The 57671-nt window shown below is 48.0% G+C and carries 49 protein-coding genes and 1 pseudogene (2 of these 50 only partly in view); 18 read left to right on the top strand and 32 right to left on the bottom strand.

All coding sequences use genetic code 11. The features are described from left to right. On the top strand, positions 1 to 809 hold the 3' portion of the coding sequence (locus PRUTH_RS16340) for a histone deacetylase family protein (protein WP_151173901.1). Its footprint begins 100 nt before the window's first position; the window shows 809 of its 909 coding nt (coding positions 101-909); its start codon lies off the left edge, out of view; it ends in the stop codon at positions 807 to 809. Positions 810 to 865: 56 nt separating this feature from the next. Here the strand turns inward: PRUTH_RS16340 and cyoE are convergent, their stop codons facing one another. From cyoE to PRUTH_RS16310, 6 genes are all read right to left on the bottom strand, one after another. Next, complete coding sequence (gene cyoE, locus PRUTH_RS16335) at positions 866 to 1750, bottom strand: heme o synthase (RefSeq protein ID WP_151173900.1); 885 nt, start codon at positions 1748 to 1750, stop codon at positions 866 to 868. A gap of 16 nt (positions 1751 to 1766) precedes the next feature. Continuing rightward, positions 1767 to 2123, bottom strand: a complete 357-nt coding sequence (cyoD, locus tag PRUTH_RS16330) for a cytochrome o ubiquinol oxidase subunit IV (protein WP_151173899.1) — start codon at positions 2121 to 2123, stop codon at positions 1767 to 1769. Beyond that, positions 2120 to 2749, bottom strand: a complete 630-nt coding sequence (cyoC, locus tag PRUTH_RS16325; protein ID WP_053909576.1) for a cytochrome o ubiquinol oxidase subunit III — start codon at positions 2747 to 2749, stop codon at positions 2120 to 2122. The genes cyoD and cyoC overlap by 4 nt, the downstream gene beginning before the upstream one ends. After that, entirely contained in the window at positions 2746 to 4734 is a 1989-nt protein-coding gene (gene cyoB, locus PRUTH_RS16320; RefSeq protein WP_045980165.1) for a cytochrome o ubiquinol oxidase subunit I, read from the bottom strand. The genes cyoC and cyoB overlap by 4 nt, the downstream gene beginning before the upstream one ends. Before the next feature lie 2 nt (positions 4735 to 4736). Then, positions 4737 to 5642, bottom strand: a complete 906-nt coding sequence (cyoA, locus tag PRUTH_RS16315) for a ubiquinol oxidase subunit II (protein ID WP_371741534.1) — start codon at positions 5640 to 5642, stop codon at positions 4737 to 4739. Between the two features lie 350 nt (positions 5643 to 5992). Next, a complete protein-coding gene (locus PRUTH_RS16310; protein WP_151173898.1) occupies positions 5993 to 6391 on the bottom strand; it encodes a hypothetical protein in 399 nt (132 codons plus the stop codon). Positions 6392 to 6812: 421 nt separating this feature from the next. Between PRUTH_RS16310 and PRUTH_RS16305 the strand changes: the two genes are divergently transcribed. From PRUTH_RS16305 to PRUTH_RS16290, 4 genes are read left to right on the top strand one after another with little or no spacing between them, the layout of a single operon-like run. Next, positions 6813 to 8258, top strand: a complete 1446-nt coding sequence (locus PRUTH_RS16305) for a hypothetical protein (RefSeq protein WP_151173897.1) — start codon at positions 6813 to 6815, stop codon at positions 8256 to 8258. A gap of 4 nt (positions 8259 to 8262) precedes the next feature. Beyond that, a complete protein-coding gene (locus PRUTH_RS16300) occupies positions 8263 to 8757 on the top strand; it encodes a hypothetical protein (protein WP_151173896.1) in 495 nt (164 codons plus the stop codon). A gap of 57 nt (positions 8758 to 8814) precedes the next feature. Further along, a complete protein-coding gene (locus PRUTH_RS16295) occupies positions 8815 to 9207 on the top strand; it encodes a hypothetical protein (protein WP_151173895.1) in 393 nt (130 codons plus the stop codon). A 59-nt stretch (positions 9208 to 9266) separates the two neighbouring features. Next, entirely contained in the window at positions 9267 to 9659 is a 393-nt protein-coding gene (locus tag PRUTH_RS16290) for a hypothetical protein (protein ID WP_170268993.1), read from the top strand. A gap of 146 nt (positions 9660 to 9805) precedes the next feature. Here the strand turns inward: PRUTH_RS16290 and PRUTH_RS16285 are convergent, their stop codons facing one another. From PRUTH_RS16285 to PRUTH_RS16260, 6 genes are all read right to left on the bottom strand, one after another. Next, a complete protein-coding gene (locus tag PRUTH_RS16285) occupies positions 9806 to 11296 on the bottom strand; it encodes an OmpA family protein (RefSeq protein WP_170268991.1) in 1491 nt (496 codons plus the stop codon). 131 nt (positions 11297 to 11427) lie between these two features. Further along, the gene (locus PRUTH_RS16280) at positions 11428 to 13977 is read right to left on the bottom strand and encodes a family 20 glycosylhydrolase (protein WP_257221101.1); all 2550 of its coding nucleotides are present in this window, start codon (positions 13975 to 13977) and stop codon (positions 11428 to 11430) included. Then, entirely contained in the window at positions 13970 to 14836 is an 867-nt protein-coding gene (locus PRUTH_RS16275) for an ROK family protein (protein WP_151173891.1), read from the bottom strand. Before PRUTH_RS16275 ends, PRUTH_RS16280 begins: the two co-directional genes overlap by 8 nt. Continuing rightward, positions 14833 to 16101 (bottom strand): MFS transporter, encoded by a 1269-nt coding sequence (locus PRUTH_RS16270; protein ID WP_151173890.1) that lies wholly within the window; start codon positions 16099 to 16101, stop codon positions 14833 to 14835. The genes PRUTH_RS16275 and PRUTH_RS16270 overlap by 4 nt, the downstream gene beginning before the upstream one ends. A gap of 196 nt (positions 16102 to 16297) precedes the next feature. Beyond that, positions 16298 to 17755 carry a tryptophan halogenase family protein gene (locus PRUTH_RS16265; protein WP_151173889.1) on the bottom strand — a complete coding sequence of 486 codons (1458 nt, stop codon included), beginning with the start codon at positions 17753 to 17755 and terminating at the stop codon, positions 16298 to 16300. Positions 17756 to 17794: 39 nt separating this feature from the next. After that, complete coding sequence (locus PRUTH_RS16260; protein ID WP_151173888.1) at positions 17795 to 20446, bottom strand: TonB-dependent receptor; 2652 nt, start codon at positions 20444 to 20446, stop codon at positions 17795 to 17797. Positions 20447 to 20713: 267 nt separating this feature from the next. Here PRUTH_RS16260 and PRUTH_RS16255 point away from each other — a divergent pair, with 267 nt between their 5' ends. The 4 genes from PRUTH_RS16255 (at position 20714) to PRUTH_RS16240 (ending at position 23396) form a co-directional block, all read left to right on the top strand. Then, entirely contained in the window at positions 20714 to 21580 is an 867-nt protein-coding gene (locus PRUTH_RS16255) for a helix-turn-helix domain-containing protein (protein ID WP_151173887.1), read from the top strand. A gap of 187 nt (positions 21581 to 21767) precedes the next feature. Beyond that, entirely contained in the window at positions 21768 to 22508 is a 741-nt protein-coding gene (locus tag PRUTH_RS16250; RefSeq protein WP_053909564.1) for a ferredoxin--NADP reductase, read from the top strand. Positions 22509 to 22522: 14 nt separating this feature from the next. Then, positions 22523 to 23038, top strand: a complete 516-nt coding sequence (locus tag PRUTH_RS16245; RefSeq protein WP_022944669.1) for a nuclear transport factor 2 family protein — start codon at positions 22523 to 22525, stop codon at positions 23036 to 23038. Positions 23039 to 23072: 34 nt separating this feature from the next. Then, a complete protein-coding gene (locus PRUTH_RS16240) occupies positions 23073 to 23396 on the top strand; it encodes a hypothetical protein (protein WP_151173886.1) in 324 nt (107 codons plus the stop codon). Between the two features lie 31 nt (positions 23397 to 23427). Here PRUTH_RS16240 and PRUTH_RS16235 read toward each other — a convergent pair whose 3' ends face one another. Continuing rightward, entirely contained in the window at positions 23428 to 24348 is a 921-nt protein-coding gene (locus tag PRUTH_RS16235; RefSeq protein WP_022944667.1) for a tetratricopeptide repeat protein, read from the bottom strand. Positions 24349 to 24592: 244 nt separating this feature from the next. Here PRUTH_RS16235 and PRUTH_RS16230 point away from each other — a divergent pair, with 244 nt between their 5' ends. Further along, positions 24593 to 25291 carry a substrate-binding periplasmic protein gene (locus PRUTH_RS16230; RefSeq protein ID WP_165381071.1) on the top strand — a complete coding sequence of 233 codons (699 nt, stop codon included), beginning with the start codon at positions 24593 to 24595 and terminating at the stop codon, positions 25289 to 25291. 52 nt (positions 25292 to 25343) lie between these two features. Here the strand turns inward: PRUTH_RS16230 and PRUTH_RS16225 are convergent, their stop codons facing one another. Continuing rightward, entirely contained in the window at positions 25344 to 25733 is a 390-nt protein-coding gene (locus PRUTH_RS16225; RefSeq protein ID WP_022944665.1) for an ExbD/TolR family protein, read from the bottom strand. 265 nt (positions 25734 to 25998) lie between these two features. On the opposite strand from PRUTH_RS16225, the gene PRUTH_RS16220 reads away from it, so the two are divergent. The 3 genes from PRUTH_RS16220 to PRUTH_RS16210 all read left to right on the top strand — a co-directional run bounded on the left by PRUTH_RS16220 (position 25999) and on the right by PRUTH_RS16210 (position 28371). Further along, positions 25999 to 26676, top strand: a complete 678-nt coding sequence (locus tag PRUTH_RS16220; RefSeq protein ID WP_151173885.1) for a tellurite resistance TerB family protein — start codon at positions 25999 to 26001, stop codon at positions 26674 to 26676. A gap of 261 nt (positions 26677 to 26937) precedes the next feature. Beyond that, entirely contained in the window at positions 26938 to 27642 is a 705-nt protein-coding gene (locus PRUTH_RS16215; RefSeq protein WP_151173884.1) for a spondin domain-containing protein, read from the top strand. Positions 27643 to 27651: 9 nt separating this feature from the next. Continuing rightward, positions 27652 to 28371: a spondin domain-containing protein gene (locus PRUTH_RS16210; protein ID WP_151173883.1), complete on the top strand. Its 720-nt coding sequence runs from the start codon at positions 27652 to 27654 to the stop codon at positions 28369 to 28371. Positions 28372 to 28483: 112 nt separating this feature from the next. On the opposite strand, the gene PRUTH_RS16205 is transcribed toward PRUTH_RS16210, so the two are convergent. Further along, entirely contained in the window at positions 28484 to 29740 is a 1257-nt protein-coding gene (locus PRUTH_RS16205) for a diguanylate cyclase (protein WP_179954363.1), read from the bottom strand. Positions 29741 to 29951: 211 nt separating this feature from the next. Between PRUTH_RS16205 and PRUTH_RS16200 the strand changes: the two genes are divergently transcribed. After that, positions 29952 to 30311, top strand: coding sequence for a MerR family transcriptional regulator (locus tag PRUTH_RS16200; protein ID WP_151173881.1), 360 nt, complete (start codon positions 29952 to 29954; stop codon positions 30309 to 30311). A 63-nt stretch (positions 30312 to 30374) separates the two neighbouring features. Further along, positions 30375 to 30944 (top strand): NAD(P)H-dependent oxidoreductase, encoded by a 570-nt coding sequence (locus PRUTH_RS16195; RefSeq protein ID WP_151173880.1) that lies wholly within the window; start codon positions 30375 to 30377, stop codon positions 30942 to 30944. Between the two features lie 242 nt (positions 30945 to 31186). Here PRUTH_RS16195 and PRUTH_RS16190 read toward each other — a convergent pair whose 3' ends face one another. The 4 genes from PRUTH_RS16190 to PRUTH_RS16175 form a co-directional block, all read right to left on the bottom strand. Beyond that, on the bottom strand, positions 31187 to 31909 hold the full coding sequence (locus PRUTH_RS16190; protein ID WP_151173879.1) for a transposase: 723 nt from the start codon (positions 31907 to 31909) through the stop codon (positions 31187 to 31189). 568 nt (positions 31910 to 32477) lie between these two features. Beyond that, positions 32478 to 41069, bottom strand: a complete 8592-nt coding sequence (locus tag PRUTH_RS16185) for a SpvB/TcaC N-terminal domain-containing protein (protein WP_170268989.1) — start codon at positions 41067 to 41069, stop codon at positions 32478 to 32480. A 319-nt stretch (positions 41070 to 41388) separates the two neighbouring features. Then, positions 41389 to 42090 (bottom strand): purine-nucleoside phosphorylase, encoded by a 702-nt coding sequence (gene deoD / locus PRUTH_RS16180; RefSeq protein WP_151173877.1) that lies wholly within the window; start codon positions 42088 to 42090, stop codon positions 41389 to 41391. 24 nt (positions 42091 to 42114) lie between these two features. Continuing rightward, on the bottom strand, positions 42115 to 43326 hold the full coding sequence (locus PRUTH_RS16175; protein ID WP_151173876.1) for a phosphopentomutase: 1212 nt from the start codon (positions 43324 to 43326) through the stop codon (positions 42115 to 42117). Positions 43327 to 43627: 301 nt separating this feature from the next. Here PRUTH_RS16175 and udk point away from each other — a divergent pair, with 301 nt between their 5' ends. The 3 genes from udk to PRUTH_RS16160 all read left to right on the top strand — a co-directional run bounded on the left by udk (position 43628) and on the right by PRUTH_RS16160 (position 46450). Beyond that, a complete protein-coding gene (udk, locus tag PRUTH_RS16170; protein ID WP_022944791.1) occupies positions 43628 to 44257 on the top strand; it encodes a uridine kinase in 630 nt (209 codons plus the stop codon). A 14-nt stretch (positions 44258 to 44271) separates the two neighbouring features. Beyond that, complete coding sequence (locus PRUTH_RS16165; protein ID WP_022944790.1) at positions 44272 to 45495, top strand: NupC/NupG family nucleoside CNT transporter; 1224 nt, start codon at positions 44272 to 44274, stop codon at positions 45493 to 45495. Positions 45496 to 45697: 202 nt separating this feature from the next. Next, entirely contained in the window at positions 45698 to 46450 is a 753-nt protein-coding gene (locus tag PRUTH_RS16160; protein WP_151173875.1) for a substrate-binding periplasmic protein, read from the top strand. On the opposite strand, the gene ahr is transcribed toward PRUTH_RS16160, so the two are convergent. The 13 genes and pseudogenes from ahr to PRUTH_RS16100 form a co-directional block, all read right to left on the bottom strand. Continuing rightward, the gene (gene ahr / locus PRUTH_RS16155) at positions 46439 to 47443 is read right to left on the bottom strand and encodes an NADPH-dependent aldehyde reductase Ahr (RefSeq protein ID WP_151173874.1); all 1005 of its coding nucleotides are present in this window, start codon (positions 47441 to 47443) and stop codon (positions 46439 to 46441) included. The genes PRUTH_RS16160 and ahr overlap by 12 nt on opposite strands. A 98-nt stretch (positions 47444 to 47541) precedes the next feature. Next, positions 47542 to 48231: a hypothetical protein gene (locus tag PRUTH_RS16150; protein WP_045980132.1), complete on the bottom strand. Its 690-nt coding sequence runs from the start codon at positions 48229 to 48231 to the stop codon at positions 47542 to 47544. Beyond that, positions 48218 to 48946 (bottom strand): hypothetical protein, encoded by a 729-nt coding sequence (locus PRUTH_RS16145; protein WP_151173873.1) that lies wholly within the window; start codon positions 48944 to 48946, stop codon positions 48218 to 48220. The genes PRUTH_RS16150 and PRUTH_RS16145 overlap by 14 nt, the downstream gene beginning before the upstream one ends. Continuing rightward, entirely contained in the window at positions 48943 to 49278 is a 336-nt protein-coding gene (locus PRUTH_RS16140) for a cupredoxin domain-containing protein (protein WP_022944785.1), read from the bottom strand. The genes PRUTH_RS16145 and PRUTH_RS16140 overlap by 4 nt, the downstream gene beginning before the upstream one ends. Further along, the gene (locus tag PRUTH_RS16135) at positions 49266 to 50555 is read right to left on the bottom strand and encodes an ATP-binding protein (RefSeq protein WP_151173872.1); all 1290 of its coding nucleotides are present in this window, start codon (positions 50553 to 50555) and stop codon (positions 49266 to 49268) included. The genes PRUTH_RS16140 and PRUTH_RS16135 overlap by 13 nt, the downstream gene beginning before the upstream one ends. Positions 50556 to 50563: 8 nt before the next feature. Continuing rightward, on the bottom strand, positions 50564 to 51229 hold the full coding sequence (locus PRUTH_RS16130; RefSeq protein WP_151173871.1) for a response regulator: 666 nt from the start codon (positions 51227 to 51229) through the stop codon (positions 50564 to 50566). A gap of 15 nt (positions 51230 to 51244) precedes the next feature. After that, positions 51245 to 51892, bottom strand: coding sequence for a tetratricopeptide repeat protein (locus PRUTH_RS16125; protein WP_045980128.1), 648 nt, complete (start codon positions 51890 to 51892; stop codon positions 51245 to 51247). A gap of 3 nt (positions 51893 to 51895) precedes the next feature. Beyond that, positions 51896 to 52681 carry an SDR family oxidoreductase gene (locus tag PRUTH_RS16120; RefSeq protein WP_151173870.1) on the bottom strand — a complete coding sequence of 262 codons (786 nt, stop codon included), beginning with the start codon at positions 52679 to 52681 and terminating at the stop codon, positions 51896 to 51898. Beyond that, positions 52678 to 53367, bottom strand: coding sequence for an iron-containing redox enzyme family protein (locus PRUTH_RS19335; RefSeq protein WP_257221107.1), 690 nt, complete (start codon positions 53365 to 53367; stop codon positions 52678 to 52680). Before PRUTH_RS19335 ends, PRUTH_RS16120 begins: the two co-directional genes overlap by 4 nt. Positions 53368 to 53388: 21 nt before the next feature. Next, positions 53389 to 54798, bottom strand: a pseudogene (locus PRUTH_RS19330) (AMP-binding protein); the annotation flags it as partial. Next, a complete protein-coding gene (locus PRUTH_RS16110) occupies positions 54795 to 55484 on the bottom strand; it encodes a thermostable hemolysin (protein WP_151173868.1) in 690 nt (229 codons plus the stop codon). The pseudogene PRUTH_RS19330 and the gene PRUTH_RS16110, both read right to left, overlap by 4 nt. Before the next feature lie 116 nt (positions 55485 to 55600). Beyond that, the gene (locus PRUTH_RS16105; protein ID WP_151173867.1) at positions 55601 to 56941 is read right to left on the bottom strand and encodes a trypsin-like serine protease; all 1341 of its coding nucleotides are present in this window, start codon (positions 56939 to 56941) and stop codon (positions 55601 to 55603) included. Between the two features lie 323 nt (positions 56942 to 57264). Next, positions 57265 to 57671: the 3' end of a rhombosortase-dependent M36 family metallopeptidase gene (locus PRUTH_RS16100; protein WP_151173866.1), read on the bottom strand. 3607 nt of this gene lie beyond the right edge of the window; the window shows 407 of its 4014 coding nt (coding positions 3608-4014); its start codon lies beyond the right edge, outside the window; the stop codon is at positions 57265 to 57267.

The raw sequence follows: 57671 nt of genomic DNA, 5'->3' as shown, positions 1-57671 counted from the left end.
ACCATCATGTAAAAGGCCTAGGCTTGGTCGGTGATAACCTTGAGCAACCGCCGCTCGGAACCCCGGATGATCTCAGCTTAATTCACTGCGATAACTATGTGCATGACCTATGGCATAACCGTTTAGATGCCAAAGCGATGCGCCGTATCGGCCTACCCTGGTCACACAACTTAATGGCGCGTACCTTCACCGCGCCTTTGGGGACACTGAAAACAGCCCGCCTTGCCCTTGCTCATGGGGTGGCTTGCCATTTGGCAGGGGGCACTCACCATGCTCATTATGACTTTGGCTCTGGCTATTGCATGGTTAATGATTTAGCGTTCACGGCGCAAACGCTGATTAATAGTGGCGAAGTGACCAATGTGTTGGTTTTTGACCTTGATGTACACCAAGGCGATGGCACCGCCGCGCTGCTGCAACATCAACCCTATGCTTTTACCTGCTCCATTCACTGTGAAAAGAACTTCCCGTTTCGCAAATCCCCCAGTGATTTGGACATCGGTCTTGCCAATCACATAAGCGATGACGAATACCTCGGAGTGGTCGATGACACCCTAAAGCACTTGCTCGACAGCCTAAACCCCGACTTAGTGTTGTATGACGCCGGCGTTGATATCTGGCAGCAAGACGGCCTAGGTAAGCTGGATGTCAGCTGGCAGGGGATCGCACAACGTGATCGCTTAGTGCTCAAGCGCTGTGCACAGCACAATACCCCAGTGGCTACGGTAATTGGCGGCGGCTACGATAAAGACCATGAACGCCTAGCGGCACGCCATGCCATTGTGGTTGAGCAGGCTGCACAACTATAAGAAAAAAGGCCCTTACGGGCCTTTGGTTAACTTTGGGAAAATGCTGCTAAAAGGTGCTAATTAAGCACCAGCAACTGTGGATTGGCAGCGTGATAGTCCACAGCCATGGTGATGCTCAACACGGTGATATTAACAATGGAAAAGGCAAACACTTGGCGTGCCCAGCCATGCATATCAATATCGCGGCGATAGCCACGCAAGGCCATCAGCAACCACCAAAAACTAGTCGTGCACGCCACCGCCATAAAGGCGAGCCCGGTGTAGCCACCGAGCGGCAATAGCATGACCACCAAGGCATACAAAGCAATGTAGAAAACAATATGCCGCTGCGCTCTAGCTAAGCCCTTTGCCACCGGGAGCACCGGAATATTGGCGTCGCGGTAATCCTGATAACGGAAAATCGCAATGGCATAGGAATGCGGCATCTGCCATAGGCAAAACATCAGCAACAAAATGGCTGCCCCTGCATCAAATTGGCCGCTGACGGCGCCATACCCCACCACCGGAGGCACCGCCCCAGAGAGGCTGCCAACCAGGGTGCCGTACACGGAGTGACGTTTCATATACAAGCTGTATACGCCCACGTAGATGATGTAGCCAAAGGCAGCAAAGCCCACCGCCAAGGTATTGGTGTAGTAGATTAATGCGCCAAAACCACATACCGCCAATACCAAGGCGTGGAGCAGTGCCGCCGACGCCGATATTTCGCCGGTGACGGTGACGCGGCCTTGGGTGCGCGCCATTTTGGCATCAATGTCACGGTCAATAACATTGTTTACAACGCACCCCGAGGCCACCACCAACGAGAGCCCCATGAGCGTAGCCAGCATAAGTGGCCTGTCTATCTCGCCGCGTGCGGCCAGCAAGAAGCCCCCCGCCACAGAGATAAGATTGCCGATGATGATCCCCGGTTTAGTCACCGAAAAATAACGACGAAACATAAGCACGACCTCGACGTTAATACATCATCATGGCGTTGGACTCGTAAATGATCCACACCGATAAGCCAACCACCATAACGATGATAAGGGCACTAAAAATAAAGGAGATACTATTCGCTTTGCCTTCTTCACTAACAAAGTTAAGATGCAAAAAGTATTTTAAATGCACGTAAATTTGCACTATGGCTGCCACCACCACAGTGGACAAGGTACTGGTTGTCGACAACGCTCCACTGCTCACCGCCCAAAACGGTGCACCGGTGAGCACGACCGAGAGTACAAAACCAATGACATAATCCTTAGCGTGATTAACTAGGCCTTGCTCTGCGACTGCCTCGAGCTTATCCATCGCGTGAGTTTCACTGTGACTCATGACATCACCCCCATTAGATACACCACGGTAAATACACAAATCCAGACAATATCCAAAAAGTGCCAAAATAAGCTTAAACAGCTTAAGCGCGTTACCGTTTGCCCCTTAAGCCCACGGCGCAGCACCTCAATCATCATCACGCTCATCCAAATCAATCCCGCACTCACATGCAGGCCATGCAGCCCCACCAAAGAGAAAAACGAGGTTAAAAACGCACTTTGTTGTGGGCCATTGCCAGCGGCAATTAAGTGATGAAACTCATACACTTCCATAGCGATGAACACCGCCCCTAGGGCAAAAGTAACCGCCAACCAGCTCAATGTAGCCGCCTGTTTTTGCGCCTTAGCGGTTATCATGGCAAAACCAAAGGTAATACTGCTGAGCAACAAGGCCGCCGTTTCTAGGGCAACAAAGTCAAGCTCAAAGATATCTTTGCCGGAAACCCCGCCGGCGGTGTTCATGTACAGCACCGCGTAGGTGGCAAAAAATGACGCGAATAACAGGCAATCGGTCATCAGGTATAACCAAAAACCAAACACGGTATTGCTTGATGTATCATGGTGCGCACAATCGGGGTGATGCGCCTCACCTAAGGTGTGAATAGCGGTTGATGTAGTGGCACTCATGAGCGACCCTCCGCAGTTGCATGATGGATATGGGCTGACTCGATGGCTTCAATTTCAGCCACCGGCACATAGTAATCAACGTCATTGCTGTAACAACGCTTAATAAACACGGTTATAGCGGCGCCAAGGCCGGCAATGGCAAGCCACCAAATATGCCAAATCATGGCGAAGCAAAATGCCGTAAGCGCGGCGCTCATAAGCACGCCAGCTGAGGTGTTTTTCGGCATGTGGATGGGCGCATAGTGTTGCCCTTGCTGATAAGCCTGCCCCTGCTCTTTGGTGTCGGTCCAAGCGTCAATATCACGTACCACCGGGGTGTTTGCGAAGTTGTAGTACTGGGGCGGTGATGCCGTAGACCACTCTAAGGTATGGCCATTCCAAGGATCGCCGGTGGTATCTTGCAATTGCGCACGGTTTTTATAACTCACCACCAGTTGGATCACCTGAAATACGATGCCAAACATAATGATCACAGCACCGACAAAGGCAATGTACAGCCAGATGTTCCAATCTGGGTTGTTGGTGTGGTTTAGGCGTCGCGTCATACCTAAAAAGCCCAGTACATACAGCGGCATGAAGGCAACAAAGAAGCCCACCAGCCAACACCAGAATGACGCCTTGCCCCAACGCTCATCCAATTTATAGCCCATGGCTTTGGGGAACCAATAAGCAAAGCCGGCAAGGTAGCCAAACACTGCGCCACCAATAATGGTGTTGTGAAAGTGCGCAATCAGAAACAAGCTGTTATGAAGCACGTAGTCTGCGCCGGGAATGGCGAGCAACACGCCGGTCATACCGCCCACAGTAAAGGTGATCATAAAGCCAATGGTCCACAGCACCGGCACGGTGATGCGCAGACGCCCTCGGTACATGGTAAATAGCCAGTTAAACAGCTTCACCCCAGTGGGCACCGCAATGACCATGGTCATCACCCCGAAGAAGGCGTTTACATTGGCACTGGAGCCCATAGTGAAAAAGTGATGCAGCCAGACGATAAAGCCCAAAATGGAAATTGCACCACTGGCATAAACCATGGACTTGTAGCCGAACAAACGCTTGCCAGTGAAAGTCGAGATCACTTCAGAAAAAATGCCAAACGCTGGCAAAATCAGAATATAAACCTCTGGGTGGCCCCATGCCCAAAATAAGTTGATATACATCATCGCATTACCACCTGCTTCATTGGTGAAGAAGTGGAAATCCATGTATCTATCTAGAGTAAGCATGGCCAGCACCGCTGTTAAAATGGGGAACGATGCGGCGATAAGAATATTCGCCCAGGTACATGCCCAAGTAAAAATAGGCATCTTCATCAAACTCATGCCCGGCGCGCGCATTTTAAATACCGTCACCAGGAAGTTTACCGCCGTTAGCAAAGTACCCAAGCCTGATATCTGCAACGCCCAAATATAATAATCGACTCCCACACCGGGGCTAAAAGATAACTCTGACAGCGGCGGATAGGCGACCCACCCAGTCTTAGCAAATTCGCCAAGCCCTAAGGATAAATTAATCAGTATTGCGCCGCCCGCCGTAAGCCAAAAGCTCAGGTTGTTTAAAAATGGGAAGGCCACATCGCGGGCACCGATTTGCAGTGGCACCACAATGTTCATCAACCCAATCATAAAAGGCATCGCCATAAAGATAATCATGATCACGCCGTGTGCGGTAAAGATTTGGTCGTAGTGCTCAGGGGGCAAGTACCCGGCTGCCCCGCCGGTCGCCATGGCCAGCTGAGTACGCATCATAATAGCGTCAGCAAACCCACGGAATAACATGATCAGGGCAAGGGTTATGTACATCATGCCCAATCGTTTATGATCAATGGAGGTGATCCAATCTCGCCATAGCACGCCCCATTTTTGATATTTTGTCATCGCTGCTGCAAGCAGCAGACCCAGTACAGCCACAACCGCCAAAGTCACCATAATAATGGGCTCGTGGTATGGAATGGCCTCAATTGATAGTTTTCCAAATAGATTCATTTTCACTCCTCGACGCGATGTTGGTTATGCGCCGCATGCTCGGGCTTGGCGTAATAATTCATTTCACCGTGACCTTGCATGTACTTCATCACAATGCTGTGAAACAGCCCCTGCTCCACCTCGCTGTAATAGCTCACCGGATGGTATTCACTGGGTTGGGTTAACGTCTCGTAGCTGTGTTGGTCTAACTTAGTCCCTTTGGCTTTGACATTGGCAACCCAGGTATCAAAGTCGGCCTGTGTGGGGGTGGCAATGGCATTAAACTTCATGCCACTAAACCCGGCGCCACTGTAGTTGGCTGAAAAGCCTTTGAATGTGCCAGGCTCGTTGGCAATCAGGTGTAGCTGGGTTTCCATGCCCGCCATGGAGTAAATTTGGCTTCCCAGCTGGGGAATAAAAAAGGAGTTCATGGTACTTTGCGAGGTGATTTTATATTCCACCGGCACATTGGCTGGAAACACCAGCTCATTGACCGTGGCAATACCCTGCTCAGGGTAGATAAATAGCCACTTCCAATTTAGCGACACCACCTGCACGGTTAAGTGCTCCCCTTTACCGGCCAGCGGCTTGTATGGGTCAAGTGCTTGTGTGGAGCGCCAAGTGATCACCCCAAGCACAATGATAATAACGATGGGAATGGTCCACACCGCCGCTTCTATTTTGCTCGAGTGCGCCCATTTCGGGGCATAGATCTCATGGTCGCGACCATCGCGATATTTCCAGGCAAAATACAAAGTCATGATGATCACCGGGATCACCACAACCAACATCAGAACGGTGGCAATAATAATGAGATTTTTCTCATCAATGCCAATTTGCCCCTTGGGGTCCAGCACTCCGCCACTACAGCCACTGAGCACCAACACCATAAGGGCGAAAGCGAATGAAAAGAGTTTTCGAGTTAACAAAACACTACCCTACAACCTAAAGGTTAAACCTCGCCACAAAGTGGCCTGAGCTACTTCAAGCGCATAAATACAACGCTTAAAGGACGAAATTCGCGGTTAAGGGAGCATTTTTAAGATGCAAAAATGCTGCTTTGCCAAAGGTTCTCTGCAGCCGCGACATAAGCGACTGAGTCAGCGTATAGCTTGACCTTCACTAATGTAGAGTGTGCAGAGATAGATTAGCATTGCTGCCCGAGGCACCGCGAATAACACTGCGGTGGGTTGACTGTGGTCAGTGACAAAAATTAAGCAGACGCACTGAGGTCGCTACCGAGGACACGCATTTCCTAAGTGGTAGCAACTAAAAACAATCAACCGGCAAATGATGGAGGAGCGCGGCACCCATGCGCGCCTTGAGGATTCTGGCAACGGGTGGGGGCGACAAAGTCAAACGCCGCTTTACGCAGCGAAATGGCTGCGCGCTTAGGCGCAAAAAAGTGAAACAATAACCAACATAAACCAATTAACAACTGGGCGCTAAGCACCGGCTGGGCAAAAAACTGCATCGCCGCCACCAACCAAGGCTCTTGGCTTAAACCTTCGCCCATTAGCGCTTCAAGCTCGATGGCATCTCCAAGAGAGCCGCTGAGCAACAACGCCGTATTAAGCGCAAAGAGCACACAAGCAAGCACAACACCACGACCAAAGCACGCGCCCAACACCAGCGGTTGCGTTAGCAAGGTTGAATTGTTCGTGTTAGCTGAAAGCACTGTGTACATCCACTTCGGGTTTAATTACGAAATATTGGTTAGGAACTTTCACTACTTACTGAAAGTTCGCGCCGAGTATAACAAAGGCATGCTAGGTTGCAACTAACAAATCACCTAAGCCCGCGCATTAAAGTAAGGCGCTAGTTCTCTAGCCACGAGATAGACGCGATTGTTATTTTTTTAAAATAAAAGTGATCGCTCTATTTATAAAGTTCCGTAAAAGCGTGCGAAGGGTTTGCAATTGCAACCACCTTTTGTTCCTCTCTAATTGGATTCAAACAGGGGGTGTGCATAGGAATTGGCCCCCCTTCACCATAGCGTAGAATAAGCGCCCTGGCTGGGCGCTTTCTTTTTATTGTGCTTTTTTTTAGGCATCACATCGGGTAATATTGTCGCCAGTTAAAAACAATTTATGTGTGCTATGGAAAGCTCTAGTCTCGTCAAGGATTACAACCCAGTAACGCCTGCGGCATTCGCTCGCGGTTACATTGTGTATTGCAGTTTTGGTCATCCTCATTTGGTGTGTCGCCCTGAACATATCCCCGATGATCCTATGCTTCCCCATCCCATCTATGCATTTCGGTCCGGGCGTGTATTCGCCGAGCAGTTTTTGCATGATCTCGACCCATGGCGCAATAGTCAGTTTATTATTAGCACCTTGTTCGACTATTTACATATCACCAGCTTCGGCTCAGGCTATAAGCCAGTCACTTCACAGCTTAACGAGGTGGCCGAAGCTTTGGTGGATGAACGCTTAGTGATGTTCGAACTGTGGGATATTGCCGAGCACCCCAACGTGGTTAAACAACAGCTGCAAAAATCAGATAAAACACGCAGTAGCGATGCCGCTGGCTCAAGCGCACCGAAGCGCAGCAGCGGCGCCGATTTGGCAAGCCCAGAGAAAAAGGCACCCGCACCCAGTTCCACAAGCTCAGCGCCAGTGGTCACCGGCGCAGGCAAAAAAACGGATACCAGCAAAGCAAGCGAACCACAAGCAAGTGAAGCAAGCGCTAAAAAAGCGCCAGCACAAAAAAAAGCACCACCGCAAAGCATGGAAGAGTGTGTGCAGCGCTTGGCGGATGCGCGTAAACGTCTAGAAGAGACCGGCGAATATCAACCTAAATATTCACAGAGTGAATTAGAAGCCTTAGCCGCAAAGGGCGTTGTAAAAGAGCGCTTTATTGTCACCTTACAAGAAAAGAAAGGACCTAACGATAAGCTTGGTTTTGAACGTGAGTCGGGGCGGACAACCACTTGGACCACTACCTTTGACCAAATGGAAAATGCTGACACAGACCCTAAACTGCTGAACGATTTAAATGGTATGAATTGGAAAGAGGACGCCGAGTGGGAAGTTATTATCGTAGACCAAGAAAAGTACTTGGAAAACGAAGACTCCTATACCTTTGTACCAACCTATGATCGGATGAAGGACGTGGGAGTTAAGGAGTTTAGCAATGAAAACTCATCAGAAACAGACAAACACCCTCCAGAAACATTAAAGGAAGTGATGACACCTGAATACTCAAAGGAATACAAGGGGATAATGAACGATTACTTTGAGGCAGGCCTTAATCCCTACAACCAAGATGAGGTGGATGAGTTTGCCGAAATTTACTTTAAAGATGAAGATAAAAGCGAAAAATTTCTAAATCGACACATGTATACCACCGAAATAGGCACAAACCATGCATTTTCTGGCGACGGACTAACCAAAACAAAAGGAGAGTCAGGCTACCTTCCTGCGAACCAGCATGGAACACTTGAGAGTATTACCATCGAACGCTCACCAAAAACTATCGCTGAGCTCGAAGACCCTAAAGTAGGCGCTATTATGCGAATTCCTGCCAAACCAATTAGAGGATAAATAGATGCTTGATATTGATCAGCTTCCACACGGTCATACTTTAGAAAAGACTCTCGATAACTTCTTTTTCAACGAAAATGAAACACTTTATATAGTGAAAAGTTCGACAACCTTGTTTTTTAGAAAGAAAAGCAAGTTAAATGAAAAGCAACGTGCGTTCTTCAAGAAAGACATCCGCCATACTGAATTTCGTATTCCACTCAGTTCTTTAGATTGGGTAATAGATACCATCGAAAATGGTTTCATGAAATTACCCAGTGAAGGGGGGCTCCCTGCCGACACACTTCACATGAAAAACTTATTTGATGGCCAAGAATTGAAAATCCGTTTCTCACCAAATTGTATGGCTGAAGATGAAAAGGGAATTTCAATATTAAACCTTTCAGTTCCCTCTAAAGTGCATAATTACTCTACGATACAACTGCCTTACGTGTCTCTACTAGAGCAGGGTATTCTTGCTGAACTCAAGCGTATAGCCCAAAACTATAAAAACGCTTGAACGCTCTAATATAGATAGAAATAGCCAAAAGCGACTGAAGCGCTTATAAGAGGGTTTATGATTATACCAGCAGAAAGACTACAGTACATTGCAGACCTATTCTTACGCTGTGAAAGAGTAGAACAAAACCCTTGGACAGAATTAGCTTTTGTTTTCGAGTTTAATGAAGGTCATATGGCCAACTCTGGTTTCATATATAACGCAGAAGCAGTACGCCCTGCCTCTGCCGAAATAGAAGACGATCCTTTGTTGTTAGACGACACTCTGCTCGAATTCCGTGAGGAAGTTTATGAGCAATGCGACTGGCGTTTTATAAAGTTATTGTTCCAAATGGAAAGCGAAACCGGGCGCTTTAAAATCGATTTTGAATTTGAAGATAAAAGCCGCTGGGAAATTCACCCTGGCAATATGATGGAAATGCGTGAGCAGTTGCGCCCTCATTTCGATTAATCGCTATTTTGGCGTTGGTTGTCGATTTTATGCATCAAACGCCTACAAGAGGACACCGTATGAATATACCAATGGAACGTCTCCAATACATTGCAGGTCTATTTCTACGCTGCAAGAAAGTACAGCAAAACCCATGGACAGCGTTTGCGTTTGTTTTCGAGTTTAATGAGGGCCATATGGCCAACTCCGGCTTTTTATATAATGGCGACGAAGTTGAACCCGCAACAGCCAGAATAGAAGAGGACATGTTGCTACTTAGCAATACCCTTCGTGAATTCCGTGAGGAAGTTTATGAGCAATGCGACTGGCGTTTTATAAAACTGCTGTTTCAAATGGATGGCGAAACAGAGCGCTTTAAAATCGATTTTGAGTTCGAAGATAAAAACCGCTGGGAAATCCATCCTGGCAATATGATGGAAATGCGTGAACAGCTGCGCCCTCATTTCGATTAATTTACGCTCTGCCAATATTATTGAGTCTTTGGTTCTGGCCCAGCACTTTTTGTATAACTGACCAGTGCTTTTGTAAAACAAGGCCACAGAACAACTTATATTCAACCATAGCGCCCTGCAACCTGAGGCAGGGCTTAACTGCTTGGTTATAGGAACATGGGAGCTTTGAGTACCAATTCAACGCGACGGTTACGCTGCATATTATCGTCATTGTCGTTTGCAGCCAACGGAGCGACTGGCCCGACACCCACCGCTTGCAATCGCTGTTGGGTTATTTGGTAATCACGAACCAGGGTGTTCACCACTTCTTGAGCGCGTCGACTCGCTAAGTCTTGGTTGTAGTCAAATACACCTTTGTTATCGGTGTGACCAACCACATACAAAGAAACATCAGTCCTTTGCGTTAAGAACTTTGCAATTTCATCCAATTGCGCTTTTGAGCTAGGTTTAATGGTGTGTTTATTAAAATCAAACTCAATACCATACAAAGAAACACTGCCTGTGTTTTGTATTTCTTTTAAAAGATTGTCACTGTCGATATTTAAAGCTACGTGGCTAACCCCTTTTTCTTCAATAATATCAACCACCAACTCTACACTTTCCTTGGCCCTACGTTGTAGGCTGTACATCGATGTGTATAGCTTGCCATGAGGTGTGTCTTTCTCAGCTGTGAACAAGTAAAAGTTGCTTTTTTCAGTCATGTTATAGATATCAGAATCATGACGCTTAGCAAAAATGGTATCGCGGTAATTATCACGCAAAATATAGTTGCCACAACTACGTGCTTGGCACTCATAAATAATAGTGAACCCAGCTTGGGTCAGTGCATTCATGTAGTTTTTATGAACTGCATAAGGTCCAACCGTTTTATCAATACGGTAATTTAGCGTGGTCACTTTACCGCCGACGGTGCGCACCGGAATTGATTTTTTATACTGACCTACAATTAACGGATAGGGTTCATAATCACTCACGCCGCTGCTTTTGATATAACTGCCAGGGAAGCGCTCGATTAATGGGTGATCAGCACTGCCTTTTGCATCTTTTTCCTTGGCTTTTAGCTGACTAAAATCCAACGCATCAATCTCAAAGTCTTGCTGCACGCTAAGACCCGCATCAGGCATGGGCAACGATGCAATTTGTTCATAGCCTAAGGAAAGCCCTCCGCTGCGTTCTTGTTTAGCAAACAGCATAACTGCACGTGGCTGCTCATTCACTGTTTTCATCGCTGACAGATAGCCAAATCGGTTTTCCTGCACATTGTAATAACCTAAGCGATACAACACTGTATCGCGAAAGGTATCATCAATTAGCCGGGCGTAAGTGCGTTTATCACACTCCTGAACGCAATAAACCTGTATGCTAAAACCCTTAGCCTCCAGCTTGGCTTTAACATCAGCAAGTAGGTGTGAAAAGCCGAGTTTGGCGCTAGGCTCAATCTCCTGCATGTAAGCGCGATACTCCCCCGCTAACTCTATACGTTGATCACCTTTGTCTAGCACTAATACAGGCATATAGCTGTAATGGGCGTCGGCCTTGGTGCGGCCGCCTTTGTATTTGTCGACGAATAGATTACTTTGCGCAAGGCTAGAAGTGGTAAGTAACAGTAAAGCGAAGGTAAAGAGCAAGCGAACCATTATTTTCATCCTTAAATATAATTAGCCTTATTAATACTTATTACCGTATTTAAATCAACTAGTTTCAGTAGCGAAAGCAAAAAGGCGGTGATCACCGCCCTGCTCTTGCCTTACTGGTGTGAAATCTTGGTTTACTGCAAACTCAACGCCCTGCCTCGGCGCTGGGTTAGTGGCGATCGTGCTCGTATCGCCCGCACCGGGCCATAGTGCTTGTTGCCCTTGAACGGTTGCCACTGGCCATCCGCCGCTTGTACTTCAATGGCAAACCCGGGAAGTAAAGTAAAGGCATCGATATAGCCTTGTTTAGTGGTGCTTGCCGCCACTGTGGGAATGCGATAAAAACGCCCGTACTTTTCTAATTTAGCTATTTCCCGTTCGCCAACTAAATAAGCAAAACGCTGCCAGTCCTGCTCTCGTTGCTGTTGGCGTTGCGCATCGAAAAACTCGGTGTCGGCACTGTAACTGCGACCGGCCACATAAGGCAGTGCCCACTGCGGTTTGTGCCAAGCACGCTCTGCTAACGCCAATAAGCGCGGATACAACATGTACTCGGCTTGGCGGTCTGTGCGCAGCATCTCCGACCAAAGGTGTCCTTGCACACCGGCAAACTGCACACCGGGTTGTAATGACGAGTCACTGTCATCGGCGCGATACGGCTGATTTTTAACACTGCGCCATATCTCTGCATGTGCGGGCAGATTATCAGGCATAAACTCAAATACTTTTTGCGTATCAACAGCCCGACTGGCCCAGTGATTACCGCGCTCTTGTGGGTGCGATTGATATGGAAAGTCAAAATAGGTGACATCTGGGCTGGAGATCACCACATCCCATCCTTGATTGGCATGCTGATGGGCAACCTCATGGCCATTGTCACTCAAGGTCGCCCAGGCGTTACTTTGCACATGAGCTGGCATATTTGCTAAGCGCACATCGCTCATGCCATCACTCCAACCACCTACTTTAATGCCTTTATTAGCCAAAGATTGACTAATCTTTTCAATAAAATAACCATTGAATGAGCTAAAGTCCGCGACCTTATCTTTGAGCTGTTGGCATGCCGGTGACGCCAGCCAGGCTCCGGCCGTTTCATCGGCACCAATATGATAAGTGTGCAACGCCACCCCCGCTCGCTGATGTAAACGCTGTACTTCCAGCAGGACCTTATCGATAAAGCGATAGGTTGACGGCAAACAAATATTTAAGGTGTTGTCGTTATAATGCTGAATAGAGCGGTATTGCGTACGGTCTTGTGGCTCCACTAAACGGTACTGACGGGCGCGCTGTTTGTCGCCTTGCGCCAGCAAACGCTGATAACGAGCCTCCATCGCTTTAATAGCGGCACGCGAGTGCCCGGGCATATCCAGCGAAGGCACCACTTCAATATGATGGGCTTGGGCATAACGCAAAATATCAACATAATCTTGCGCGCTATAAAAACCATTCACTCCACTGTCACTAAGGTGGCCGGCGCCCAACTGGGGCAACAAGCAGCGCTGCTCTGCTAAATCTAAACAACGTGTTGCCGCCACCTCGGTCAGCTCCGGTAAACCATCAATGGCAAGACGCCAGCCTTCATCATCTGCCAAGTGCAAATGCAGCTTGTTAAGCTTATACGCCGCCATTTGCTCTATGGTATTAAGAATAAACGCCTTAGTTCGAAAATTACGCGCTACATCAATGTGTAAACCACGAAAGCCATAATGCGGCGCATCTTCTATAGCGACCCGCTCCAGGCTTAAATCGTCACTATTCAATAGCCCCGCTACACTTTGCAGCCCGTAAAAGGCCCCAGTGGCACTGGGCGCTTGAATAACAATGCTCTCACCACGCACATTGAGTTTATAAGACTCTGGCGGCGCGCCTGCTTGCTCGCTAACATTAATTTCAATACTCACCGCAGCTTGGCGCTCATGAACGCCGAGGGTTGCTAATCGTTTTAACGCCGCCTCGATAGCGCCTCGCTCTATCCCCTTTAATTGCAGTGTAAAACCTTTGCTTAGCGACAATCGCCCTGGCGCCTTACGCGCAATGTGCTGTGGCTGTGGCACCAAACCCAATACGGTATCACGGGGCTTAGGGCGTACTTGATGGTGATATAAATACTCAGCCCCCATCCAGGGGGTTTTATCATCATCACTCACTCGTAATTGCTTGATGCCGGTGAAAGCCTGTAAATAGGGTTGCTGCTCTAAGCCTGTAGTGTCATCAACAGCGCTTTGCGTGCTGGCGATCACCTGTGGCTCAAGACGATGCTCAACATCGCTTATCAGGTAGTTGGGCATAAATTCCGAGCGGGTGATTTGCGATTGTTCAGTGTAAAAACGCACGCTTACGTCCGCCTCACCAAAGCCGGTAAACTGCGAAGTGGCACGGATGCGGTGTAGATCACCATTAACATGCTCAATAGCGAGCTGCTCCCCCTGCACCGCGTAGATAGGCATCAGCTGGCTAAAATAGATGGCCCAATCGCTTAGTGGCTCTAAATCCTCGGCGCTGGCTAACGACAGTGTCAGTTCACTGAGGTAACACGTCTCTTTTTGCTCAGGACAACTATCAGGATTGGCATCAATCAAGGTGTAATGCACTTGTAGTTGCTGCGCCAAACGCTCAAGCTGCAACGCCGTGATCGCTTGCGCGTTGGCCGCGTAAACAAGCAACAATAAAATTAGGTTACGCACAATAAACCTCCTTGTGTGGCAAATGGGTGTGACGTTCGAATAACGCATATGCCCCCAACAGCGGCGCATATTCCAACTGCCCGGGGCTTATTTGCAACGCTTCAACTAAAATGGGGTGAGCCTGCTTACTGAGCGCGTGCCACATGGTTTCAGCAAACAGTGAGTAAGAGCGTGCCACGGAGCCGCCAAGCACGACTTTGTCTGGGTCAAAAGCCAGCATCACCTGCGCCAAGGCATAACCTACGTGTGTACCTAAATCAGCAAACAACGCCTTTGCATGCGCATCGCCTTGTTGCGCTAACAGTGCCTGCGCGCCCCCCTCTAAACCTTGGCGCTTAAAGAATTGCCCGCTGGTATAGTGCTCAATGATACCATCTCGATAGGGAAAGCTACCAAACTCGCCGGCCGCCGCATGTTTGCCGCTATACAAGGTGCCATCGATGACAATGCCCGCGCCAAGGCCGGTGCCTAAGCACACACCCACGAGGTTTTGCACTTGATGGCCGCCATAACAATACTCGCCCATGGCAAAACAGTTGGCATCATTGTGCACCACCACCGGTAACTCAAAGTGGGTCTGTAACAATTGCTGTAAAGCAACGTTGTGCCAACTGGGAATATTCACGGTTTCCAGCACCCGACCTGATTGCATTTCCACCATGCTCGGAACGCCAATGGCAATGCCTTGACTGTGCTCGTTAATGGTACTGCGCACTAACTCTAAGACAAATGCATTGATTTGTTCTTTCTCCCCTTGGTAGGGCACCGCGCGACGAATCGGGGCGCTGAGATTCACGCCATCAACACGCGCTACCAGTGCTTTGGTGCCTCCCAAGTCGATGCATACAACATTTTTCATGAAGGACTCTTTAACTCTTCGTTGGAAACGGATTTTTTAAACAGATTAAGGGTGTGATTGCGCACCAGTGGACGCGCCCAAATACCCACGCTAAAGATATAAATCAGCGGTACAAACAGTACTAGAATGGCGATTTGTAAGCTCCCTATACCTTGGCTGATTGCGCCAATGATTGGCGAGGCCACGGCGCCGCCAATAATGCCAGTGCAGAGGATCCCGGCCACAGCGCCATGCCCGGCTTTAAAAGAGTTGAGCGCCAAAGAGAAAATAACCGACCACATAATGGACAAGAAAAACCCACAGGCAGGAAATGCCAGCACCGCTAGCGATTGGCTGCCAAACAGCGCTACAACTAAGCAGAGCGCGGCACCCACGCTAAAGAACATCAATAACTTTTGCGCATCCACACACTTAAGTAGCACTAATCCGAGTAAACAACCCAGGGTTAAACTCAACCAAAAATGACTCACCACCGCTGCGCCCTCAGTGTTGGGCTCTAAGCCATGTTGTTGCTGTAAAAACACCGACATGGAATTGGCAATGCCTTGCTCTAGGGCAACATAAGCGGCGATTGCAAAGAAGAACTTAATGGCCGTGGGGTTTTTAAAGTATTGCAGGCTTTGCTTGGCGCTGAGCCGTTCATCGGCGTTGCGCTGGGCTCTTTTAATGGGTGTTAGCGCTATCCATACCAGCATGGCCACACTTAATGCCGCAAACAGCCAATACATACTCAGCCACCCCATATTCGCGGGAATACTCGGCGCTATCATGGCTCCAACACCTTGCCCAGTTTGCGTTTGCTCAAGTAAATGTGAATACACCAAAGGGGACAACGTTGCAGCGCCACCAAACATCAGCTGCGCCAACACTGACAACAGCGCAAAATGCTGGCTGCCGCCGCTTTCGCGCAATAATGGGTTAACCGCCACTTGCAGTAGTGCCATAGCTGAGCCGAGCAAGAACAGCGCTGTCATTGCAACCGCAAATACCGGCATAAGCACAAACGCCATTGCGCCTAATGCAGCGAGTAAAAACGCCAACAACATCACGTGTTTCTCGCCCCAAGATTGCACTAACAACCCCGCCGGAATGGACATGACTCCGTAGGCGATAAAGAATGCGAACGGGAAAAACCCCGCTAGCGTTAAGCCAATATCAAAGCTATCAATAAGCGCCGGAAATATCGGTCCGAGGATATTGGTAATAAACGAAATCATAAAAAAGGTCGCGAGTACTAATACGACCACAGGGATATTAGTTTTCATTGTTCTTCCCTCTGTGCCTTAAAATAAAAGGGGTGATGGTTTATACGAGCCGGCCTGTGGGCAAACAAACACAATGCTCAAGGGGAACCACGACCATCACCCCAAACGGGTTATTAATTCTCTTTTTATGCACTGCCAGTATCGCAGCCTTTTGCCACCACTAGCGGCACAATTCAGTGCCTTACTAATACTATTCTCACAGCCTTAAAACCTGCTCATGGACGCCGAAATGAGTCTCGCATAGTGTTTTTACATAGGCCTTGGCGGCGCTGTCGATATGCGCCGGGGCGCACTCAAAAGGCTGGGTGAGGTGCGTGTCGCGATAATCCATGCCCGCTAACAGGCAATACCAGCTGGCTCGGTTATAAGCCTGCTGATGACGATGCTGATGCAACCACTGGTCGATATCTCCACCGCTGCGCCAACGCCGTAACAGCGGCGCAATTCGCGGGCTTTGTGCGGCTATTCCCGCACTGGCTAACCAATAGGGCGTATCGACACGACGGCTGGTGGCGTAATGGCCGAGAATATAATCTTTCACGCCCAACACGAGGGTGTGTAATTCATCATTAAGGTGCTGCGCACTGACCTGGCCTTCAATAAATTGACTCAGTAGTGTGATGCTGTGGCCCGTGATCATCAGCGCGGTGGCCTCCAAAGGCTCGATAAAACTCTGCGCTAGGCCAACGGCCATGACATTACTGACCAGTGCGCGGCGCATCATCCCCACTCGCATGTGCAGATGTTTAGCGCTGCTGTGATACTCACCCAAGGCTTGGCGCAATTGCAGTTCAGCCTGCTCCGCACTTAGATATTGGCTGCTGTAGACATAGCCATTGCCACAGCGGCTTTGCAGTGGAATGTGCCAGCGCCAACCACTCGGCATCGCTTGAGCATGGGTATACACCGGCGGGTTAGGCAACGCCTCAGTGGCGAAAGCCACGGCGCGGTCATTGAGTAACTCATCGTTAAAGCGAATAAAGGGCTCTTGCAGCGCCTTTTCCACCAGCAGTGATTGAAAACCACTGGCATCAATGTAAAAGTCTCCCTGTAACGTGCGCCCATCCGCCAAGGTGACATGCTCAATACGCTGGCGACCTTGTACTTGCGAGACTGTTCCGCTGATGTGCTCAACGCCACGAGCGCAGGCATAGGCGCGCAGCCAATCTGCCAGCTTTTGCGCATCAAAATGATAGCCATAGTGCAGCGGCCGCGCTAATGCACTGAGCGCTTTGGGAGCACGATTTTGCGCCGCCAACTGCGCCGCTAAAAAGTACCCATCAGGATGGACGGGCACGGCAGCCCCGCGACGCCTAGCATTGGCGTTAACAAAAAACACCTCCGCCGTTTTTTCATCTAACTCACTAAAGAAAGGGTGAAAATACTCACTGTCATCGCCATTCCAGTGACTAAAGCGGATCCCTGCCTTATAGGTGGCGTCGCAGGCTCGCATCCAACTGCTTTCTGTCACCCCTAAGTCGGCCATAAACTGTTGCAGGTGTGGCGTAGACCCTTCGCCAACACCAATACGACCAATGTGTGCAGACTCTATCACCCGCACCGTTTTATCTCGGTGGTGCTTACTCAGATAGGCGGCGCACATCCACCCGGCCGTGCCTCCGCCCACTATCGTGATGGTATTAATGTTATTCATCGCCCTGTTTGCCCAGCGCTGAGGCTGGGCCCTTGATAGTTAGAACTTATAGCTGGCACTGAGGTAGTAGCGAGAGCCAAACTCAATGGTGTTTTGCGTTAAGTCATAGTTGGTATCGTAAGATTGAATGACCTCATTGGTAAGGTTCACCCCCTCTAAGCTGATATCAAGATTTTCCATGGCGTGCCAAACAACGGATGCATCCCATTGTTGATAGTCATCATTGCGTACCGCTTGAGCGGCGCCCACACCTATCCACTCACTGCGCCAGTTGTAGGCGATACGCGCACTGATGTGATCGTTCTCGTAGAACAGCGAGCCGTTAAATGAGTTTTCCGACACCCCAGGAACCATTTCTGTAGCGCCATCGGGGCGGGTTGTTTCACTATCAACATAGGTGTAGTTACTGACAAAGCCAAAACCATTGGCAAAGGTATGCTGCAGTTGCAACTCTAAGCCGGTGACATCACCATCGCCATTACTGCGAGGTCGGGTGACGCGGCAGCTATCATATTCAGAAGGTTGAGCGCCACAGCCATCGACAAACTCGACCTCCTCAGTGAGAAAGACAACGTTGTCAATTTGTTTCACAAAAGCAGCCGCTGAAAACAGCGATGCCTCGGTAAAATAGTATTCAACCCCGAAGTCAGCTTGGTCGGCCTCATAAGGTTTTAGATAGGGGTTGCCGCCGTTGGCAGAGCCAAAGTTTTCTTGAATGGCTAAGCCGGGCTTCAGGTCGCTGTAATTCACCCGTGACATCACACTGGATGCGGCGCCGCGCACAATAACGTCGTCGCTGACATCAAAGGCGATGTTGATGCTTGGCAACCAATTATCGTAGTCCACCGTTTCTTTAAAGGCTTGGCCATCGGCATAGCCAGACGAGGTTTGCTCGGTGTCCACATAACGTAAGCCCACGTTTCCTCGGAAGTATTCGCCGCTGAAATCACTTTGCACGTAAAGCGCCAGCATATCTTCATCCACGCCGAAGGTATCGCCCAAAGCAGGTGTTTCGATCAGCTCTCCCGCTTCATATTTGCCACTGATAAAATCCCACCACTGGTCTTCATCAAGCTTGGCATAGGAATCAAGAATATGGCCGCTACTTTGCGAGTGAAGATCAGTAAACACGCCATCACTCCAATTGCTTAAATTGCCATTGGGGACAAAGCCAACCACATCGGCCGGGTTACGATGAATCGCTACCCGTGAGAATTCACTGCTATTGACCTTCACCCCGGCTTCAATACTGGTAAACAGATCGCCGCTGAGCAACCATTTGATATCTGCTTGGGCGTAGCGGATATCATGCTCTTGGACGGTAGTTTGAAAGTTGGCCTCTTGGGCATGTTTAAACTGACTGGCATCGGTGGCATCGAGTGAGCTCAGCCATACTTGATAGGGGCCTGTCGCATCGAAGGTAAAGCCGCCATCGGTGCTATTTTGACCATTTGCAAATGCCGGGTCGCCGATTTTATCACCCTCGTCAGTCGCCGGTATCCACCAACTGGAGGCGCCGAACTGCGTACCGCCATCGGAGGTAGACTGACCCAACACGGCACTTACTTCATAAGTATCACCGATATACTTACCCGATAAGTTCAGCACATCGGCTTTCATATTAACGGCATTGCGCACCACCGGATTATAAATAATCGAGGCATAGGCAGGCGTAATGGTCGCTTGCTCCGTGCCGCCAAGGGCATTATTTTGCACGTTCTCAGAGCCGCTACCACGCCCGCCGACGGTCAAAAAGTTATGGTTTACATGAGGGTTATCGAGCTCGAAGCGAAAATAATCAAGCACAAACTCGGTATTATCGGTAGGCGCAAATTGCGCGGTTAATTGCGCACTGGTACGCTCGCGCTCAGCTCGAAAAGCCTGCGAGCCTATCGCCCACGCGCCCACTGTCGATTCTTGCCCTGTGCCTGGGTCAGCGGCAAAGTATTCATAGTAACTCCCGATAGACTCCAGCACATGGCGCCCGGAGGTCAGTTGCTCGATGGAGTAAGAAGCGAGAATACCAAAGCGCTCTTGCTCATCTTTCCAGCTCGCTAAAAATGCGCCACCCGCGTCGGTTTCATCGTACAGAGACCCACGCGCTAGCTCAGCGGATACCATCAGGGTGTTGGTGTCCAAGTCTAACGGCTGGCGCGTGGTCAAATCCACGGTGCCGCCTAAGGCCCCTTCCTCGATGGAGGCTTTGGGTGTTTTGTACACTTCCACCGCTGATACTTGCTCAGCAGAGAGTAATTCCATATTAAATGTACGCGTTGCAGGGCCTAAGTCGTACCATGAGGTGCTGGCCACTGATTGGCCATTTAACAGCACTCTTGATTGTTCAGGCGCTGTACCGCGAATGGTCACCCCGCTCACTTCACCGTATTGGCGGTCCACGGTAACCCCAGAAATACGCTGTAAGGCATCACCAATGTTTTTGTCAGGGAATTTACCAATGTCTTCAGAGGTAATGGCATCAACTACAGCATTGGCAAAGCGCTTAGTATTCATGGAAGCTTCCAACGAGCGGCGAATACCCCTCACTTCAATAGTTTCCATTTGCTGGTCATCTTGCGCTAACTGCTGTTGTGCATAGACGCTGGGAGTAATGGCCATGCTAGCGAGTAAACTTGTGGTCACGAGTGCAGCCACTCGGTTGATTTTAAAGCGGCGTTTAGGTGTTGTTTTCATTGTTATGCTCATCTTCTTCCTTACTATTTTTGGCCTATTCAGAGTAAAGGCATGAGCGTTTTTTAAGCGGTACGATTCTATGCACTGATCATACTTTTCTCGCAGTGTTGCGGTTAGGCTGTCAAAAAAGCGTAAAACCAAAGCACTATAGCGGCAAACGAATGATAGGTTAGTATTGAAGTGTGAGAGAATAGGCGCACACAAGCGCTGGGGAGTTGCTGAAATAGCAAAACAATTAACAAGGACAATAACAGTGGAGGTTAGCACGTGCGTGCAATGTGTGAAAAGGTGATCCCCTCACCAAACTGCTCTTGGCGTTATTGCTTGTATCGCTTGCCCGAAATCCCATTTAATTGGCACTATCACCCCGAGTACGAAATATGCTTAACCCTCAATAGCCGTGGCGTGTGCCATATTGGCGACTATATTGCCCCCTATGGTGACTACGACTTGGTGTTGCTTGGCCCCGAACTGCCCCATACCTGGCAATCGAAAATCAATACTGACTTATCTGAGCAAATTGTCCATGTGGCACAAATACCAGCGCCGTGGTTAGAAAGCATGGTGGCTCAACACCCTGAACTGCAACAACTGGAGGAATTACTCAGTGGTGCTCGCCGAGGCTTGCGTTTCTCGCAACAATTGGCAAAGCAATGTCAGGCCTTGTTCGAGAGCATGGAGCAAGCCAGCCCGTTGCAGCGCTATGTACTGTTAATGGATATGCTAACGCGCATAGCACAATCCCAGTATGATTACCTTTCCAGCGCCGGTTTTCGTTTTGATTACCGTCAAGACCCAGCCAAAGACAAGTTTGACCGGGTGATTTCCTTTATTTATGACAACTACACGGAAAAGCTCAGCGCAGATATGCTTGCCGAGCATGCTCACATGAGCACCAACCACTTCCATCGCTTTTTTAAGAAACGCACCGAGCGCACCGTGACCGAGTTTATTAATCAGCTACGCATCGCCAAGGCGTGTAAGCTACTCATTAATACCTCTTCGCCGATTACGGTGATCTCCGATCAATGTGGATTCAATAACATTTCTAATTTTAACCGACGCTTTCAAACAATAAAGAACTGCACCCCGAGCCAGTTTCGCGCGCGGCTTCAGCAGCGCGCACTGATCTAAACATCGGAACCTCCTCCCAGGCGCTATTAAAGCTTTACGCAGCAACCACGCCAGAGCAGCCGCACAGCGCTATACTGATACTGTTAGCGCTTTCTAGCAACTGTACCAAAAATTAAAACTCATTGACTTTATAGCTCACAGTTGCCACAGTTAACTTATTGAGTAAAAAGACATTACTGGAGGCGAAATGGCTAATTGGCTGAGCGCAAAAGTGACCCGAGTGAAGTGGTGGAATGATAAGTTATTCTCGCTGGTGGTCCACGCCGACATCGCCCCTTTCACTGCGGGGCAATACACTAAGCTTGCGTTAGAGGTAGACGGTGAGCGTGTGGCCCGAGCCTATTCGTTTGTAAACCCTCCTAGCAGTGATGACCTCGAGTTTTACTTAATTAAGGTTGACGATGGTGCCCTATCTGAGGCGCTGGCCAACTTACAACCCGGTGATGAGGTACGTATCGCCGAGCAGAGTACGGGCTTTTTCACACTTGATGAAGTGCCCAGCAGCGAGCAAGTGTACATGCTTAGTACCGGCACCGCGATTGGCCCGTTTTTATCAATACTGCAACAGCCCCATGTATGGCAAAAATTTACTCACGTGGTGTTGGTACACTGCGTAAGAGAGCAGCAAGATTTAAGCTATCAAGCACTGGTTAAACAGCTGCAACAGCAGTATCCACAACTACACTATGTGCCCGTGGTCACCCGCGAAAATGTCGATGGCATGTTGAGTGAGCGTATTCCCGGGTTAATAAAAAGTGGCAAACTTTTTGATCATGTTCAGCTCAGTGCCAGCCCAGACGTGGCACAGTTTATGATCTGCGGTAACCCTGAGATGGTAAAAGACACCAGTGCCTGCCTTCAAGAACTAGGCTATACACGCAACCGACGGCGCACGCCAGGGCAGATCACCGTAGAGCAGTATTGGTAAAAAAGGACCAACAAATGAAATACCTAATTGTGTCATTGCTATGCCTAAACTTTATTGGCAATGCCTACGGCGAACAAACGCCGCTTGAGAAAGACCCAGCGCAGCAACAAGCGCTTGAGCAAGCTATCAAAAAAGCCGAAAAGAAAGCGGTTAAAAAGCTCAGTAAAGAACAACAACAAGCGGTTGCAGTCGTGGATGCCTTGGTGGATGCCTATAACAACAAAGACATCGACACCTTCATTAGCTACTTCGCTGAGGATGTGGCGTTTTATATGTTTCCCAACGAGTTGATGTTCACAGGCAAAGAGCAACTCATAGCCCGCTATGGCTTAATGTTTAAAAAATTACAGTGTGTAAACACCGCCCCTATCAAACGTATTGTTCATGGTAGCTTTGTTATTGACCAAGAGCTTTCAGAGTCGTGCAGTACAGACCCTGAAGTTATTGATAAACGCTCTGAGGTGGTCACCAGTTATCAAGTGAAAGACGCCAAAGTACAAAAAGTGTTGTTTTTTAAAACTACCAGCTAAACTGCTAGGTGTACGCAAGTAATTAAGGAAAGCCATGGCAGCAAACACCCCACCACAGATACAGTTATTATACCGTGTTGAACCGGGATGTTTGGGGCCGGATGGCAAAGATCACATAGAGGGGTTTTGTGCCTACGCACAACAGCATATCAGCGCTCCCGAATTTGCCACTTACCGTTTTGTGCCGCGTTACGATAAAAGCAAAGATGAAGTCAGCTACACGCTGCGTAACAAGCGTTTATCACTGCAACAGGCCGAGCAATTTCTCGCTCACTTTGGCAGCCAACGCAGTGATTTTGAAGAACGTCTAGACGAACAACTCGCCGAAGCCATCGACCAATTTTTACGTCCCAGCTAGGGGCGTAGCAGCGGCTACCCCCCAAATTCCTTTAGCCATTAACGATTTCATTAAAGCTATCGTTATCATGTAAGCTGGCAAACGCGCTTTCGTGCAACAGCTCATTGCGCAGATTAGGCGAGTAGTCTAAGGCCATGCGAATATCCGCCAAGGCATCGCTGTGCTCGTGTGTTAGTGCGTATGCACAAGCTCGCTGCCAATAGGCATAGCCATAATCTGAGTCAATTTCTAGTGCCTGATTACACAAACTAATTGCCTCTTGGGTATCCCCAAGCTCGAGTAAGGCATCCGCCTTATAGGCGATAGCTTCAACATCTTCAGGCTTACGATTGAGGATCTCGTCGTAAATCTCAACCTTGGTAGCAAAGTCGCTCTCTAAATTAGCACGCATCCACAATGAATGAATTTCGTTGGTGATGGTGATCTTCTTCTGGTTGTTGAGGATTTCCTCTGAGCGACCTCGAAGCTGCTCTTCTAAATCTTTTAGGCGCGCCTCATATTCGTCGGTAATGGCACTGACGCGAGAGTTAACAATGTCTTCAACCTTATTTTTTACGTCGCGTAGTGAGTTCCACCCAACTAACACCAAAATTGACGCCGTCGCGGTGAGAATAAAAAACACATTGTTAATGGTGTCTGTGGTGTAGACAATGGCGCGATCAGCGGTTTCTAGCTGTGCATGAGCAATCTTTTCGGTGTATTCGGCACGCAAAGCCTGTTGGTCTTGGCGCACCGCCTTGAGCTCATCGAGGATGTAGCGCTCAATCAACGGGCGATACATGGGCTCATTTAAATCCTTAACCACCTGCTGTGTTTGTTGCTCTTGGTTCGGTGTCAGCCCTTTCGCCTGTTGCGCCGGCAGCGCCGACTCGGGGGTATTGGCATAACTGCTGGCCATAGTGCCAAAAACAAAAAGTAAGCCGCTGAATATAAAGCAAACTAACTTAGACATGCCTATTTCCTTTTTTATAATTCTCTCAGCCCCTATGATGCCAGTTTGCTGTGTTTCAGGCAAAAAAAAGCCAGCTACAAAAGTAACTGGCTAACCTGCTTAACAACAATAAAGGTTCAAAGGAACATTAACAGGAGTGAGATTGTAACTTAGCAAGATGTCCCTGAACCCATACTTAATTGATTTTGCTAAAACTTAGTTTATCTCCTAGGCTTATTTGGGACGAAGGATTGAGTAGATTGATGTGAAGTATTGGCTGTTATTATTACCCCTTGTGAGCTGTTTGAGCATAGCCCAGAATAAGGTTTTTTTGGTCACCGAGCAGTTGCCGCCGTTAAGCTATGTTGATAAGCAGGGCCAGGTGCGAGGAGACGCCACCGAGCGCGTACAACAACTTATGCATCATGCCGGCCTTGATTACAGCATTGAAGTGTTGCCATGGAAGCGCGCCTACAAACAAGCAGAATCCTCTGCCAATACCCTTATTTTTACCATATTAAAAACCCCCGCTCGCAGTGAGCGTTTTGATTGGTTATGCCCTTTGGTTCCTCCTATGGAGGTTTATCTATATAAACTCAAAAACCGTCATGACCTGGCCCCAAGCTCTTTGGCTGACGCAAAATCGAGCTTAGTGGGCGCAAGTCGTGGCTCGGTTGCACATTCTTTATTACTCAATCAAGGGTTTATCGAAGGCAAAAACCTGATGGTGACGACGGATATCGATGTATTAACGCAAAACCTCCGTAATGGCCGGTTAGATTATGTGTTATTAATTAACACCTCAGTGCACGATACAGACAATATTACCGCAGCCCTGCCGGAGAATTTCAGCCGCGACCTCCCTGCATGCTTGGCAATTAATAAGCAATCTGACCCACAGATCAAGCAGCGATTAATGGCTTCGTTCACTACGTTGAGCGCAACAAACTTCCACCAACCTTGAGAAAAGCGCCAGTGTCATATTGGCTAATGACACTGGCGTTCAATACAGGCCGTTAATCAACTAACGCGATAGGCCACTGCCCCATTTCTCGTACAGCATTCATAACCGTCACAACTTGCTGATGACGGCTTTGCTCATGCGCGCGAATGGCAACCGAAGAGAATGGCTCTGTGGCAGATATGCGGGCGATGTTGCTGGCGATTTGTGAGGTCTCGATATTCCTCCCCGCCATCACCACATGGTTACTGTGAGTGACTTGAATCATCAAGGTTTTATTTTCTGCTGACACCGCTGAATTAGACTCGGGGCGAGTAACGCTCAAACTGTGCTCGCGAACAAAGGAGGTTGTCACCACAAAGAAAATAAGCAGGATAAAAACCACATCGAGCATTGGGGTCATATCAGCTTGCGCTTCAGTGTTGGTCGGTCTTTTTCTATTCATAGCTTGTTCCTTTTTATTAGACTCCTTATTCACCCTAGACTACGAATGAAAACGCTTTGTTACATTAAAAGCGTATAAACATTTTATTTTTATGATCTTTTTGTGCTTTTAGCGATGCAAAAATAGAAATAGTGCGGTGTATACCTCTGGCTGCGTTTGTCTCACGCACTTTTGTATTGTTTTGTAACAAGCTGGTTGTTTTTATTTACGCAGCCATGGCTTATGCTCACAGTGGCCAAGTAAATATGGATATAAGGAAAGGGCAATGAAAGACTTACAAAAACTCGTAGGGAGTTTAAATAAATCAGGTGCACTCAGCGGCTTTCTAGGCGGTGTCGCTGGCGGCGGTCTAAGTGGCTTAGCCACCGGCAAAAGTGGCAAAAAGACATCTAAGAAAGTGATGAAGTATGGTGCCCTTGCCGCCATTGGTGGCCTTGCTTGGAAGGCATACCAGCAGTATGCACAAAAAAGTTCAGCTGCGGAACCAAGTACGGCGCATCAACGCTCAGGCAACTTTAATTATCACTCGACTCCTATGCAGCAACAAAGCTTTGAACACGTTGTGGAAGATGACAACGAAGGCGGTCAACTGCTACTGATGCGCGCGATGATTGCAGCCGCCTACGCCGATGGTCATATAGACGAGCAAGAGCGACAACGCATTTTTGCGCAAGTAGAAAACATGGACTTGCAAACCCATGAAAAAGCCATGTTATTTGATGAACTGCGCCAGCCCATGAGCTTGTCGGAGCTGGTTAATGCTGTACCAAATGCGCAAACAGGTATCGAAGTCTATGCCGCCAGTGCCAGCGCCATAGACCTGAGTCAGCCCATCTCTGGGCAATATCTTGATGCGTTAGCAAATAAGCTCTGTATCCCACAGGAGTTAGTCAACAATGTACATCAACAGCTGACTCAGCAAGCGCGCCTAGCCGGTGAGTAACAGTTGAGTGCACGCTAGAGTGACCCACACGGCGTCACTCTCTGTTTATTTATCAAGCCACACTCCTCCCTGGTTTTCCACGGCATTTGAGCCGACAAATAAAAAAGATTGATGTTATTTGAAAGTTAACTGAGAACCACAAGGTCTGTCTTAGCTGAGTGATGAAACGGCCGATTCGCATTCACGAACTTCCCATAACTAGGTTGCCTTTGCCAGTGCAAAACGCGCTGTGATCGGCATATGAATAACAAAGGATTCGAGATGAAATCGTTGCCAAAAATGACCCTGAGCGCTCTTGCACTCACACTTTGCCACACTGCGGGCGCTGCTGAACTTGATGTGCGAGTGCAAAACCTAACCCAAGGTATGTATTTCACGCCCCTGCTGGTGGCTGCCCACGATAGCAACAGTGAATTGTTTCGCGTTGCCACTGCCGCCTCCAGTGAATTACAAGCCATGGCCGAAGGCGGTGCCATCGACGGTCTTGTTAACCAAGTAGAAGTCGCTGGCGGTGATGTGCTTGCCAACCCCGCGCAAGGTTTGCTTGCGCCTGGACACAGCGGCGAAGGCACCCTCACCACCCGTGAAAGTAATACCTACTTATCGCTGGTGGCGATGATGCTACCCACCAACGATGGTTTCGTTGGCCTTAGCAATTGGCCTGTACCGAGCGAACCCGGAACTTACCATGTATACCTTAACGCCTATGATGCCGGCACTGAAGCCAACGATGAAATACGCGGCGGCGGTGCCCCAGGTGTGCCTGGTATGCCGGTTCCACCGCCTTTAGAGGAACTTATTGGCAATGGGGGCAGCGGCGTTACCAACGAAATGAGCAATACGTTGGTGCACATTCACCCCGGTAACCTTGGCGATGACAGTGCATCAGCGGGAAAAAGCGACATCAATAACAGCGTCCAGCGATGGTTGAACCCTGTCGCGAAACTAACAATTACTGTGCAGTAGGGGGTGAGCATGCTTTTGCAAACACATTTCCCTCGAGCACTGGGTTTAAGTGCGCTTGTGGTGCTTGGTTTAAGCGCCTGCGGCTCTGATAACACAAAACCCACGGGAGCAACTGTGGACACGCCAGAGCCGGCGCAATATCGTTATCAGGTGACACTGACCAACTTAACGCAAGCACAACCATTGAGCCCTGTCGCTGGCGTACTGCATCAGCAAGGTCAATTTTGGCGTATTGGTGAGCCGGCTTCAGGTGCTCTCGAAGCACTTGCTGAAGGGGGCGATAACTCGGCGCTGCTAGCAAATACAGAGGTGATTGCACACTATGGCGGAGAAACGCCTATCAGCCCTGGTCATACCGATGAATTTACCCTGTCAGTAGAGGATGTTGCTGATAGTAAGTTGACCTTGGCAACCATGTTGGTCAATACCAATGATGCGTTTACCGGTGTTAACGCCGTGGATTTAACGCCGCTGGCTGCTGGGCAAAGCATATCGCTCTATGGCCATGGGTATGATGCTGGCACCGAGGGCAACTCTGAACTTGCGCAGTTTATCCCAGGCCCTGCTGGTATGGGTGAAGGATTCAACGCAATAAGAGACGACACTAACTTTGTGGCTTTGCACCCTGGCGTGGTGAGTGCCGATGACGGCTTAGCGCAATCGGCTTTAGGCGCTCAACATCGCTTTGACAACCCGGTGATCAAAGTGGTGATCACGCGCACCGAGTGAATCACATTCATATCTAGGCGTCACACCCACGAGCATAACCGCTGGGTGTGAACTCACAGCTTTTTACGCCAAACTGCAACGGCACTGAATACCTGCTATGTGACCTTGGTACTTACGAGTCAGTGTTAAGCGGGGCATAGGCAACTGTATTTCTGCCAGAGTCTTTAGCATGATAAAGCTGCACGTCGGCGGCTTTTATCAACGCTTCAATATTATCGCTGATGCCGTAGGCAGCCCCGACAGAGACAGTAAATGCAATGCTCTGCGGCGTTAATGCCGCACCTTGAGTGTGCACGAAGCGGCGAAAAGCCTCCAGTTTTTGCAAACAGTGCTGTGGCTCTTCAGCGGCAAAATACACCGCAAATTCTTCACCGCCCATACGTGCGACTTGCTCATAATCAAAATGCTCACATAATGCCTTACTCAATGCCTTAAGCACCTCATCGCCACCATCATGGCCGTAGCGATCGTTCACCGCTTTAAAATGATCAACATCTAACATGGCAATCATACTTGGTTGCTGTTGCTGCGCAGCCGCCTTTAGAGATTTGTTCACTTGGCTAAAAAAATAACGCCGATTCGGCAGCTCGGTTAAGTAATCTGAGTTTGCTTGGCGACGGATGGTTCGAATTTGCTCGAGCATTTCTACGTTCTGTCTTACCCGACAGTAAAACTCTTCCGGGTTAAAAGGTTTACGCAGGTAATCGTTGGCGCCATTTTTTAAAAAACGCGCCGATAAATGCGCCGACTCCACCCCTGAAATACCGATAATGGCAATATCCTCTTCAGTGTAAATGCGACGGATCTCGATGCACAGCTCCTCACCTCGCATTTTCGGCATTTCACTGTCAGTTACGATTACGGAAATATCGTTATCTCGCTCCAGCATGGCCAAAGCTTCTAAGCCGTCTCGCGCTTCTAACACCTGGTATTTATGGCGCTTGAGCAGGCCACTTACATAGTTTCGGGATGTCGCTGAGTCATCCACCACCAATATCTTTATCTTCTCATTGCGCGGTAAGCGCTCGAGCTGACGCTTTAGGTACTGATAGGCCTGCTTGTTTTCTTTGGTGATGTAATCAATGATGGGATGGCGGTCTACAATTTCTCGAGTTTTGCCCTCTAAGCTGCCGGTCATCACTATGGTGGGAATTTTCGCCTTTGTACTACAAGGTATAGCCTCCCCCTGCGGCGCATCGGGCAATATAAAATCGACAATAGCGCAAAAGTAATTGTTTTTTGCAATCAGCGCCTCGGCTTTCGCTTTAGAGTCAGCGATATCAACCTCATAGCCCGCTTGCAAACAAATGTGCTTTTGCACCCGGGCGATAGTAGGGGTGTCTTCTACGATAAGGATTTTTCGTAGCACTATCCGGCGCTCCAACTGGTGCTCAATCGATAACTCAATTGTTAGCCCTACTGGCGCTAAAAGTAATCTTTGCATTTGAATCTAAAGCAAAAATATTGTTATTTAGAAAAGACCTAAAGAGGGCTTAAAAAGATACTTGCCCTGCATGCTTAGGTTTGCCTAGAACCGCAAACCTAACTTCTATAAAGTATAAAAGAAAACAAGGACCATCATGTATATAGGTGAAGTTGCCAAAAGGACCGGGTTATCCGTTAAAGCCATCCGTTTGTATGAAGCCCGAGGGTTAATAACGGCACCACCAAGGCAAGGGCGCTACAGGGTGTATAACAAGTCCCATGTAGAAGTGTTGTTATTGATTGTGGAGGCAAAAGCCTTAGGCGCGACTTTGGCAGAATTAAAAGACGCGCTTATCTACAACAACGGCACGCTTGATTGGTCACGGGTGCACGGGTTTTTAGCTGAAATTAAAAACAAATTACTCTCTCAGCAATCCGACATTTTAAAGCGTATAGACGCTGTAGAGCGCTGTTTATCCACCCTCGATTCATGCCCCAATATTCAGCAGGCTTGACTCTGCCCCTAGGGGCAGAGCTTAAGATAGTCATCGAGTTTTCACCTTACGGAAATAAACCCAATGACAAAAAACATCCTAATTATTAACGCTAACCCAAAACGTTCAAGCTTTTGCCAACACTTAGCAGATACCTATGAGTGTGAAGCGAGGGAGCAAAATAATACCCAAAGAGTTAACCTGTCGGCATTGCAATTCAATCCTAGCTTGGATTGTGGCTATGATAATGAACAACCTTTAGAACCTGATTTACAAGTATTTCAGCAGCAAATTGCCTGGGCAGATCATGTTGTGATCGTTTCGCCTATTTGGTGGGGCAGCCTTCCAGCAAAATTCAAAGGCCTGTTTGATAGAAGTTTCCTGCCCGGGTTCGCATTTAAGTACCAAGGCTATACACCCGTGCCCCTACTCAACGACAAAACCTCTCGCCTCGTCTTAACCATGGATGCACCGCCGCAGAGCCTACAAGACCAAGCCGCATCGGTTATTGCACAACTCGATATATTCACGTTACAGTTCAGTGGGTTTCAGCCCAGCGCAGTGAGTTTATTTGGCTCAGTTGTAGCGGCCTCTGAATCCGAAAAGTCTGCTTGGGTAAATGAAATAAAGCAATTAGGCCGAGCAGCGAAATAGCTTGTACTGACTCGAGCAGTTTCTACAGTGCTAGGGTCAGGTTTACGCTTTTGTTTCAAAGGGTCATGTTTCAAAGAGTCAGAGTTGTTGATTTTTATCCCGAGCGTTAAATGATGCCGACTTCCTGTCTCCGCCATGCGTTTTTAACTCAACGGAATGCCCCAACTGCTGCTCAATCTGTTTCTTAAAACGCTCATCCCCCAGTACCCAGGTTCTTTGCAGGGCATCTCTGTTTCAAAGGGTCAGAGTTGTTGATTTTTATCCCGAGCGTTAAATGATGCCGACTTCCTGTCTCCGCCATGCGTTTTTAACTCAATGGTATGCCCCAACTGCTGCTCAATCTGTTTCTTAAAACGCTCATCCCCCAGTACCCAGGTTCTTCGCAGGGCATCTCGGATCTGCGCGACGGAATAATCTGGCATCTTCGATTTAAACAAGGCTTGGTACGCCTGCTTTCGAGCTGATTTGTCTTTACCTAGAGCCTGATAGACAGGATGCTCCGTAATCAGTTCTATTTGCTTGTCCAAAGCATTATGGCGATAACTGGACCAGGGGTATTCAGACGGATGAACAACCATGTTCGCTCGCACCGGGTTCAGTTCAATATACCGACTAACCAAAAGCAAATATCGGTCGCTATCAACCAATGACGACTTATAACGTCCTTCCCAAAGTGTTCCTGTCCGCCCATAAGTATTATTCACGTAACGGACATAGTAACGCCCCAACGATTGCATCAGTTGGCTGACGCCCGTTGCTGTAGTAGGTGTCATCAATAAATGAACGTGATTGGTCATCAACACAAAAGCGTGAACAGAGACGTCAAAGCGACGACTGTAATCTTTCACCTTGTTCAGGTATACGGTGAAATCCTGTTCCGTAAAGAAGGTGGCCTGACGGTTATTTCCACGCTGAACAACATGTTGCGGAATATAGGGTAAGTTTAATCTCGGCCGACGCGCCATGGCCTTTCCTCCCTGAAATAGCCAATTGCACTAAAAACTTAGCGCAACTCAGCAATTTCAACAACTCTGACCCCTTGATACAGACGGTTATTTCCACGCTGAACAACATGTTGCGGAATATGGGGTAAGTTTAATCTCGGCCGACGCGCCATGGCATTTCCTCCTTGAAATAGCCAATTGCACTAAAAACTTAGCGCAACTCAGCAATTTCAACAACTCTGACCCCTTGATTGAATGTTTACCGCGATGGCAAAAGCCTCAAGGGAGAGATTTAAGTTTCAACAACTCTGACCCCTTGATCTGATCGACCCCTTGATCGGGAGGATCCTTGATTCTATTTTTTATTTATTTTCATAGACATCAAATAAATTGTAATTGCGAAGATAAACAGTGAGATTACCCCAAGGTAAAACTTTTCTTCGTTCTCCATATAAACATTCATCGAAAAGACACCAAAAATGACTGAAGCTATATAAAATAGCCAAGTTGCAGGCCCATTTTTTTTACTCGCAAAAAGCTTAAAATATATAAACCCCAAAAATGAGACTACCAGAAGAATAAATAACATTTATTTTTCCACCTTATTCAACTCATCAACAGCCTTTTGTAACGATGAAGAAACACCATATAAATCATTCGCAGATAAAACTGTTGTAGCTTGTCCATACATCAATACTACCTCTCTAGAATTAGCAGCACCTCTATTAAACAAGGTCAGCCCCTCGGTGGGAGCAACCTTAGCAGGTAAGCGCCAAGCTCCCATAAGGTTTATTGCTACGTCGGTGCCATAATAGGCTGCTTTTCCATATTCCGGGTTAACATGCTCGTAGATATCCCTCGTGAAATTCTGAGGCGTGTTCGGATAAATGCCAGACAAGTTACCAATTGTGCCGAATCCCTCCTGGATATTCCCAGTTCCATGCATAATTAATGGTACACCCAACGTCGAGCCGATTCCAAATCCAAGCGGAGTTATAACACTTCCCGCAATTACTTGAGTGCCACCGCCAATAACTTGCAATTCAGCCAATAGTATGTTTTTTGTCCTTTTGAAATACCCTCTCCAATCAATGCCACTAATCAGAGTGATATCCTTTTGACCACTTACTAAATTACTTAAAGCGGATGATTGTAGCTGAACCGACTCTTGAAGCCATGCCTCATCAGACTCATTCCAACTAGTATCACTTCCACCACCTTGTTTGGTACCCTTCTGCCCCTCAGAATTAATATCGGTGATTGCTACATGACCTTTATGCTGCGCCTGAAATGCCCCGTTACTGTTTTCAATAAACGTTGTAGCGGGATTACCTGAAAATCCAAGCTCGCTCATAGCCTCATTGAGTCCACCACTAAACTGGTGACTTCTATTTATCTCTCCTTTTGACAGCCCACCAACACCGCCACATCCCACTCTCGACTCTCCTTTTAGGCAGAGGCTATTGTAACCACTCGGATCTGTCCCCGCCAACGGGTTATTCATAATATATGAATACGGATTGATGCTCTGTGAGTTACCTGGACTCTGAATAACCGGATCCACACTCATAAACCGACCCAGGTTGTAATCGTACACCCGACCGTTCATATGAATAAGTTGTTGTTCATCAAGGTGTTCATGGTCGGTAAAGCCTCGGTATGTGGTGGTATCCACAATATCGCCTAAGCGGGCCGAGGGCTTTGAGTTACCATTGGCTAAACGCGGTTTACCGAATGGATCGTAATTACGCGTTGCAAATACATCACCATTATGATTTGTGAATAATCGACTGCTGCCAAGACGGTCGGTGTGCGTGTACCTAATTTGTACTGCTTGCTCATTAGTTTGACTCACTATGGCGACATTATCTATGTATGCACGCCAAGTGGTCTCCTCTGCTTGAACTTCTTCTTCATACAGCTTGTCCGCATAGTATGTTGTTCGGCCATTGGTGGTATGTTTGAACCGCATATGGTTGGGGCCATAAACGAACTGACTGGTGATCCCATTTTTGACCAGCGTAGTTGGTTTATCCATGGCATTGTAGGTTGCGCTGCTCAGCCCATCACCGGTGAGCATGTTGCCCCGCTTATCGTAACTAAAGCTGACCCACTTACCATTGCGTTGTACTCGCTTAACGGCGTTCGGGCCTCCACTCCCCTCACTTGCGTAGTCATACTCGTTAGAGTAGTCGCTCTTGCTGAGTAAATTGCCAATGGCATCGTAGGTGTAAGAGCCGATTTTTATACCGTTAACCTGATTCGTTTTAAGGCGATGAAGGTTATCGTAGGTATAGGTTTCTGTGAAGGTATGCTGTTCACCCACGGCCCCTGTGGTAACATCCATTTTGCGTATGTTGCCAAAACCATCGTACTGTTCATAGTTAAGAAACATTAGGTTGTTGTTGCCATCAGCTATTTGCTTACTTGTCATCGCACCGTCTATAGCGCTGTATGAGGTGATTTCGGTCAACTCATTTCCTAAAGTGGCTTCGGTGACGTTGGCAAAGGCATCTTGCCCTGTAATTTTCTTAAAGATGTAATGGCTCGCCGCATTTTGAATCGTTTCTAAATAGCCTGCATCAGTGTAAAGGTACTCTAAGGTCAAGCCATTGGGGTAACGCAGCCCCTTCGCGCGACCATAATTCCCATCATAGAACGTTGTGATGCGATAAGAACGATTATTGCCGTTGATTAGTGTCCCTGTGGGGCGACCATAAACATCATATTCATAGGTACGGTTTACGCCATTACCCACTTCTTTGTGCAACTGCCCAACACCATTATCGGCTGTGTCATAAGTGTAGGTTAATGTGTCCTCGCCTGTTGCCGAGCGCTGGATTACTCGTCCTAGATTATCGACTGTATAAATAATACTTGTGTCGGTGCTATGTGTTTCCTTTTGGAGCTCACCAAAGCCATTATAAGCAAATGTGCTCTTACCCTGATTGGGGTCATTTACGTCGGTCTTGCGTCCAAAAGCGTTATATTTTGCTGTAATGTGATTGTCTTTAGCATCTTGAATAACAATGGGTAGGCCTTGCCCATTATATGCGTAGCGAGTTATCCCATCTTCAGCGTCTTTGGTTTCAATGAGCTGGTCGCGGGTGTTATAGGTGCGAGACATCGTAATCAGTTTGCTGTTACACTCATCTTTCACCTCAATGTCTGTTGTTAACCCTGCATATGCATAGCTCGTTGTCATGCCTCCGCAGCTTCGCTGTGTAACTTTGCTCTTTGGCCTACCTAAGGCGTCAAACTCCGAGTAAGAAACACCATACTTGGAATGGCCATTGTAATAAGGTTGAGATTCAAAGACTTTTCGCCCTAACGCATCGTACTGTGTGTCGGTAAATACCCAATCGTCAGAGTTGAAACCTTGGGTTGCGACCCGCAGCGTGCGGCCCAATTTATCTTGATAAACTTTTTGTGTTGGCTTGCCCGCTGAGAGGGTGGTTATTTGCACAACTGCATTCTCGGGCGCGTGGGTTGTATCGGGCCCAGTGACCACGGTGTAAACCTTCGGCTGACCGCTGGTTTTACTGCTATACGGACGCTGATAACCATCCAATGTATTTATTGTCTCTTGGTAAACATTGTCACCTAGTTGCACTTTGGTTTTAGTAACAAAACCGGTCGCTGGGTCAGTGTGCTTATACAGCTCATGCTGCTTCGCATTCGTTATTTTGAGCGGGAAGTAACCATCATCCGCCTCTGTGGTTCCATCTTTGGTATAGGTGATACTTTCAACCACCCGCTGCGACGATGACCACGTCCCCCCCGTTAATACGTTCGCGGATACTGTTTTACTTGTTGGTAAGCCATAGGAGTTGTAAGCAATGTTGGTGCTACTTCCTGTTCCTGACGATCCGCTGACGGTAATTTTTTTCGGTTTACGGCTATTATCATCATATTCAGAATAATTAGTCGTCAGGGTGGTTTTTGTATCGAGCTCTTTTTTTTGCTCATCACTCAATGAGATGTAAGGGTCCGTCACCGCACGTTCGCTTATTTCGCTGGTTTCAACCTTCAAGGTATCGAGCTTATTTAGCCACCAAGTATCTGTATTCGGGGTATAGGCGCGGGTTGTGGTAACAGTCACTACGCCGGTTTCATCTTTTGATGTTTTTTTACTTTCAAGCACGTTGCCGTAGGCATCAATACTTGCGATGGACTCAACCACACTACCTAATTTAGTAGCATCCTGGGTGATATCTCGGGTGATAGTCTCTTTATTCGCTAGGTAAACATGATTACCGTTATCCGTGTTTACGAGCCATTCAAATTGAGTGTAGCTAATCGCATTTGTATGGTCAGACTTTCCACCTAAACTGCCAGCCATGTAGTCATTCTCCAAGAATGTGGCCTGACGGTAAGGCTTTCCTTGCAGTGGGAACACTTGTTTAAAGTCTGTTTGTGTAACTAAGCCTCGATCTAGGTCTTTTTCAATAACACTTTTGAAGCCCATAAAGCCTCGGCCTTGGTTATTAAACATTGCATCTCGGTATTGATAGGTGTAGTGCTGATTTCCACCTATACCATCGCTTTGAGTAAACGTATGAACGACATACATGCTAGAGCTAAAGTAAAAGTGCTCAGTGTCATTTAATTCATTGTGTTTTGGGTTGTTATATAATCCATCTACAACGTCTGAGCTTAGAGGCCGATAGTGCCATTGCTCTTTTTTATCAAGGCCATTTGTGACCGATAGCAAAAGGTCATGAGGGTGATAATCTGATTTTTCTATGCTAGCGGGTTCGGTCGCACCATAATTGCGATTAAAGTACACTTTTCTAACTTGGTGATCAGCAACAGCGCTGCTCCCCCCTGCTGTACCACTAGGATAACTATAGGTAATAAGATTTTTATCGACCAGCTCCGGGCCCTCTATTCTCTCTCCATTAGCGCCTCTCATATAGCAGAAAAACTTGTGATTTCTGTACTCGCCTGATGCGTAATATCTGCAGCCATATTTGTATACCAAATCAGGTAAACCGTTGCCTGTTGCATCCATCACACTAGAGTAGCTGGGTGTGCCAACTAGGTCAGTATCGACAAAATGGGCACTCACAGAGCCGGTTGCATCTTGCGAAAATTTTAAGGCCTGATATTGATAGAGGCTATAATCAAACTTCGTTTGTATTGCCACGCGTTCATTAGAGTCTTCATTAGGGAAATATGATGTGTAAACCGAGTCCCCGCACACGGTAAATTCTCCGTGGCGTTGTTCTCTTTGGCGGCGCCCTACTAAAATGATACAGCCCTCAACAAGTATACTATTAGGCATGATAACTTCGCTACGACCATCACCATCGATATCCATAATGCGAAATGCATCAGAAAATTTAGGTCTGAGTACATATTCATTTTGTTTATCTGCTGCATTATAAAGCGGTATTCGCCGCGAAGGTACAGACACACCGATATCTTGCGCTTCAGTAAAGGTTCCATTTCCTTGGTTTAGCTTAACTGTAAGGTTTGCGCCCACTTCACCGTCTACCCAACCTAACCAGTCAGGCAGGCCATCAGCATTTACATCAACCCAGTACCCATAAGCTGACGACTGTCCATTGATATCAGCACCGAATAGCACATCATAAGATTGCAATTGAATTGCGCCATTTGCAGCCGTGCTAGTAAGTAAGAGCTCAGATGAAGCACTGTCCATATAAACACTTCTGGCTTTCTTTTTGAGAAAGTCTGGAATGCCATCACCGTTCATATCTCCGACAGGCTCAATACTATAACCGTTGAATATAGCGCTATCGAGCTCATGAGATTCATTCTCTGTGTATGGGTTCTGCAAGTTTTGAGTGTGTTTATATACAGTGAGCGTTCTTTTTTCTTCACTAATGCGCCTCAGCACGGTAACGTCGACCCACCCATCGCCATTATAATCTGCTGCACTCAGCAATGTGTCACCCTCACTACGATTAGCGCTAGTATAATGGCCAAGCTCTACACCTGTATCTTGCCAATTTAGGGATATAGTGTCTTCACCCGATACATAGCCTATTCGCAAAATATTATTTTCTTTACTCCACCGATCGGTCCTACCATCGTTATTAAAGTCGCCTTGCAAACATGTAGTGGACAGTAACATGCTGCTGAATTGGCAATCGGTACCCTGTAATGGATTAACACCTACTTGGTCAAATTCTGCATTGGTAAAATAGCGCGGCCAATCTCTTGAGCCATTTCCATCGGCATCCCCAAATGCAGTCACTTCCGCAAACCCCTCAGGGAAATGGCCTTGCCCAAAAATCTCTGTCCCATCAGACGTGGCCAAAAGTTCTGGTTTATAGACAGCAGGCTTACTGCTCCAATCAAATTCAGTACTTGGAAGACATTTTTCTGTTCCACTGATATGGCTACAATACTCTATTGAATCTAATAAGCTTCGCGATGTCCCTAAACTCGCTGAGTAGGATAAGCTCCATGAACTAACTTGAGCATCGCCATATTCAGTACTGATACTCTTCAGTCTTTTTGTTGAAAAGTAGTACCCACCCGCTATATAGCGTTTATAAAGGTTTGCAGCACTTTCATACTCAAATACAACTTTACGGTCACCGAGCTCTTCAGCTCCCGTACCTGTGTAGTAAATAGTATTGAGAAGCTGCTCTCCTTGCCCATACGATGAATACTCATAGTGGATATAGTTATTTTCAGTGGCGTCGTGCTCATATGAGATAAGCCACGAATAAGCTGAGGATTTGTTTGCGTGAATTACTTTAGAGCTTGTTTCCTGTCCAAAATAGGCTGTGCGGCCACTTTTATATTCTGCAACAAAGGATGCTTCATCTGTAAGAGATCCTGTTTGTTTGACCCTGACAAAGGTATCTAGCTCAGTTTTGTAAATTGCACCTGAGTTTCCATAGTTCCCCGAAACAATTACAAGTCGCTGGCCATCTAGGCATAACTTATCATTCGCTGTGTAATTGGGCGTATGATTAATTCCATCTTGGGCCACTGTTGCCGCGCACCGAGTAATACTTGAGCCAGCTGATAAGCCCCAGCCAACCCCTGCGATGCCATTACCACTGCGAGAAGAGTAGTTCAAAGAAACGTTCGGTTGCATTCCTGCTCGCCCTGGTGGCAATTTAATGGGTATCGTGTAGCTTGCAGCACCGCCATTCACAGCCGCTTGACCCGCAATAGTACCCACTGCCTCAGCGGTGATTTCTTGGACATCAGAAAATGGTTGATCGTCGGGAGTTTCGGTGGCCTCCGATTGCTCCCAAAACGCCTCTACTCCAGGGTTAATTGAAACACCATCAACAATTACAGTTTCAGAGTAAGTCCAATTTGAGCAACCCATAGTAGTACACGCTTTGACCCGATACCGAAAATCTCCTGGAGTTGAGATGTTTAAAATCGTAGCAGTAAAGGTGTGTTCGGTTGGGTTTTTCCATTCGTTAGTATCAACTTGCACCTCTCTGATGTAATGAAGCGCGTGGGCGGTAGGAGACCAAGAGAGGTGCACCTCTGTCAGGTTCTTTACTTGTGCAGACACTTCGCTTGGTGCTTCAGGCACTCCATCAACAGTGACGTTGTTAGAATAACTCCAAGCCGAGCACCCAAAACTATTACACGCTTTTACGCGGTAGCTGTATTGGTTTGGTGTCGTAATATTATAAGTTGCTGATAGTTCAGTATACTGTTTAGAATTCCCCCATCCCTCAGAGCCAACGTTTACTTCCCTTATATAGTGTTGCGTGTGTTCTGAGCTTAGCCATGACACCTTTACATCCAATAGGTTTTGAACTTCCGCTACTACACTCTTTGGCGCCTCAGGAGTTCCGTCAACATCAATAGTGTTCGAATAGCCCCAAGCAGAACAACCAAAGCTATTACAAGCCTTCACTCTGTAACGATATTGATTTGCAGTAACAATACTAAAAGTTGCCGATGTACCACTATACTCTTTGGGATTAAGCCAATCGCCAGCACCAACCTGCGCCTCCCTAATATAGTATTGGGTGCGTGCAGTAGCTGACCACGAAACGAGTACATCAGAGTTATTTTGCACCTCAGCAGAGACATTCTCGGGTACAACTGGAGCGCCTTCGACGGTAATTCGGTCTGAGTAAGTCCACCCCGAACAGCCATAACTATTACACGCCTGCACCCTATATCGGTACTGCTCTGGGGTCACGATATCGTACGTTGCACTTGTCGCTGTATACTCTTTTGCATTTGACCAAGCATCCGAGCCTACCTGCGCTTCACGAATGTAAAATTGCGCATGTGAGGAGGGAGACCAAGAAACATCTACCTCTGAGAGGTTTTTTACAGCCGCAGCCACCGTGCTCGGTGCCGTTGGTATTCTGTCGACGGTGACAGTGTTAGAATACCTCCAAGCAGAACAACCGAGTCGATTGCAGGACTTTACACGATATCGGTATTCGTTTGGCGTAACGATGTTAAGAGTAGCGGAAGTTCCTGTGTATTGCTCTGGGTTTATCCATGCCCCGGAACCAATCTGCGCCTCCCTAATATAATGTGAGGCTCCAGTAACAGAGCTCCAGGACACACGGACATTATTAACATCATAAACACTCGCAGAAACATTAGCAGGAGTTGGTGGAGAGCCTGCTACTTGAATCTTATTAGAATATGTCCAATTTGAACAAGCAAGATCATTACAGGCTTTAACCCTGTATTGGTAGGTGTTTGCAGCCAAACCGTTAAATGTCACTGACGTCGTGGTGTAAGTCTTAGGATGTATCCAAGAGCCAGCCCCTACTTTTGCCTCTCTAATGTAATAGGCAGCAGCACTCACTGATGACCATGAGATGACCACATCATTCAAGTTTTTTACTGAAGCCGTCACTGTTGAAGGCTTAGATGGTTCCCTGAGGATAGAAACCTTATTTGAATACGTCCAGCTTGAGCAGCCTTGACTGCCACACGCCTTTACTCGGTACTGATAATCATTGGGTGATATATTTACAAATGTTACCGAGGTTCCGGTGTACTCTTTTGGGTTTATCCAACTCCCTGAGCCAACACGTGCTTCACGAACATAATAAGTTGCACCTATTACACTCTGCCAGCTTATAGTAATGTCATTTCCATTACTTACTGTTGCTACTACATTACTAGGATTTGAGGGCGCTGCAACAGCAGCATTCATCACGAAAAACGTGAATATGGCATAAAGCAGGGGTTTGAACATTATAATCATCCTTAAAGAGGCTTGAGCTAGCCTCAGAGACAAACCCAGAACTTCCGTGTATTCAGATAAGGTTAATAAAGAAGGCGAGGATTATATACATAATGTTACCTTTTAACAATATAGGAACATTCTTCTGTTTGGCTAAAAAGGCTTCTGTTTATTAAAGGTTGTGCTTTGGCAGACACAAAAAAGCCCCACCTAAAAGGTGGGGGCTTTGGGTTAACGTATTTACGTATTACCAAGGAACTCGGTGTGCACTTGGCCATGGGCAGATGGCTTAGTGCAGCGCAAAGCAGTCTCTTTGCGCTAACTTATTTATTTAAATTGATTCAAGAGCAATTTTAACCATCTCGTTAAACGTGCTTTGGCGCTCTTCCGCTGGTGTTGCTTCGCCGGTGATCACATGATCGCTCACAGTAAACAAGGCCATGGCTTTGGCACCATATTCGGCAGCTACGCCATACAGACCTGCGGTTTCCATATCCACCGCTAACACCCCCAGCTTATTCAGCTGCTCATAGAAGCTGCCATCTGCTTGGTAGAAAGTATCGGTAGTGAACACATTTCCGACTTTAGCATCGATGCCTAAATCGCGAGCCGCTCGTACGCCGTTTTCTAGCAAGCCAAAATCGGCAATCGCGGCATAATCATAACCATTAATACGTGCACGGTTAACGTTTGAATCAGTGCTCGCACCTTGGGCGAAGATAACATCGCGAATTTTGGTGTCTTGGGCGATACCGCCGCAGGTGCCAATACGAATAATGTTTTTAACGCCAAAGCTGACAATCAGCTCGCGCGCGTAGATAGACATAGACGGAATACCCATCCCTGAGCCCATGATGCTCACCGGTTTACCTTTATAGGTGCCGGTAAAACCAAACATATTACGTACGCTGGTGACTTGCTTGGCATCATCCAAAAAGTGCTCAGCGATGTACTGCGCACGAAGTGGATCACCTGGCATAAGTACCGTTTCGGCAAAATCACCTGGGGCTGCGCTGATGTGTGGCGTGCTCATATTCTATCCTCTTGCTGTTCGTTCTTAGCGCTCTAGCGCCGCTTTAAACCCTGTACCATAGTCTAGCTCAGGTAAGTTAAACCACTGTGCCAAGGTTTGCCCCATATCGGCAAACGTCTCGCGTTCACCCAGCGCCACTGGAATCATTCCCGGACGGTAGGCAATCACAGGCACGTATTCACGCGTGTGATCGCTGCCAGCAGCAGTCGGATCACACCCATGATCCGCAGTGATTAACAATAAATCGTCGTCGTTCATTTGCGCGAAAATACGCGGCAAAAAGTCATCAAAGGTTTTCAGTGCCTCGGCATAACCGATAGCATTGCGGCGATGACCATATTTTTCATCGAAGTCCACCAGATTGGTGAAAATCAGACTGTTATCCGGCGCTTCGGCCATCACTTGCGCGGTTTTCTCGAGCAAGTTTTCAAGTCCCGGCGCTTTGTGTTTTTGGGTAATCCCCTGGTGTGCATAAATATCAGCAATCTTACCAATACTGATCACCTCGCCACCCGCTTGCGCTAATTTGTCCAGCACCGTAGGCGCCGGTGGCAACACCGAATAATCACGGCGGTTGCCGGTGCGCTCAAAGTCGTTGCTATTGTCACCCACAAAGGGGCGAGCAATGACGCGGCCAATGTTATGCTCATCAAGCAGTGTCCGTGCAACTTCACATACTTCATAAAGCTTATCTAAGCCAAAACTTTGCTCATGGGCGGCAACTTGAAACACGCTATCACTGGAGGTGTAACAAATCGGTTTACCGCTGCGCACATGCTCTTCGCCTAACTCGGCGATAATCGTCGTTCCCGAGGCATGGCAATTGCCTAAAATGCCGGGGATACCTGTGCGCTCTACAAGCTCATCAATAAATGCTTGTGGGAAACAGGGTTGCTGTTGCGGGAAATAGCCCCAATCAAACAACACTGGCACACCGGCCATTTCCCAATGCCCCGAAGGCGTGTCTTTACCACTGGAAAGCTCTTTTGCGTAGCCCCAAGCCGCTTGTGGTTGTTGGCGTTCATTAATGGTAATGCTCGCCCCCGATGCCGCCTCACATGCATCGATTAACCCTAAACGCGACAGATTTGTCAGCGCTAATGGCTGGCCTTTGTCTTGCTCGTATGCCTGCAAAAGATGAGCGAGTGTGTTGGCGCCAACATCGCCGAATTGATCAGCATCTGGAGCTGCACCAATACCTAAACTGTCAGCCATCAGGATAATTGCGCGTGCCATACTCACCTCACTTTTGTGGTTTTATAGAGCCACTTTAACGACTTGTTACTAGGCGACACAGGACAAAAGTCCGTGCTTTGTGGGTTGCCGTCAATACAGCCGCAACTGACGATGGCTGTTCACATTCAGCGGACATAAGTCCTTATTTTGACCACTTAATAATAGCTACATTTGTCGGAATAACGTGAGGATTTGCGTCACTAAGGCGCTAGACAGCAGTAAAGGACGACATCTTCAGAGATTAATAGCAGCGAATTTGCTAAAGTAATCCTTTATCTTACATCAGTCTGGGTGCTTGTCTGTGACACAAACGATTATCGCGATCGCTGGTGCGTCTGCATCAGGGAAGTCGCTTTTTAGCCAAACAATATACAACGAGTTGGTAAATGAACTAGAGCCGGGGGCCATCGCCATTATAGAGGAAGATGCCTATTACCGTGATCAGTCTCATTTACCGATGGCGCATCGTATTAAAACCAATTATGACCATCCCGATGCGTTTGAGCATGAGTTAATGGTGACTCATCTACGCAATCTGCGTGCGGGAGAGTCAGTTGATGTGCCAATTTATGATTATAGCGAACACACTCGCAGCGCCGAAACGCGTCGAGTGTTGCCAGCAAAAATACTCATCGTCGAAGGTATATTGTTATTAAGTGACCCAGCACTTCGCGACGAATTTAACATTAAGGTGTTTATCGATACGCCACTGGATATTTGCTTGATGCGCCGAATGCAGCGCGATATTGAACAACGTGACCGTAGTTTGCAATCGGTGGTTGAACAATACAAACGAACAGTGCGACCGATGTTTTACCAGTTTATTGAGCCCTCGAAGCACAGCGCCGATTTAGTGGTGACCCGAGGCGGTAAGAACCGTGTAGCAATCGATATAATAAAAAGTAAAATCAAACACCTACTACAAGAATAACGGGAACATCGGGCATGACAACATTAATGAGCTTGGTGGGTATGCTAGCCCTACTCGCCATCGCTTTCGGCGCTTCAACGAACCGTAAAGCAATAAACCTGCGTACGGTTGGTATCGCCTTTTTACTACAAGTCATCATCGGTGGCTTTGTATTATTTTTTGAATTTGGCAAAAACATACTCGCTAAAATGTCGGCAGCGGTCGCGCAAGTGATTAGCTACGCCACCGATGGCATTACGTTTTTGTTTGGGCCATTGGCCTCGGAAAAAACGCTGGGCTTTTTGTTTGCCTTTCAAGTGTTGCCGGTCATTGTCTTTTTCTCCTCCTTGGTGGCGGTATTGTACTACCTCGGGGTGATGGACTGGGTTATTAAAATTCTCGGTGGGGCACTGCAACGGTTATTAAAAACCTCGCGCCCAGAGTCGCTCTCGGCAACGGCAAACATCTTTGTTGGGCAAACCGAAGCGCCACTTATTGTAAAGCCGTTTATTGCCTCTATGACTAAGTCGGAGTTGTTTGCGGTGATGGTCGGCGGATTGGCGACGGTAGCAGGCTCAGTGATGGCCGGCTACGTCAAAATTGGCGTCGATTTACAGTATTTGATTGCCGCAAGTTTTATGGCGGCGCCAGGTGGTTTCCTTATGGCAAAAATGATTGTGCCAGAGACAGAAACCCCCAAAGAAGATTTAGCCGAATTGGACGGCGATCACGAGCAGCCTGTGAATGTTATCGATGCGGCCGCATCAGGTGCATCAAGCGGGATGCAGCTTGCTTTGAATGTAGGCGCTATGTTGCTTGCATTTGTGGCCCTGATTGCATTGCTTAATGGCGTATTGGGTTGGTTTGGTGGTTGGTTTGATTACCCACAGCTCACGCTACAAGAAATTCTCGGGTATGTTTTCGCACCGGTGGCCTGGTTATTAGGTGTACCCTGGGACGAAGCCATTATTGCCGGTAGTTTTATCGGCCAGAAATTAGTCGTCAATGAGTTTGTAGCTTATTTAGACTTTATAAATTATCGCGACCAGTTAAGCGAACACACTCAAGCCATTGTTACTTTTGCGCTGTGTGGTTTTGCTAACTTGTCTTCGATAGCCATTTTACTAGGTGGGATTGGCGGTATGGCGCCAAGCCGGCGAAAGGATATCGCACGCCTAGGGCTCAGAGCAGTGTTGGCAGGATCTATGGCCAACCTCATGAGCGCCGCAATTGCTGGGTTTTTCCTCTCTATTGCTTAGAAACAAAGAGAAGCCACAGTTGCAAAACAGGGCCTCCTCGGCCTAGGTTATTGTTTTAAGGGGTTAAGGCAATAGCTAACTTGAACGATACTTCACCAAAGGGCCGCAAGGCCCTTTTATCGTTTAGGGCAAAAAATCATCGCAATTCGCTGTGAACTTATCTATTCTAAAAACAAGTGCTGTGTCTTTGGTTTCTCGCTTTATGGCTTTGTTTTTAGCTCGCTTTACACTGTGGGTAACGATTTTATTATCGACCATGAGCATTGCTGCACAACCTATTGAAGTGGTCACAGAGCTGAGCCCGCCCAACCAATTAGTGATCAACGGTCAAATAGGTGGTAGCAGCACCGATATCGTCCGCCATGTGCTCTCTAAAGCCAATGTTGATGCCACTATCAATATGTACCCTTGGGCACGCGCTTTTCATCTGGCACAAAAAAAACCTAATACCTTACTTTACAGCGTTGCCAAAACCCCCGACAGGCTCGACAAATTCCAATGGTTAGGCAAAGTGGCTTATTTCCGTTTGGGTTTTGTTACCTTGGCTTCACGTTCTGAAATTAACTTGCGCCAAGTGAACGACGCTCGCCCTTATCGTATCGCTGTGCAGCGCGGCGATATCAGCGCCAAGTTCTTTGCCGATCGTCAGTTTAGCACCGTACAAACCGCTGATATTAAACATTCCTATCGACTGCTGCTTTCGGGCAAAGTCGATTTAGTAATTGATGATCCTAACTACCTGGGTGCTATGGCTAAACAGTTTAATGTCCCCACCAAGGAGCTACGCTTTGTCAGAGATATCGAGCAATTGAGTGTATATGGCTATCTCGCCGCCCATGTCGATAGCGACCCTCAATTGGTGGCCAATATAAAAGCCGCTTTCTCAGCTATCGAGAAAGCGGCTTGGTATCAACAAAAATTATATAATCCGTATCAGGATGTATTAACGCGTTAGCACTACGCGATAACGCGCTTTGCCTTCGCGAACATGGTCAAGGGCGGCATTGATATCATCAAACTTAAAGGTTTCGATTTGTGGCGCAATGTTATGCTGCGCAGCAAAATCGAGCATTTTAGCAATGGTTCCTGGGCTGCCCACAGGGGAAGCAGATACACTGCGCTGCCCCATTAACAAACCAAACACGCTTAAGTCTAACGGCTCAAGGGTAGCGCCAACAAAATGCAAACGGCCTTTGGGTTTCAAGGTATTGATGTACGCATTCCAGTCAAGCTTCACATTGACGGTGGAAATAATAAAGTCGAACTGCCCTGCGGCCTCTTCTAGGGCCTGCTCCGAACGCGAGTTAATAATATGATGCGCACCCAACTCTTTGGCTTCTTTAGCTTTGCTATCACTGGAACTAAAAGCGGTGACGTCGCAGCCCCAGGCGTTTAAAAATTGCAGCGCCAAATGGCCCAAACCACCAATACCAATGACCGCGACCTTATCGGTAGGTTTGATATCGAACTGTACCAAGGGGTTGAAAACAGTGATACCACCACAGAACAACGGGCCTGCCGCCTTGGCATCAAGCCCCTTAGGCAGTGGGATCACACTTTTGCTTTGCGCGCGCACTTTATCGGCAAAGCCACCGTGGTGAGCAATAATAGTCCCTTGCGCACTGGCACAGAGGTTTTGGTCGCCATCATCACAGCTCGGGCAATGACCGCAATAGCCGCTGTGCCAACCTAGGCCTACTGTTTGTCCAACTTCAAGATTATTGACATCGCGGCCGACTTTCTCAATGCGCCCTATCACTTCGTGTCCGCCCACCAGCGGATATTCACTCATCCCCCACTCGTTATCGATCATCGATAGATCAGAGTGGCAGATACCACAGTGATCGACGGCGATTTCAACTTCATCAGCGGCCAGCTCACCCGGATCATATTGGTACGGCTCAAGCGCTTTACCTGCTGCCATCGCAGCATAGGCGTTAATTGTCATTTTTTGCTCCCGTTTAATAACTCAGTACTGAGTGAAAATGTACTGATAACAATGGCATGTCGATCAACTTAATGCAAAATCATAATCGGGTTGCACATTTAAAACTCAAACTCTAGCGCTAAACGAACGCTGTGGTCTTTACCGCCATGACCTACTTCGGTAATAAAGCCTGCCTCCCACTTTAGCTGTCGCTGCCCTGCAAACCGGTGCAAACCTATAAATCCAGGGCCGATGCCAATAAAATCCTCACCGCTATATAGCTCTATTGCAGGTTGAAATGCAGCACGCCAGCGATAACGATATTGGCCTCGAAACTCACTTTCCCATTCACTATCTATATCCGCGCCCCACTCATAAACCGCAAATGCATTCAGCGTTAAGCTGGTCGATCCAAATTCTTTTTCAAATAATAGCCCGGTGGTAAATTCATAGGCATTTTGACGATGGCTTTTTTCTACTTCAAACAGAGCTCCAAGATCAGCCCAATAACGACCTTGCTCCACAACTTGCCAGCGCAATTCAGTTTCATAAGCAGCAAGACCAAAATCACCATTGTCATCGCGCTCACCCACCGCATAAAGCTCCACACTGAGAGTTTCGCTAATAGCGCCGCCGCCACCAATGCGCTGCGCCAGTACATTCCCAGCGTCACTTTGATGCGAAACTAAACGCCATTCGAGTTCTTTTTCATAGGGTAAAACATAAGGATGATACACCTTATCAACCACCATACCATCAGCCCAACAGGGCAAGCTGAGGAACAACAATAAGCCACTAAGGTAACGCATGATTTCTCCTTCGTTGCCAATAGGCGGCAAGTAGCAAAAGAGCTCCAGCGCCAAGATAAACACACACAGACAATATGGATGGCATCGCCTCGTACCCAATTAGAATCTTTAAAAGTCGCCCTATTGGGCTATGCTCATCAAGCCACTGACGACCATCAAACAGTGGTTGTGGCAAGGTGATCAGCCCAGCGCCAGCGGCGATATCTAGCGAAGTAATAAACTGACCACTGACATGCAAAGCAAAAAGCGCAACACAGAGCCAACCATTTAGCCATTGTGCCAGCCAGGCTAGTAAAAACACGAGCAACACCGCCATACTGAGCACAATGCCCACCCCTAAGCCAATCCCCAGCAACACACTGGTATTGAGTTGCAGCTGCATTAGCCAAGGCACATAGTGGCTTAAATACAAACAGGTAGCACAGGCAAACAGCGCCAGCGTTGACATGAAATTACGAAAAAAAGCCAGCCCGCCAGCACTTAGGGTCAGCAACACAATCAACAATATTTGTGAGTATTCAAAGCCTAAATAGTTAAACCCTTGACTCAATTGCTCAAGTGCAGCGATATAAGCCAAGGCGGGCACAGTGACGAAAAAAGCAAGCGCCCCCCACTGTTTGCCTTGTATTTTTTCATCAACAAAGTAAATTGCAAAAACACCGATAATAGCAAGCGGCAACAGCTGGTTAATGGTCACGATGACACTATTGATCATTGTCCCTCCTGAGGCGCTTTGACGATAACGACTCCCCTAGCTGTATCCGGTGAGAATTCACCAAAAAAAGCATATTCGCCTGGTGCTAATGGGCCAATGAAAATAACGTTCACACGTCCAGGAAAGAGAACTTTTTCACGATTTAAATCAAAGCTGTCAAATTCCTCCGGGGTGGCATCGTGATTGCTGACCAATAACCGTACTTTCTCCCCCGCCGGAATTTCTAGGCGTGAAGGATAAAATAAATGGTTTTTTAGGGTTAGATGAAACTCTTTGAGCTCGGCCTTAGCGGGTAAGCTCAATAGCAACATAATCCAAATCAGTCGCTGCATAAGGTATCTCGCTGCCTAGCCAAAGTGACCTGCACCTGCAGACCGCCCCAGGGGCTGCTCATCAATGCCAGCCTACCTTGGTATAGTCCGACAACATGCTGCACGATAGCCAACCCTAACCCTGCTCCGGGTATATGGCTTGGGTGACTATCCCCACCGACACGGAAAAAGCGGTCAAAAATACGCTCTCGAAGATCAGTAGCAATGCCTGGGCCTGAATCGCTGACACTCAGTATCACCTCGGCGTCGAGGTCTTGCAGCTCTATCACCACTTTACCCCCTTCAGGTGTGTACTTCACGGCGTTACTAATAATGTTTTTTATCATCACTGAAAGGGTAAAGGTTTCACCCTGAATGTCACGGCACTCTCCATTTAAACTGATATCTAGCTGTTTCTTTTCAATTTGCGGATACAGCTCGGCAATACAGGCTTGACATAACTGTGCCAAGGATTGCGGCCCGAGCTTATCCTGCCACTGATGGGAAGAGGTGCGCCCCAACGCGAGCATTTGTTCAACTAAATGGTTTAGCCGCTCTACACTCTCCACGAGCGCCTGCGCATCATCGTCATCATAGCGCTGCTGTAAGTTATGTAAGTTAATTTTCATTGCACTTAGCGGTGTGCGCAGTTCATGTGCGGCATCACTGGCAAAATAACGTTCTCGCAAATACGCTTGCTCGGTGCGATGCAAAAGCTCATTGAGAGTTTGCACAACCGGCTTAATTTCCGACTCATTGGGTTGCATCTGCAACAAGGTAAAATCGTGAGCGGCCCGCCCTTTCAACTCCTGTGACAACTGCGATAAAGGCCGCAGTGCACGCTTCACTACGATACTAATTAACAGCGCCAGCAGGGCCATACCCCACAACATAGGCACCACCATAGCCATAATCAGCTGTTCACTGAGCGCAAAACGCTCAGCGATGGGCTCAGCAACGGCAACACATTGTTGGTTTTGACAATACGTTGCCACACGCAGGCGTTGTCCTTGTGCATTGAGGGTACTCATGCCTGATTGCTCGGGCTGCGTCAGCCAAGTTGTCGAGCCAGCGACAATATCGCCCTGATGCCAACGCTGCCAAATGACATTAGGTAAACTTTGTGGTGCTATCTCGCCACTGTGAAAAAGAACCTCCGCTTGGGTATGCAAATGTGAATCAAATAACGTCTCGGCGCGGGCTAAACTGCGTTGGTAGCCCTCAACTAGAGCCAAAAATAAGGTCAAAACCATCACTGATATCAATAACAACAAAAGTTTCGTACGAATACTCATCATCGCTGCGCTTATCGAGGCTCACACGCGAGGACGTAACCAATGCCTCGCAATGTTTTGATCATGTTAGCTGGCAGCTTTTTACGCAAATGGTGAATATGGACCTCAATGGCATTTGAGCCGAGCTCTTCGCCCCACTGATATAGCTTTTGCTCTAGCTGCTCCTTTGACAACACTCGACCTTGGTTTTCCATCAATGCTTTAAGCAACATATACTCCTTACGCGGCAAGGATAGCGGCTGCTCGTCGACCCAGGCTTGATGCGCAGCTAAATCTAGACGCAGTGCAGCACAACGCAGTAAACTAGAGGTGACGCCACTGATACGCCGCGACAACACCCGCAGTCGAGCAAGCAGCTCATCCACTTCAAAGGGTTTCACAAGGTAATCATCAGCACCTAAATCAAGGCCTTTAATCTTGTCATCCAAGCTGTCTCTTGCCGTTAAGATAAGCACCGGCAGCGGCTTTTTGCGTCCTTTAATTTGGCTCATCAAGGTGAGTCCATCACCGTCGGGTAAGCCTAAATCTAGAATCACCATGTCAATGTCGTCGCTGGCGATATATGCGCGAGCTGACGCAAGATCTGATACCGACTCCATCGCGTAGCCCTCATTGCTTAATGTTCGCGTCAGCCCTTGATTCAAGAGCGCATCGTCTTCAACTAACAACAGCCGCAACCCAACTCTCCCCTACTAACGGCGTAATTTACGCTCAACTTTAGCTAATAAAGTGCTAATTTCCTGCTGCCGATACTTATCTGCAAGCGGGCGAGCCAAGCGAGGTGGTGCGGCTTGGGCCTTAAGCAGATAGGTTTTCGCTTCTTTATATTCTCTTTCATCATAGAGGAACTGAGCATAAAAGTAATTAACGTCAATGCCTTCAGGGTTGATTTGCAGCGACTTCTGTAGCAGTTCTTTGGCTTTATCATCGTCACCGAAACCAATAGGCCAACCCGGCACTTGCGCATACAAGGTCCCCAGGCTGGTGTAAGCAGAGCCTTGTAAAGCACTGCCATCTAAACGGATAGCGTGCTCCAACTCTTGCTTCGCTTGCTTTGCCAAACCCAAGGCACCTAGCCCCCCTTTCGCACCAGCAAAACTGGAATAAATAATCCCTGCCCAGATATGACCCTCTGCATCTTGTGGAAACTTGTGGGTGTAATCTTTGGCAGCCCCCATCAGCGCTTCAAAAGCCTGCTCTTGGTTATCATCTTGTAGCTCATAATTAACGTGTGCCCATTGGCTCATCAGCTCAGCGACACTGATAGGTGGTTCATCTGCGTAGGCTAGGGGGTGGCACAGAGCCACAGTGAAGATCAAAGATAAAAATGATGTTTTCATAGCTCACCTCATTAACTTTTTAATGACAGGAAGTTGCTTGGCTAGCGCGTTATCAACCAAGGTTGGCCATAGTGCATTCACCTTGGCGAAGAATGATTCTTTCTTGCCAACACTACGCTGGCGCTCTGTTGAGTCGAGTAGACGCATAAATTCATCGGCTACATAATCAGGGGTATCCATAGCGTTACCAAGCGCCGTGTTAAGCGCCACCACTTTGTCGCTGTTGATCGCCGTGTGTGTTGCTCGTGGAGCGAAGTATTTGACGGTAATCGCGCTGTCGCTGAGCTCTCTAGCTAATGCTTCGCTAAAACCACGTAATGCAAATTTGCTCGCACAGTAATGGCTTTGCAGTGGGTAACCGATGGCACCAAATGACGAACCAACATTAATAATAGTGCCCCGAGCCTGGCTCAAAGCCGCCAATAACCCTTGGCTCAGCAGCATTGGCGCACGAATATTGACGCTCAACACATTATCGATTTGTGTAGTCGAGAGCGTTTGTAGGGGCTGCATACTGTTGACACCGGCATTGTTAATGAGCAAGTCACAGCGACCAATCCCACTCAGTAAATCAATAACATGGTTAATATCATTGGTCATTGCCAAATCGACACTGAGCCCGATATGGTGACCACATTGAGGACTTGGCAACTCGCTTATTAAAGAATCAAGCAGCTGTTGCTGGCGCCCAAGCAGCACCAAACGATAGTGACGTTGCGCTAAGCGTTTGGCGATGGCTTGGCCGATGCCGCCAGTGGCTCCGCTGAGTACGGCGATAGCTTGGCTCATGCGCTCACCTGCTGGCCACGGATTTTGGCAAGACCGTGCTCTGCACTCAAAGAGTGAAAGATATTCCCATAAAGGTGGTAAAAGCGCTGCGCCGCATGGATGATCGCATGTTGATCATCTGCATCGGTAATACGATTCATAAGCCCCTGAAAAAACTTCACATGTTCTAGGTCTAAGGCGCCATGGGAGGTGAGATAAGTAAACGCCTTTTGTGGCAGCGCCAATGACGTTTTTATTTCGCTTGCAGCAGAGTCTGCAAGTGCTATCGAGGTTCCCTCCAATACATGCACCATGCCAAAAAATCCAAGCGGATTGTTTCGCGCTATGGTGTCGTAGGCATAACTCACCATCAGCTCTGTCGCCATAGCCGGCTTACTAGCCCGGGCTTGCTCTTTATCAAAGCCGCAAGCAGCAATATCATTGAGTATCCATTCTTGATGCCCCAATTCTTCCTCAATGTATTCGGCGAGCGCGTCTCGTAGCCACTCCTTGTGTTCAGGGACGCGTGCACCACAGGCCATAAGTAACGGCACGGTGTGCTTTACGTGATGATAAGCTTGGGTCAAAAAGGCGACGTACTGATCTAAGCTCACCTTACCGGCCAATGCTTCACTAATAATCGGCGCTGACAATAAATATTGACGTTGTGCCTCGGTTTTCGCCACTAGCTGTTCAAAGAAGGTCATTTTGGGTTGCTCCTGGTATAAATCATTTAAAATATCGCTGAATGCGTGCGCGATGGCGGCGCGTTTTGGCCGATGGTTAGCACTTAGGTGTCCAGCGTCCACCGATAAAGGAGTTGCAAGGCGGTGGTAACGCATGATTTGCGCATAACTTGGCAGTGCTTTATTGACACGCGCTAGTGCGCTGTTTAATTGCTGGTCGGATACATTTTCAGGCGCCCACAACAACGCCACAAGGTGCGCTTGAGCCTCGCCAAAGACCACAGCCTGAGTAACTGCAGTTTGGTTTAACAGTTCAGACTCCGGCCACTCTGGGGAAACATTGCGGCCATTCGCTAAAATAAGGCGGTTACTTTTTCGACCGACAATAAATAACTCACCCTTTTCCACGCGCACGAGATCGCCAGTTCGATAGTGTTGCTCGGTAGGGTGTGGCTCGCCGAGATATCCCAAAAAATGAGGTGCGACAAGACATAACTCGTCATCTTCAATATGATATTCAACATGTTCTAGAGGCCGGCCGACACTGTGTAAGTTATTGCTGCCCTTCGTTGCAAGGCTCACCACCGACCCGGCCTCAGAAAGGCCATATCCCTGATAAACAGGCAGACCCAATTGCCTTGCGCGTGCGATGAGTTTGGCACTGACTTTGGCCCCACCCACAGCGATAAACTGCAATGACGTAGGCACTTGCCAGCCATTCTCTGCCCCTTGCACTAACCCCTTAAGCAACTCTGGAACAAGGATCAACGAGTGTGGTGCAAAGGTGCTGATATAGGTCAACAGCCGCTGTGGTTGTACAAGCTCGATACCATCGAATCCAAGTGTTCTTAAACTTGGCGCATGCACTTGCCCTCCCATCAGTAAGGGCGCATACATACCTGCCACATTTTCAAGCAATACCGCGAGGGGAAGTAAACACAAATGTTTCGCCCGACTCAGGGCCGTGCGTTGCACGAGCGAATTGGCAACTTGAATGAGCTGTTTGTTGCTCAAACACACCCCTTTTGGGTTGCCAGTAGAGCCCGATGTAAAAGTGATCTTCTGGGTGTTCTTAGGAAAGGCCTGAGCTTGCTGCTTATACTCAAGCTTTGTCAGTCGCAATTCAGTGCCTGCCACCCACAGTGATTGACCTTGATGACAAGAATCGCTGAGCACATAATCTGGCTGAGCAGTACCTAGGGCATGCTGGCGCTGTTGTGGGGTAAAAAACGCAGGGAGCGGCAACGCGACAATACCTGCTTGCTGCATGGCCAAATCCAATACCATCCACGGTACGCCATTATCTAGCTCTAATGCGATACATCGCGCTGACATTTTGCTTAGCTGCTGTGCTAGCTGGTATACCGCAAGCTCGAGCTGTTTAGCTGTTAAGCTGGTATGCTCGTCACTAATGTGGCTGCCTGGTGGCAACGGCCATAACTTGTGATTCATAGCATTTTCCCCTGCCAAGCTAGGGTACTCACTTCCTCACTTAGGCTGTTGGCCAGTGTTTGTAACTTAGGCGTGTTATCTATGTACTTACACACAGAATCTATATCGACGCGACATACTTGAGGGCGGTTAAAGTAATAACTTCCCCAACATCGCCCCTGATCGCTTAAACATTCGGGTTGAGCGTCGCACACAACCTCAAACGGTGCCCCGATCCGCGATAGTAAAGCGCGTATGTGGGCCGTGGCGCAAAAAAGTAGGCTTTTTTTATGTGCTTGTTTCAACGCCTTAGCAAGGATCACAAAGTGAGATAATGTAGTCTCGCTGTGTGTCGACACTAAGTTACCCATTTCTACACATTGCTGCGGCGCTATCTGCCACTGCTTAAGATATGACGACAAAGGCCGAGGCAGATAGTTCTCTATAAACAAGAGCTCATTGGCACTGCGTAGGCCGAAACAACAATAGCGCTCTTTGGTAGTCACCAAACAAACCAATAACGGCATAAATTGGTTGATATCCGCATCATAGTGCTTGGCAAAACCTTGACGGATCCGCGTACATAACACCTTATACTGATGGTGCTCTAACGTGGCCGTAAAATACCCGGTAGACAGAGGTCTGTTTGACGTATCCAGCGACTCTGGCGCATGCCGCTGTTGGTGATTTAACGCTATCGACTCCATAACCTATCTCGTTTTACTTATGCTATGGAATCAAGTTAGTGAGCCAACCTTAAGTAAACCTTAAGTGTGCTTAAAAATATAAAAAGGCCATGATTATGGCCTTTTTGGTGGGCGTATTATTGGCAGGCGGGATCAGAGCCGATTCGGCGCCACACACCCCATGGACCTGATTCTGAGGGGACATCTCCTTGTGTCCACCAGCGTGCCTGATAGCGATAGCCATTGTACGTGACCTGATCACGACGATAGTAAATGGTATTAGCGTCCCAATTACCTTTACAGACGCTGCCGCCATCCACTGCGTTAGCCGAAATTGCCGCGCTGTATTGGCGTGGACTCTGCTCGACACTGAAATCAAGCGTCACACCCAAACTCCCAGCAGCTGAGGCACCAAATTCAACACCAACGCTACAACTTTGATTCGCTGGCAGTGTTGCAGCGCTGCAGCTATCTTGCGCTTTGACAACCGTTGATGCCACACCAGCGCTTGATAGGCTCACGGTGTTGAAAGTGACGGCGCTGCTGCCTGTGTTGGTAATGGTGAAGGTGTGCTGTTGCGTCTCTCCCAAGGTGAAATTACCCAATGATTCGTTTTCTGTATACGATAAAAACACTGTCGGTGAGCCTGAGCCACCGGTTATCCCATCAATCCAACTGCGTAAGTCAGCGACATCAGCGTACACCCCGTAGTTGTTTGGTCTGGCGCACCCGATCCCCCAACTTACGATACCAAGCTGCACCCTTTGCCCACCGGAATTAATAACAATAGGGCCACCGCTGTCACCCTGACAGGCATCTTTTTGTCCTTGCGAATAACCAGCACAAAACTGGGTTGCGCCGACATTGTTATAAGAGCCCCCGGATTGGCGACACACACTATCGGACACCAGCGGTACATCTACTTCATATAAGGTACTCGGTGACGAGCCACCTTCACTTAAGCGCCCTAAACCTGCAACGGTGAGTAAATCACCATTATTAGCGTACTGACCTATCGACCCCTGTGCCATGGTTACCGCCTGACCTTGATTTGGAAGACGCGCCAGCTTTAATAGCGCCACATCGTATCCCGTTGACACTGAGGCGAAGTTAGGATGTACGTATACTTGCGACACGCCAATACGATCGCCATCACTGCCGCCGCTGCTAAACCCCGCTACTTTTACATTCAACGAGGAAGCTGAGCTGCCATCAACACAGTGCGCTGCCGTTAATACATAGCCATCTCCGATGTAGCTCGCGCCACAAAAGGGAGAGCTACCATAACGTGATAATAGCTGAGTGAAAAAGGGCCAATCTGCGGTGTTAGCAGGATTGCCGCCGACAATAAGAGGGCTCACTTGTCCCGGCCCATCGAGGTGTTGTTGAGCATGCGCTGCTGCACTAGTAAGCATAACTACGGTCACCCCAGCGCAGGCCAGAGCTCGTTGAACGGGGTTGAGGGTTGTTGTTTTCATTACCTTGGTCTCCTTGTTAGTTTCAAGTATCAATATAGGTACGAAAACAACAATGTAAATTTTTTGTTATTGAATATTATTCAAGCGTATCACTCCTGTTGTTCACGCTGCATTTAAATTTCATGTAATTATTATGTTATATCAAAACTTTGCGTCATTCTTTTATTTGCCTAACAAGCCTTTACTACACGCGTGCGTATCTAAAAATTTACACTTAGCGCAGCTTAGACCAGTCCCATGAGTTGGGAAAATAGGCTGAAGTTCTATGCGAATAAGCAAAAAAAAGCCACCGGGAGGTGGCCTTATAAGTGCTAATCGCGCCCTTATTTTTGTCGCCGTAGCCCTAGCATAGCGAGCAGCAATAATGCCCAACCACCCATGGAGCCACTGCCACCTTCATCACTGGCTGAGGGCGTGGGCTGAGGCTCGGGTTCAGGAGCTGGCTCGGCGATGTTATTGACACTCACCTGCGCATCTTGCTGAGCAATCAGCTCGCCATCGCTCACCGTCACGGTGAATTCCAAGGTTTGCTGCGCACTGACTTGTGGTGCATTAAAACTGACTGTGGCCGTGTTAGCTGCGCTGAGAGTCACGTCAGGTCCAGCAGTTTGTTGCCATTGATAGCTCAAGGTATCACCGTCAGCATCTTGCGCATCAGCGCTGATACTGACCTGCTCTCCCTCATCAACACTTTGAGCTGGTATCTGCGCAATAACAGGAGGACGATTAT

It is taken from the genome of Pseudoalteromonas ruthenica (assembly GCF_008808095.1).
Taxonomy (GTDB): Bacteria; Pseudomonadota; Gammaproteobacteria; order Enterobacterales; family Alteromonadaceae; genus Pseudoalteromonas; species Pseudoalteromonas ruthenica.
This window is presented reverse-complemented; position numbering and strand designations above follow the sequence as displayed.

Excerpts from the sequence above, each read along its gene's own strand:
- cyoE (WP_151173900.1), bottom strand. The coding sequence starts at position 1,750 with ATGTTTCGTCGTTATTTTTCGGTGACTAAACCGGGGATCATCATCGGC.
- cyoD (WP_151173899.1), bottom strand. The coding sequence starts at position 2,123 with ATGAGTCACAGTGAAACTCACGCGATGGATAAGCTCGAGGCAGTCGCA.
- cyoC (WP_053909576.1), bottom strand. The coding sequence starts at position 2,749 with ATGAGTGCCACTACATCAACCGCTATTCACACCTTAGGTGAGGCGCAT.
- cyoB (WP_045980165.1), bottom strand. The coding sequence starts at position 4,734 with ATGAATCTATTTGGAAAACTATCAATTGAGGCCATTCCATACCACGAG.
- PRUTH_RS16305 (WP_151173897.1), top strand. The coding sequence starts at position 6,813 with ATGGAAAGCTCTAGTCTCGTCAAGGATTACAACCCAGTAACGCCTGCG.
- PRUTH_RS16300 (WP_151173896.1), top strand. The coding sequence starts at position 8,263 with ATGCTTGATATTGATCAGCTTCCACACGGTCATACTTTAGAAAAGACT.
- PRUTH_RS16295 (WP_151173895.1), top strand. The coding sequence starts at position 8,815 with ATGATTATACCAGCAGAAAGACTACAGTACATTGCAGACCTATTCTTA.
- PRUTH_RS16290 (WP_170268993.1), top strand. The coding sequence starts at position 9,267 with ATGAATATACCAATGGAACGTCTCCAATACATTGCAGGTCTATTTCTA.
- PRUTH_RS16285 (WP_170268991.1), bottom strand. The coding sequence starts at position 11,296 with ATGGTTCGCTTGCTCTTTACCTTCGCTTTACTGTTACTTACCACTTCT.
- PRUTH_RS16275 (WP_151173891.1), bottom strand. The coding sequence starts at position 14,836 with ATGAAAAATGTTGTATGCATCGACTTGGGAGGCACCAAAGCACTGGTA.
- PRUTH_RS16270 (WP_151173890.1), bottom strand. The coding sequence starts at position 16,101 with ATGAAAACTAATATCCCTGTGGTCGTATTAGTACTCGCGACCTTTTTT.
- PRUTH_RS16265 (WP_151173889.1), bottom strand. The coding sequence starts at position 17,755 with ATGAATAACATTAATACCATCACGATAGTGGGCGGAGGCACGGCCGGG.
- PRUTH_RS16260 (WP_151173888.1), bottom strand. The coding sequence starts at position 20,446 with ATGAAAACAACACCTAAACGCCGCTTTAAAATCAACCGAGTGGCTGCA.
- PRUTH_RS16250 (WP_053909564.1), top strand. The coding sequence starts at position 21,768 with ATGGCTAATTGGCTGAGCGCAAAAGTGACCCGAGTGAAGTGGTGGAAT.
- PRUTH_RS16245 (WP_022944669.1), top strand. The coding sequence starts at position 22,523 with ATGAAATACCTAATTGTGTCATTGCTATGCCTAAACTTTATTGGCAAT.
- PRUTH_RS16240 (WP_151173886.1), top strand. The coding sequence starts at position 23,073 with ATGGCAGCAAACACCCCACCACAGATACAGTTATTATACCGTGTTGAA.
- PRUTH_RS16235 (WP_022944667.1), bottom strand. The coding sequence starts at position 24,348 with ATGTCTAAGTTAGTTTGCTTTATATTCAGCGGCTTACTTTTTGTTTTT.
- PRUTH_RS16225 (WP_022944665.1), bottom strand. The coding sequence starts at position 25,733 with ATGAATAGAAAAAGACCGACCAACACTGAAGCGCAAGCTGATATGACC.
- PRUTH_RS16220 (WP_151173885.1), top strand. The coding sequence starts at position 25,999 with ATGAAAGACTTACAAAAACTCGTAGGGAGTTTAAATAAATCAGGTGCA.
- PRUTH_RS16215 (WP_151173884.1), top strand. The coding sequence starts at position 26,938 with ATGAAATCGTTGCCAAAAATGACCCTGAGCGCTCTTGCACTCACACTT.
- PRUTH_RS16210 (WP_151173883.1), top strand. The coding sequence starts at position 27,652 with ATGCTTTTGCAAACACATTTCCCTCGAGCACTGGGTTTAAGTGCGCTT.
- PRUTH_RS16200 (WP_151173881.1), top strand. The coding sequence starts at position 29,952 with ATGTATATAGGTGAAGTTGCCAAAAGGACCGGGTTATCCGTTAAAGCC.
- PRUTH_RS16195 (WP_151173880.1), top strand. The coding sequence starts at position 30,375 with ATGACAAAAAACATCCTAATTATTAACGCTAACCCAAAACGTTCAAGC.
- PRUTH_RS16190 (WP_151173879.1), bottom strand. The coding sequence starts at position 31,909 with ATGGCGCGTCGGCCGAGATTAAACTTACCCTATATTCCGCAACATGTT.
- PRUTH_RS16185 (WP_170268989.1), bottom strand. The coding sequence starts at position 41,069 with ATGTTCAAACCCCTGCTTTATGCCATATTCACGTTTTTCGTGATGAAT.
- deoD (WP_151173877.1), bottom strand. The coding sequence starts at position 42,090 with ATGAGCACGCCACACATCAGCGCAGCCCCAGGTGATTTTGCCGAAACG.
- PRUTH_RS16175 (WP_151173876.1), bottom strand. The coding sequence starts at position 43,326 with ATGGCACGCGCAATTATCCTGATGGCTGACAGTTTAGGTATTGGTGCA.
- PRUTH_RS16165 (WP_022944790.1), top strand. The coding sequence starts at position 44,272 with ATGACAACATTAATGAGCTTGGTGGGTATGCTAGCCCTACTCGCCATC.
- PRUTH_RS16160 (WP_151173875.1), top strand. The coding sequence starts at position 45,698 with ATGGCTTTGTTTTTAGCTCGCTTTACACTGTGGGTAACGATTTTATTA.
- ahr (WP_151173874.1), bottom strand. The coding sequence starts at position 47,443 with ATGACAATTAACGCCTATGCTGCGATGGCAGCAGGTAAAGCGCTTGAG.
- PRUTH_RS16150 (WP_045980132.1), bottom strand. The coding sequence starts at position 48,231 with ATGCGTTACCTTAGTGGCTTATTGTTGTTCCTCAGCTTGCCCTGTTGG.
- PRUTH_RS16145 (WP_151173873.1), bottom strand. The coding sequence starts at position 48,946 with ATGATCAATAGTGTCATCGTGACCATTAACCAGCTGTTGCCGCTTGCT.
- PRUTH_RS16140 (WP_022944785.1), bottom strand. The coding sequence starts at position 49,278 with ATGCAGCGACTGATTTGGATTATGTTGCTATTGAGCTTACCCGCTAAG.
- PRUTH_RS16135 (WP_151173872.1), bottom strand. The coding sequence starts at position 50,555 with ATGATGAGTATTCGTACGAAACTTTTGTTGTTATTGATATCAGTGATG.
- PRUTH_RS16125 (WP_045980128.1), bottom strand. The coding sequence starts at position 51,892 with ATGAAAACATCATTTTTATCTTTGATCTTCACTGTGGCTCTGTGCCAC.
- PRUTH_RS16120 (WP_151173870.1), bottom strand. The coding sequence starts at position 52,681 with ATGAGCCAAGCTATCGCCGTACTCAGCGGAGCCACTGGCGGCATCGGC.
- PRUTH_RS19335 (WP_257221107.1), bottom strand. The coding sequence starts at position 53,367 with ATGACCTTCTTTGAACAGCTAGTGGCGAAAACCGAGGCACAACGTCAA.
- PRUTH_RS16110 (WP_151173868.1), bottom strand. The coding sequence starts at position 55,484 with ATGGAGTCGATAGCGTTAAATCACCAACAGCGGCATGCGCCAGAGTCG.
- PRUTH_RS16105 (WP_151173867.1), bottom strand. The coding sequence starts at position 56,941 with ATGAAAACAACAACCCTCAACCCCGTTCAACGAGCTCTGGCCTGCGCT.